This window comes from Streptomyces sp. NPDC033165 (assembly GCF_055577965.1).
The window spans coordinates 1-55716 of sequence record NZ_JBVIPK010000001.1 but is presented as its reverse complement, the minus strand read 5'-3'; the positions used below and the strand labels follow the sequence as shown (position 1 = coordinate 55716).

The window sequence follows — 55716 nt, the reverse complement described above, 5'->3', positions numbered from 1 at the left end:
TGGTGGTCATGTCCGAAGTGTCGACTCCGGTAACCATGAAGGTCTACTTAGATCTCCTTGGCGCAATAGGCAAGGAGAGCTGAACAGTCCTTACGGGCCTCCGCCCTCTGCCATGATCGAACGCACAGACGACGGCTGCGGCGAGGGGCGGACACCATGGGCGAGCGCGTACGGATACGGAGACGGGCCTCGGCCGTCCTGCCCGCGGCGGCGCTCCTGACGCTGACCGGCTGCTCCGGCTTCCTCGTCCCGGCCGGAGAGGGCGAACCCGACCCCACCCCGTCCGCCTCCGCGTCCCGTCCGGGCGGCGTCCACGCCCGGACGCCGCCCCCAACTCCCGCCCCGGGAGCGGACGCGCCGGGCCGGGGCGCCCCGGCCGGGACCGCCCCGACGTCCGCCCCGCCCGGCAGGTGCCCCGCCTCCGGGGTCGTCGTGGACATGGGCCCGGTGGAGGCCGCGATGATGCACCGGGCCGTCGTCCTCACCCTCACCAACTGCGGCCGCAAGCCGTACGAGGTCGACGGCTACCCGTGGGTCCAGGCCCTCGCCGAGGACGGCCGCCCCCTCCCCGTCAAGGTCAACGAGGACGGCTCGCACTTCGGCAGCGACCCCGGCCCCAGGAAACTTCTCCTGGACCCCGGGCTCACCGTGAAGTCGATCCTCGCCTGGGTCTCCACCCCCGAGGGCGGTGACCTCATCGAGGGCGACGCCCTGGCCGTCTCCGCCGCCCCCGGCCTCCCCGTGCGGGTCTTCCCGCTGGAGGGCCACGACATCCGGCTGATGGACGAACTCAACACGACGGCCTGGCGCACCGAACTCACCACCTGAGGCGGAAAGTTCGGCGGGCGCGTCCGCAGGGGCGAAGCGCCTTGACCTCAAGGCGACTTGAGGTGTGACGGTGGGGGGCAGTGCCGCGGCGCACAGCCGCGGCGGGAGAGGGGAGCACCGCCATGACCACTGTCAAGGCCACGCACATCACCGACCGGCCCGACCCGGCCCGCGCCGACGCCGGGATCGTCAAGGCCAGTACCTGGGACGTCGGTACACCGAGGCTGCAGCGGGAGGCGGTGGACGCCATCCGGGAGACGTGGGGCAGCCGCAAGTGGCCGCACCCCGGGCTGTTGTCGTACAGCGTGTACACGGGCGAGGACGGCGCGACCCTGCTGCACTACTCCCAGTGGACGGGCGAGCAGGCCTACCAGGACTTCGTACGGGAGGAGCGCGACGCCCGCAACGCCGACATCGACGCCGCCGTCCCCGGCATCCGGCGGATCGGGCTGCACACGTACGCGATGTACCGCTCCGGGCTCCGGGCCGAGGGCGACACCCGGGAGCCGGGGTGCGTCGTCATCGTGGACGTCGAGTTCGACGGGCCCGGCCCGGCCCGGCAACGCGACTGGGTGGACGCGGTGTTCGAGGCGCTGGGCGACGACATCCGGACGCCCGAGGGCGGCATCGCCGCGCACTTCCACGTCAGCACCGACGGCACCCGGGTCCTCAACTACGCCGAGTGGGAGACCGCCGAGCACCACATCGCGGCCCTCGCCGCACCCGGCGAGGGCGTCGGCTCCCCGTCACCGCTGTGGGAGCGCGTCCAGAAGTACCCGGGTGTCACCGGCGGAGGCGTGAACCGCTACACCCCCGCGCTCAGCCTGGAGCCGGGCGCGGGCGCGTAGCAGCGCGCCGGGCGGCGGACGGCCAAATGCGTCTAGGCTTGGGCGGCTGAACCGCGTACGCACTCCGTATGCCCCCGAGCACGCACCGAGGAGAACCCCCGATGTCCGCAGAGCGTCCCTCCCTGCCGCCGGTGCGGCTGAACCCCGAGGCCGAACTGGCACGGGACGCGCTCGCCGCTCCGCTGTTCGTCCGTGCCGTCCGGCTCGCCCGCTGGGCCGGGCCGGACACCCGCGTCGGCGCCGGTGGCGAGCTCGTCGAGGCGCAGCTCCCCGCCGCCGCCGAACACCTCGGGCTCCCGGCCGACGAGGACGGTGCCGCGTACGCCAGTGAGGCCTGGCGGCTCGCCGTGGACACCGGGCTCCTCGACGTCACCGACCCCGAGGAGGAGGGTGCCGAGGACGGCGACGGCGAGGGCACTGCCGCCGCGGGGGAGAATCTGGCGCTGCTCACCGGCGGCTCCCCGCAGGACGTCCTCGGCATCTGGCTCGACGGGCTGGACGTCGTGCACGCCGACGCCACCGCGCCCGTCCTGGACGACTTCGCCGATCTCGTCGGAGAGGACGGCTCGATCGACTTCGACGCCCTGGACTGGGACCCGGAGGCCGAGGCGGAGTTCCTCGACGGCGTCCTCGGCAACCTCTACCTGCTCACCCTCGCGGACAACGGCGCGGGCGACGGGCCGGTGCCGCTGCCCGCCCTCGCCGCGTCGATGATCGTCCCCGACGACATGGGCGAGCCCACCGACGACATCCTGGAGCAGGTGTCGGAGGCGATGATGCGCCTCGACGACCAGTTCCGGCTGCTCGAACCCATCGGGATCGTCGAGTACCGGCCGGTGGACGAGGCGTTGATGGTCGAGGAGGGCGACGCGCCGGTGGACGCCGCCGGGGCCGACGAGGAGGACGTCACCCGGTACGGCATGGTCAAGCTCACCCCCCTCGGCCTCTACGGCATCCGGGCCCGGATGCTGGAGGCCGGGATCGACGCCCCCGCCGTCGGCGACCTCGCGGGCAAGGGCGCCGACGTCCTCCTCGACGGCATCGCCCACTACCCGGAGTCCGCCGCCCGCGCCGAGGTCAAGCTCTGGCTCGCGGGGTACGGCCCCGAGGGCGCGGTATCGGCCGCCGCCGAGCTGCTGGCCGCCGCACGCGGCACGGACGAGGGCGCCCCGCTGCGCCGCCTCCACTGCCAGCAGGCCCTCGCCCTGGCCGGGCCCGAGGCGGAGCCCGCCGTACGCGCGGTGCTGGGCGACCCCGAGCTGGGCGGCCTGGCCCGCGTCTGGCTCGCGGAGCGGGGTGCGGCCGATGTCCCCGCCCCGCCGGAGGCCATGATCTTCTGGCTGGCCATCGACACCATCGCCGCCCAGCTGGACACGGACGGCGAGCTGGACGAACTCCAGGGCCTGGTCGAGGGGCTCGCCGCGCAGCACAGCGGCTTCTTCGACGAGGTCTGGCGCGTCGACCACCCGGCCACCGCCGACGTCCTGGAGGCCATGGGGCGGCTGCACAGCGACAAGAAGGCCGCCAAGGAGGCCCGGAAGGCCGCCTTCAAGGCCCGCTCGCGCGCGGGCGGCTAGACGGGGCGCACCCGCGCACGCGACGCCCCGGGACGCCGGGGCGTCGCGCGCGCGGGTGCCGCGTTGATCGTCGGGTCGACCGCCGGTTCGACCATGGTCCGCCGGTCCGCCGGTCCGCCGGTTCGACCATGGTCCGTCGGGGGTTCGACCGTGGCTCGTCGGGGGAGAGGAAACGCCACACGTTCGGGGGGCTTTTCGAACCGGCGCCCCGCCCCCGTGTTCCGCCTGATTCCGCTGCTGGGAGCGGCAGCAAGCGCTGACCGGACCCGATGAACGCGGATTACGAATGCGGTACGTCTAGGACCCCGGGAGCGGGCGGGCATGGCGTCGGGCCTTCGCAGGGCGCATACTCGACGTAATGAAACAGTCAGCCGGATCCCGGCGTCACCTGCCTTCCAGTCCCTTCAACCGCCCGGCCCAGGAGGCCCCACCGGTCGAATGCTTCGATGTGGGCGACAGGGTGTCGCACGACCAGTTCGGGCTCGGCAGGATTCTTGCTGTCGAGGGCGACAACGACGCAGTCCTCATCGACTTCTCGGGGCGACAGGGAAGGATCCTGAGCCCGTACTCCAAGCTGACCAAGCTCTGAGTCGCGAGACGAGCGCGAGCAGCCGCTGCCCTCTGCGGATCCGGGGCGCCTGAATCACTTCGGGCGCCCCGGACTCCGTTGGAGCGGAGGGGGCGGGCAGGCGCTAGAGGGCCTGGGCGGCGGGCTTCACCATGCCGCGCACCGTGCGCGACTTCACGAAATCACCCATCGCGGTCATTTCCCACTCACCGGTGAACTGCTTGATGAGCTTGGCCATCATCACGCCAGTCTGCGGTTCGGCGCCGGTCAGGTCGAAGCGGACCAGCTCCTCGCCCGTCGCGTCGTCGAGCAGACGGCAGTAGGCCTTGGCGACCTCGTTGAACTTCTGGCCGGTGAACGAATTCACCGTGAAGACCAGGCCCGTCGCCTCGGCGGGCATCCGGCCCAGGTCCACGACGATCGTCTCGTCGTCGCCCGCGCCCTCACCGGTGAGGTTGTCGCCGGAGTGCTTGATCGCCCCGTTCAGAATGGTGAGCCGGCCGAAGTAGCAGCTGTCCAGGTGATTGCGGTTGGGGCCGTAGGCGATCACCGACGCGTCCAGGTCGATGTCCTTGCCCCGGAACGCGGGCTCCCAGCCCAGGCCCATCCTGACCCGCGAGAGCAGCGGTGCGCCGCCCTTGACCAGCGACACGGTCTGGTTCTTCTGGAGGCTGACCCGGCCCTTGTCCAGGTTGATCTTCCCGGTGCCCACGGGCGCGGCGGGCGCCACCGGGGGAGCCGGGGGCGCGGGCGGCGCGATGCGCGGGTCGACGGGGGCGGCGACCGGCGCGGGCGGGGCGGCGGCCGCCGGGACCGGCGCGGCGGCGGGGGCTTCGGGCTCCTCGACCGAGACGCCGAAGTCCGTGGCGATCCCGGCCAGGCCGTTGGCGTAGCCCTGGCCGACCGCGCGGGCCTTCCAGGCTCCGTTGCGGCGGTAGACCTCGATGACCACGAGCGCCGTCTCGGTGCTCAGCGGCGGCGGGGTGAAGGTGGCGAGCGCACTGCCGTCGTCCGCGTTGCGCACGGTGGCGGTGGGCTCGATGCCCTGGAAGGTCTGGCCCGCGGCGTCCGGGCTCGCGGTCACGACGATCTTCTCGATGCCGGGCGGAACGGCGGTGGTGTCCACCACGATCGCGTCGGGCGCGGAGCCCCCGCCTGCGCGGTAGGTCACACCCGGGCCCGAGGGCTGGTTGTAGAAGATGAAGTCGTCGTCGGAGCGCACCTTGCCGTCGGCGGTGAGCAGCAGGCCCGAAACGTCGAGCCGCACCGGAGCGGCGACGTCCACCGCCACGCGGGCGGCGGAGAGAGGGATGTTCGAGCCGGGGGTCATTGCGGTCATGCAGGGGGTAACGAACGACCCGGCTTTGCCGTTCCCTTACCTTTCTCCCTCACTCCCCGAGCGCCTCCCCGCCTCTCGGCGTCCCCCTCACGTCTCAGCGGCGATTGCGCGGGTGGTTGCGGGCCATGCGCTCGTTGCCGTGCTTGTACGCGCCGGTCCAGCGCGCCATCACCAGCTGCGCGTCGCCGGACACCACCTCGGCCAGGAACTTCTCCGCGCGGCTGCCGCGCAGGGTTCCCGCCGGGCGGCCGTGGTGGGTGATGGTGACGGAGGAGTCGCCGTGCTGTTCGTACTGGAATCCGGAAGGTCTCGGCATGCCCGTATCGTGCCCGCCCGGACGTGCCCGCGTCGCGCCGTTTTCCGCCGGCCGCCCTTTCGCGGGCCTCCAGCCCCGCGCCCGCCAGCGGGGCGATCAGCTTCAGACAACGCGCCGCCGTCCGGTCCCGCAAGGCCCGCACCACCGCCGGACCGCCCATGCCCCCGCTCCCTCCGTCCCCGTGCTCCGCGCCCGCGCCGTGCGGCGCAGGCCGCGGGCCGTGTGTGGTTCATGTTGCGGAGTAAGGCGGTCCAGCGGCATCGGGCGGATGCCCCAGGAACGGATGCCCCAGGAACGGATGCCCCGGGGAACTGATGCCCTGGGAGGCGTTAAGAGGCGCCGGGAGGGGGTCTCGGGAGCCGCTTCGCGACCGGCCCGGTCGCTTCGAGCTGCTGCTCGGTGTGAAGCAGCGGCACGGGGACGGGTACGGGGGCCGGTGCGCCCCGGCCGCCGGCCCCCGTACCCGTTGCCTTCACCGCTCCAGCGCCGCCTTCATCATCTTCTGCGCGATCGGTGCGGCCAGACCGTTGCCGCTCACCTCGGAGCGCGCCGAGCCGGAGTCCTCGACGACCACCGCGACCGCGACCTCCTCGCCGCTGCGGTCGTCCTTCGCGTACGAGGTGAACCAGGCGTACGGGGTGTTGCTGTTGTCCACGCCGTTCTGCGCGGTCCCCGTCTTCCCGCCGACCTCGGCTCCGGGAATCCGGGCGTTGGTGCCGGTGCCCTCCTCGACGACCGTCACCATCGCACTGCGCAGCTGCTCGGCGGTCGACTCCTTCACCACGCGCTTCGTGTCGCCGTCGCCGGTCTCCTCCAGTACGGTGCCGTCCCCGTCCGTCACCTGGGACACCATGTGCGGGGCGGCCAGCTCACCGCCGTTGGCCAGGGCCGAGGTGACCATCGCCATCTGGAGCGGGGTCGCGGTGACCTCGAACTGGCCGATGCCCGTCAGCGCTGTCTGTGCCTTGTCCATACCGGTCGGGTAGACGCTCTTCGCGGCCCGCACCGGGACGTCCAGCTTCTCGGTGCCGAACCCGAACGCGTCGGCCATCTCCTTGACCTTGTTCTGGCCGAGGTCGGCGGCCGCCTTCGCGAAGACGTTGTTGCAGGAGTAGCGGAGCGCGGTGCGCAGGGTCGCGTTCTCGCAGGGGGCGGAGGCGTTCTCGTTGCGGAGGACGGTGGTGGTGCCGGGCAGGGTGTACGGGTCGGGGCTCCTGGTCGCCTCGTCGACCGAGCCGTACAGCCCGTTCTCCAGCGCCGCCGCCGCGACCACCAGCTTGAACGTCGAGCCCGGCGCCAGCGGCTGCCGCAGTGCCCGGTTGACCAGCGGCTTGTCCGGGTCGTCCAGCAGCTTCTTCCAGGCGTCGCCGTCTCCCGTACCGCTGATCGTCGAGGGGTCGTACGAGGGTGTGGAGACCATGCCCAGGATGCGCCCGGTCTTCGGGTCGATGGCGACCGCCGCGCCCTTGTCGTCGCCGAGTGCCTCGTAGGCCGCCTTCTGGACGCCCGGGTCGATGGTGGTCAGGACGTTGCCCGGGGTGGCCTGCTCGCCGGTGAGCAGGTCCTTGGGGTTCTTCAGGCGGTCGTCCGTGCCGTCCAGGACATCGCTGTAGATGCCTTCGAGCTGGGTCGCGCCGTACGCCTGCGAGCTGTAGCCCGTCACGGCCGCATAGAGCTCGCCCTGCGGGTAGGTCCTCTTGTACCGGAGGTCGCCGCCACTGGTCCCCTTCGATCCGGTGACCGGCGAACCGGCCACGATGATGTCCCCGAGCGGCTGCGCGTACTGCGCGATGGTGTTCCGCCGGTTGTGCTCGTCGTCTGCGAGCGCCTTGGCCCGGTAGCCCTGCACCCATGTCGCCCGCACCAGCAGGGCGAGCACCATGAGCAGGCAGAAGACCGAAGCGCGCCTGATTGTCTTGTTCATCCCGTTGGAGGGACGAGCGGGTCGGTTCCGGCCGTTCCCCCACGTGCCCCTTCTCACCGATTTCTCACGCGGTGCACGGGGGCCGCGGCTCAGCCCGGGGTGATGAAGCCGGACTCGTACGCCGCGATGACCGCCTGTGTACGGTCCCGGGCGTCGGTCTTCGCGAGGACCGACGCCACATGGGTCTTCGCCGTCGCCGGGCCCACCGCGAGCTGCTCCGCGATCTCCGCGTTGGTCAGCCCCGCCGCCATCAGCCGCAGCACGTCCGCCTCCCGCCCGGTCAGCCTCGCCACCCACGCCGGGGCCCCGGGCGCCTGCCGCGCGGCGTGCTCGGCGGCCAGCGTGCGTACCGCCGCCGGGTAGAGGAGCGAGTCGCCGCACGCCACCAGGCGCACCGCCTGCACCAGTTCCTCGGCCGCCACCCGCTTCAGCAGGAACCCGGCCGCTCCGGCGTGCAGGGCCTCGTACACGTACGCGTCGTTCTCGAAGGTCGTCACGACGACGATCCTCGGCGGGTCCTCCAGCGTGGCGAGGATCTGCTGGGTGGCCCGGATGCCGTCGATCTCCGGCATCCGCACGTCCATCAGCACCACGTCGGGCCGCAGCTCCCGCACCACGGAGACGGCCTCCGCACCGGTGGTGGCCTCCCCGACGACCTCGATGCCCTCCTCGGCGTCCAGGATCGCGCGCAGCGCCGTACGCACCATCCGCTCGTCGTCCGCGAGCACCACCCGTACCGGAGCCCCGCTCATCGCTGTTCCTCCGCATGCCCGTCGGTCGTACGCCCGGCCGTCAGAGGCAGCCGGGCGGTCAGCCGCCAGCCACCGTCGTACGGTCCCGCTTCGGTCCGGCCCCCCAGCAGGACGGCCCGCTCCGCGATGCCGCGCAGCCCGCGGCCGCCTCCGGGCCGTACAACGGCGGGCCGCTCGCCCACCGGGTTCTCCATCACGATCTCCAGCTCCCTCTCCCGTACCGCGATCAGCAGCCGCACGGGGGACGGGCCGCCCCCGCCGTGCCGCAGGGCGTTGCTCAGCCCCTCCTGGACGATCCGGTACGCCTCCCGCGAGACCGCCGGGTCCACGTTGTCCGGGTCACCGGGATCGCCCTCCCGCTCGTACGCCACCGGTAGCCCGCAGTGCGCCAGCAGCCCGTCGAGCGCGTCCAGCCCCGGCCCGTGAGCCGCTTCCCCGCCCTCGTCCGGCTCTCCGTCCCGCCGCAGCAGCCCCAGCACCGAGTCCAGCTCGCCGACCGTCCGCCGTGTCGTCTCCTCGATGGCGGTCAGCGCCTCGCGGACGAACTCCGGATCGCGGTCCAGGACCCGGCGCGCCGCTCCCGCCTGAAGGGTCACGGCGCTCAGCGCGTGGCCCACCGAGTCGTGCAGCTCGCGGGCGAGCCGGTTGCGCACCGCCAGGTCCGCGGCCCGGCGCTCGGCGGCGGCGAGCCGGTCCTCGGGGGTCGGCCCGAGCAGAGCCGGGGCCTGCCGGGCCAGCAGCTCCCCGGCCGCCGCCGCGACCAGCGCCATCGCCACCAGCATCGCGAGCCCGGCGAGCGGCGCGAAGGCCAGGGCCCACGGCTCCCGCAGCGCATCGGGCCCGCCGTACATCCAGGTTTCGCGCAGCCCCGCGAAGAACGGCAGGGCGGCCACCGTCACCGCGAACGGCGGCAGTGCCAGCGTGATCCCGCTGACGATCCCGCCGAGCGCCAGATGCAGGGTGTACCAGCCGGCCGCACGCACCCGGGCCTGCCGGGTCCGGGCGGGCCCGTCGGCCAGCAGGGCGGGCGGGACCCCGCACAGGGCGCGGGCGGCGGCCACGGACAGCGGCCGCACCAGGGCGAAGAAGCCGGTGACCGCCGCCATCGGCAGGGCGAGGGCGAATGCGGCGAACTGGGCGGGCAGCGAGGAGAAGAGCTGTTCCCCACCGCTCACCATGCCGACCAGGACCGTGCCGACCAGGAAGTACGGCATCAGCAGCGCGCCGCCGATGATCAGATGCAGCCAGCGCAGCCGCGCCCGCCGGCCGAACAGCGGGGCGACCGCCCTCATGACACCCGGCTGTCGGACGACGGGGCAGGGGCGTCGGCGGCCCCGGGCAGCGCGGAAGCCGCCGCGCGCTCCGCGAAGAAGTACGCGCCAAGTGTCATGACGAGCGCCCCGGCCAGCATCTGCACAGCGTATGCCGTCGTCGTCGCCGGCATCGGCCGGTCCGCCGCTTCGCCCGCGCCGATCAGCCCGGCGACGCTCAACCAGCCGCCCCAGCTGGCCGTCGCCGACGAACCGGCCCAGGCCAGGACGAGCGGCAGCCGCAGGGAGAGGCGGCCGGTACGCCGGAAGGCGAGCAGGAGCACCCCGACGACGGTGGCCACCACGAAGAGCAGGCTGACGGCTTCCATGACGTAGAACTCGCTGGTGCGGGCCTCGGCCCGGCCCGGGTTGAGCCCGATGGTCGAACCGGAGACCCACAACAGGTGCGTGACGCCGGGGAGAAGGGCCGCCAGAGCGACGGCGACAGCGGTCGCGCGCAGGGCGGGCGTCGTCGGGCCGTCCGGCAGATCCCGCAGCCTCCCCTGCCACAGATGGCCCCAGCGTTCCCTGGCGTACAGCGCGAAGAGGCTGCCGAGGGCGAGGCCCTGGACGATGAAGCCGCCGTAGACGACACCGTAGACCCACGGGTCCAGAAACGCCTCGGAGTTCCCCTCGCCGCCCGGCCGCCCGTCGCCACCGCCGAAGAGCCGAACGGCCATCTGGACCGGGAAGCCCGTCATGATCGGCAGCAGCAGACCGCTCGCCACCCACATCGGCAGCACCAGCAGCCAGGCGGGCACCCGCTTGCCCCAGGGCCGGGTGAGCAGCAGAGCGAGGAATATGACGGCGCCGTCCATCAGTACGGTGGCCCCGTTGACGACGCGCAGCGCGGTGCCGCCGTCGAGGAGCGTGCTGCCGTCCGGGATACCGAGCTGACTGCCCGCCATCCAAGCGATCTTGAGCGCGATGTAGGGCAGACAGGACACGATGGCGACCGCCCGGAGCACGACCCGCGCCCTGCTGATGCGGTGCGGGGGCGTCTCGGGCGGTGCGGTGCGGTACGAGGGTGTCCTGCCCGTCCCGGCGCGGTGCGGGGCGGGAGGGGGCGCCGTGGAGGGCTGGTTCGCTGTCATGGCTCCACGCTCCCGCGCCGGCCGTGCCCCGCACGTCCTGCCCGGTGACGATCCGCCTCCGCCATCCGGGGGAGAGAGCCTCCCCGGCCCCAGCCCTATCCCTGGAGCGTCACCAGCACCTCGTCGATCTCCTCGCCCCGGGCCCGGGCGAACCCGCGGTCCGTGCCGGTCACCACGAAGCCGCACTTCTCCAGCACCCGGCGCGAGCCGAGGTTGTCGGCCGCGGCCCGCGCGTACAGCGGGCGCGTGGGCGTCTCGTCGAGGAACGCCCGCAGGGCGGCGGTCGCCAGTCCCCGGCCCCAGTGGGCACGGCCGATCCAGTACGTGACCTGCAGGTCGTCGTCGGCGCCGTACGCCCCGACATGGCCCACCACCGCACCGTCGGCCACGACCGTACGCATCGTCACTCCCGTGGCCCCGGAACGGATGCGCGCCCAGTGGGCGTCGAAGGCGGCGCGGTCGGTGGGGTCCTGCGGGGTGAACGCGGCGACGCGGGCGGCCGCGGGGTCGCTCATCCAGGCGAAGAACAGCGGCAGGTCGCCGTCCTCCACCGGGCGCAGGGAGATCTCGGCCATCAGAGCCTCCGGGTGGCGAGCGCGAGCCGGTCCCGGGCGTCGAACAGGGCATCCTTGACCGTCTGTTCGTGCCCGGGGGTGAGCCGGGCGACCGGCACCGAGCAGCTGACCGCGTCGCGCGCGGGCGTCCGGTAGGGGATCGCCACGCCGAAGCAGCGCAGGCCGACGGTGTTCTCCTCGCGGTCGACCGCGTAGCCCTGCTCACGGACCAGGTGGAGCTCCTCGATCAGCTTCTCGCGGTCGGTGATGGTGTGTTCGGTCAGCGCGGGCAGCGTCTCGGGCAGCATCTTGCGGACCTGCTCGTCGCTGTGGGTGGCCAGCAGCGCCTTGCCGAGCGAGGTGGAGTGGGCGGGCAGCCTGCGGCCGACCCGGGTGAAGGGGCGCAGATAGTGCTGGGACTGGCGGGTGGCGAGGTAGACCACGTTCGTGCCGTCGAGGCGGGCCAGGTGGATGGTCTCCGTGGTGTCGTCGGAGAGCCGGTCCAGGGTGGGCCGGGCGGCGGCCACGACCTCGTCGCCGTCGATGTACGAGGTGCCCACCAGCAGGGCCCGCACCCCGATCCCGTACCGCGTGCCCGTCGCGTCCGTCTCCACCCAGCCCAGCTCGACCAGGGTGCGCAGCAGCATGTAGAGGCTGGACTTGGGATAGCCGACGGCCTCCTGCACGGCGGCGAGCGAGTGCATGCCGGGCCGCCCCGCGAAGTATTCGAGGAGCTCCACCGTCCGCACCGCGGACTTGACCTGCGCTCCACCGGACTCGGCGACCGGCATCGCCCTCGCCCCCTTCGAAAAGCTCGTCACCACGGCTGCCGCCACGACGGGCGGCACGGACGATTGCCAACACGGAACGCCCGGAAATAGAGTCCCAGCACATTCACGACCAGGAACTCTGTTCAGAATACCGAACGTTCCTGGTGTGCGGCCCAGGACCGGGAGGAACACGGTGAGCACAGCGAGCGCAGCACCAGTCTGGAGCGTCGACCCCCGGACCGGGAACCCACGCGAGCAGGTTGCCGTGGAGGCCACCGCCGAGGAGGTCGACCGCGCGGTCCGGGCGGCCCGTGCCACCGGCGACGCCCTCGCCGACCGGACGGCCCGTGCCGCGTTCCTGCGAGCGGCGGCGGAGCTGCTGGAGGAGTCCGGCGAGCACATCATCGAGGCCGCCGACGCGGAGACCGCTCTCGGCCCGGCCCGCCTCACCGGTGAACTGGCGCGCACCGCCGCCCAGTTGCGGGCCTTCGCGGAGGTTGTCGACGAAGGCGCCTACCTCGACGTCCACATCGACCACGAGGACCCCGCCCGCACCCCGCCCTGGCCCGACCTGCGCCGCTACAAGGTCCCTCTCGGGGTCGTCGCCGTCTTCGCGGCCGGTAACTTCCCGCTCGCCTTCTCCGTCCCCGGCGGCGACACGGCCAGCGCGCTCGCCGCGGGCTGCCCGGTCGTCGTCAAGGCGCACCCCGGCCACCCGGCGACCTCCGAACTCTGTGCCTCGGTCCTGCGCCGCGCCGCCGCCCGCGCCGGGCTGCCCGAGGACGTGCTGACCCTGGTGCACGGCTTCGCCGCGGGCGTCGGGCTGATCCGCCACCCGCTCGTGAGCGCGGCCGGTTTCACCGGATCGGTGCGCGGCGGCCGGGCCCTGTTCGACGCGGCCGCCGCCCGCCCCGACCCCATCCCCTTCCACGGCGAACTCGGCTCCCTCAACCCGGTCGTCGTCACCGGGGCGGCCGCCGCCGAGCGCGCCGAGCGGATCGGCACCGGGCTCGGCGGCTCGATGACCCTGGGCGTCGGCCAGTTCTGCACCAAGCCCGGCTTCGTCCTGGTCCCCGAGGGCGCGGCGGGCGACCGGCTGCTGAAGACCCTCACCGAGACGGTCAGCTCCACCGGCTCCGGCGTGATGCTCGACCACCGCATCCGGGACGCCTTCGTCACCGGCGTACGCGAACGGGCCGCGCTTCCGGAGGTCGAGGCCCCCGTCACCCCCGGTGCGGGCGGGGAGCACACCGTCTCCGCCGGATTCCTCACCGTTCCGGCCGCGCGGCTGACCGCGGAGGGCCCGCACGACGCACTGCTGGAGGAGTGCTTCGGCCCGGTCACCGTGATCGCCCGGTACGCCTCCGGGGGCGAGGTCGCCGCCGTCCTCGCCCGCCTCCCCGGGAACCTCACCGCCACCCTCCACACCGCGACCGAAGCCCCCGACCCCGACGCGGCCCGCCTCCTCGCCGCCCTCACCCCGCTCGCGGGCCGCATCCTGGTCAACGGCTGGCCGACCGGCGTGGCCGTCGCCCCCGCCCAGCACCACGGCGGCCCCTACCCGGCGACCACGTCCACCGCCACCTCGGTCGGCGCCACGGCGATCGAACGCTGGCTGCGCCCGGTCGCGTTCCAGTCCACCCCCGAAGCGCTCCTCCCGCCGGAACTGCGCGAGGCCAACCCCCTGGGGCTGCCCCGCCGGGTGGACGGGGGCCGCGTCTGACGCCGGGGGGCGCGGGAGGAGCGGGCGGTGCGGGAATCACCTGGTGCGGTCCGGTGTTCGCACCGGTGACCCGATCAGCGGAGGGTCCCTCCGCCCCCCCCACGAGCCCTGGAGAGAAGAAGAGTCATGCGCGTCGAGATCTGGTCGGACATCGCCTGTCCCTGGTGCTACATCGGCAAGGCCCGCTTCGAGAAGGGCCTCGCCGAGTTCGCCCACCGGGACGAGGTGGAGGTCGTGCACCGCTCCTTCGAGCTCGACCCCGGCAGGGCCAAGGGCGACACCGCGCCGGTGATCGACATGCTGGCCGAGAAGTACGGCCGCACCCGCGAGGAAGCCGCCGCGATGGAGGCGGACGTCGCGGCCAGCGCACGGTCCGAGGGGCTCGGCTACCGCACCGAGGGCCGTGACCACGGCAGCACCTTCGACATCCACCGGCTGCTGCACCTGGCCAAGGCCCGGGGCCGTCAGGACGAGCTGCTGACCCTCGCCTACCGGGCGAACTTCGCCGAGGAGCGTTCCGTCTTCGACGACGAGGTGCTGCTCGCCCTCGCCGTGGAGGCCGGACTCGACGCCGGCGAGGCCCGCGCGGTGCTCGCCGACCCCGGGGCGTACGCCGACGAGGTCCGCACCGACGAGCGCGAGGCGGCCGAACTGGGAGCCAACGCCGTGCCGTTCTTCGTGCTGGACCGGCGCTACGGGATCTCCGGCGGCCAGCCGTCCGAGGTCTTCGTCCAGGCGCTGGAGCAGGCCTGGAAGGACCGCCCGGACACCGGGCTGACCGCCGTCGGCGGGGACGCGGCGGCCTGTGACGCGGACGGCGTCTGTGAGGTTCGGGGCAGCTGAGCCACCCCCTGGCCGTCCGCACGGAGTTCCATCCATAAGCATGACTTGGGTGGCCCCCTTTAATTCTGTCAATTGACTTTGGGTTGAGGGGGCTCCAGGCTGAGCGCATGACGATCTCTTCGCTCAGCCGAGTGGCCGCCGCCGAGTTCGCCCCCGAGGTCACCTACCTCAACACCTCCAGCTGGGGTCTGCTGCCCCGGCGGACGATCGCCGCCGTCAAGGCCCTCGCCGACGAGAACGCCGCCGGGCGGCGGGTGGGGGCGGGCGGCTTCGAGGCGGTGGAAGCCGCGCGGGTGGGCTTCGCCCGGCTCGCCGGGGTTCAGCCGGACCGGGTCGCCACCGGCAGTTCGGTCACCGTCCATGTCGGGCTGGTCGCCGCCTCGTTGCCGCCCGGGGCCGAAGTCCTCTGCCCCGAGGGGGAGTTCGCCTCTGTGGTCAGCCCCTTCGCGCTCCGCGGCGATCTGTGCATGCGGTACGCCCCGCTCGCGGACCTCGCCGCGGCCGTCCGACCCTCCACCGCGCTCGTCGCTTTCTCCGCGGTGCAGTCGGCCGACGGCCGGGTGGCCGACCTCGCCGCCGTCCGCGCGGCCGCCGCCGCGCACGGCGCCCGGACCCTGCTCGACGCCACCCAGGCGGCGGGCTGGTTCCCGTGGGACGCCGGGGCGTACGACTACACCGTCACCGGCGGCTTCAAGTTCCTGCTCTGCCCCCGGGGTACGTCGTTCCTGACCGTGACGGAGGAGGCGCAGCACACGCTGCCACCGCTCTTCGCGGGCTGGGTCTCCGCGGGCGCGCCCTGGACCAGCAACTACGGCCCGGTCGAACGCCTGGCCCCCACCGCCCGCGGCTTCGACGAGCCGCCCGCCTTCCTCTCGTACCACGGGGCCGAGCACTCCCTGGCCCTGCTCGCGGAGGTCGGCGCCGACGCCCTCCACGCGCACGCCACCGGGCTCGCGGCCCGGCTGCGTACCGGGCTGGCGAAGCTCGGGCACCAGGCCGTCCCGGGGGAGTCGGCGATCGTCGCGGTGCCGGGCCTCGACGGCCGTCAGGCCGAGCTCGTGGCCGCCGGGATCGCGGTCTCGGCCCCGGCCGGGAACCTGCGGATCTCCTGCCATCTCTACAACACCGAGGCAGACGTGGACCGGGTGCTGGAGGTCCTGGCCTGACGCCCTCCGCGTACGCCTGAATCAGCCCCGGCACGTGACCGGCGCCACCCGGGCCTGCCCGCCCGGCTCAACGCCTGGCGCCCCCTGCATCCCCTCGACCCGTCGCCCCCTTCGGCGGCGACGCCGAGGGCCACACCGACTACTCGGCGCTGGACGCGGTCCGACGCTCCGCCGGAGGCCGCCCGTCCCACCGCCACGAGGTGCGGCGCGGGTGGTCCGGCAGCTCCGCACGACCGGTGGCCCACAGCAGTACGGTCCACCGGTCGCCGCCCGCCGGGGCGTCGGGGAAGAGCCGGGCCAGCACCCGGTCGCAGAGCGCGCCGGGCGGTGCCCACCCGAGCCCCAGGCCCTCGGCCAGGTCATGCGTGTGCACCAGGGTCTCCACCACGCCCATCGCGGCGAACCCCTCCGGATCGGAGATCCCGTATCCGTGGTACGAGCGCACCTCGGGCGGCGTCGTCCGCACCATCGAGGCCAGCAGCGCCCCGCTCGCCTCCAGCGTGGCCAGCAGCCCGGCGGGCCCGGCCGCACGGTCGGCGAAGACCGCGTTGGCCGGGCCGCCCGCCCGGTCGGCGGCCCACCGGTAGGGCACTTCACCGTCCAGCGGAGGCGTACGCGGACCCAACTGCACGGCGTACGCGAAGAGATCGTCGCTCAGGTGCTCCACCGTCTCCCAGCAGGTCCACTCCAGCGTTCCGGCGGGCGTGTCCCAGCGGTCCGCCGGGGCCCCGGCCAGCGTGTCCACCGCGAGCCGCACCGCCGAGGTCACGTCCTCGGCGGTCACCGGCAGCCGGGTCCCGCTCAGCGCCGCCCGCTCGGCCGCACCGCATTCCACACAGAACTCGTTGCCCTCGGGATCGGCGAGCGTGGCCCACCCCCGCCCGTTCGGTCTGCGGTGGTCGCCCACGAGCGTGGCCCCGAGCGCCAGCAGCCGCTCGACCTCCTCGTCCCGGGAGCGGTCCTGCGGCTGGATGTCCAGATGGACCCGGTTCTTGGACTGCTTCTTCTCGGCCACCTGGACGAAGAGGATCGCCGCGCCGGGCGTTTCTACCAGCGCCTCCGGATCGCCGGGGGAGTCTTCGTCGGAGATCGGCGCCCCGAGCGCCTGGGCCCAGAAGCCGCCGAGCGCGTAGGCGTCGGCGCAGTCGATCGTAATGTGGCGTATGCGGGAAGTCATGGCCGCCACCCTCTCCCCTCGCCCGGCCCCGGTCCAGCGAGTTACGCGGCAGGGGCCCGGGACGGCGTACCGTCCCGGGCCCCGTGGTGCTGCGCGTACCGCTACTTCACCGGGGTGAAGTCCCGCGCCCCGATGAACTCGGGGCGGCGGATCGGCGCCGCGAACGGCTCCTGCGCCGCGTTCTCCACGCTGTTGAACACGATGAAGACGTTGCTGCGCGGGTACGGGGTGATGTTGTCGCCCGAGCCGTGCATGGCGTTGCAGTCGAACCAGGTCGCCGAACCCGCCTTGCCCGTGAAGAGCCTGATGCCGTGGCGGTCGGCCATCTTCGTCAGCGCCTCGTCGGACGGGGTGCCCGCGTCCTGCATCTGGAGCGACTTCTTGTAGTTGTCCTTCGGCGTCTCGCCCGCACAGCCGAGGAACGACTTGTGCGAACCGGGCATGATCATCAGCCCGCCGTTGGTGTCGTAGTTCTCGGTCAGCGCGATCGACACGGACACGGTCCGCATGTTCGGCAGACCGTCCTCGGCGTGCCAGGTCTCGAAGTCCGAGTGCCAGTAGAAGCCCGAGGCCCCGAAGCCCGGCTTCACGTTGATCCGGGACTGGTGGACGTACACGTCCGAGCCGAGGATCTGGCGGGCCCGGCCCACCACGCGCTCGTCGCGGACGAGGGCGGCGAAGACCTCGCTGATCCGGTGGACCTCGAAGACGGACCGCACGCTCTGCGACTTCGGCTCGATGATCGAGCGCTCGTCGGCACGGACCGCCGGGTCGGAGACCAGCCGGTTCAGTTCCGCCTCGTAGACGGTGACCTCGTCCGGGGTGATGAGCTGGTCGACGGTGAGGAATCCGTCCTGCTCATAGCCCTGGAGGTCCTTGGCGGCGATCGGACCCGGTGCGCCCGGCGCGGACCAGATGACCGGGTCCTGGCGGGGAGTGGTCATCTCGGCGGCGCCGCGCGAGGGGTACAGATCGGTGCGTGCTTCGGTGGTCATGGTTCAGCCCTCCTCGGTCAGCAGTGGGTAGACACCGTTCTCGTCATGGTCCTCCCGTCCGGTGACGGGCGGGTTGAAGACGCACACGCAGCGGAAGTCGGTCTTGGGCCGCATGGTGTGCCGCTCATGCCCGTCCAGCAGGTACATCGTGCCGGGGGTGATCCAGTGCTTCTCGCCGGTCTCGTCGTTGGTGAGCTCGGCCTCGCCCTCGGTGCACAGCACTGCCTCGATGTGGTTCGCGTACCACATCGAGGTCTCCGTACCCGCGTACAGGACGGTCTCGTGGAGCGAGAAGCCGACCTTCTCCTTGGCGAGCACGATGCGCTTGCTCTCCCAGGTACCGGAAGCGGCCTTGACGTGCCGGTCGGTGTTCTCGATGTCCTTGAACGATCGGACGATCACGGTGAGCGGTTGCCTTTCTCTCTTCAGCGCCCCGGGCCTCGCGGCCCGGGGCCTCTCTTTTCCCGCCTGCCCCGGGCGTGCCGGGTCAGGCTGTTTCGCGGACGCAGCGGGCCAGCGTGCGCAGGCCCTCGTCCAGCTCCTCGGAGGTGACGGTCAGCGGCGGCAGCAGCTTGACGACCTCGCTCTGCGGGCCCGAGGTCTCCAGCAGGAGCCCCAGCTCGAAGGCGCGGGTGCAGACCGCCGAGGCACGCGCCGGGTCCTCGAACTCCAGGCCCCACACCAGGCCCCGGCCGCGGAAGTGCGCGGTCGGCTCCTCGGCGCAGATGGCCAGCAGCGCCTGCTCGGCCTGCTCACCGCGGGCCAGGGTCTGCTTCTCCATCTGGCCGTCCGCCCAGTAGGCGTCCAGCGCGGCGGCGGCCGTGACGAAGGCGGGGTTGTTGCCGCGGAAGGTGCCGTTGTGCTCGCCCGGCTCCCAGATGTCCAGCTCGGGCTTGAACAGGCAGAGCGACATCGGCAGGCCGTAGCCGCTGATGGACTTCGACAGGGTGACGATGTCCGGGACGATCCCGGCCTCCTCGAAGGAGAAGAAGCCGCCGGTACGGCCGCAGCCCATCTGGATGTCGTCGACGATCAGCAGCATGTCCTGGCGGTGGCACAGGTACTGGAGGGCGCGCAGCCACTCGGCGCGGGCGACGTTGATGCCGCCCTCGCCCTGGACCGTCTCCACGATCACCGCTGCGGGCTTGTTCAGACCGGAACCCTGGTCCTCCAGCAGCCGTTCGAACCAGAGGAAGTCGGGGACCGTACCGTCGAAGTAGTTGTCGAACGGCATTGGGGTGCCGTGCACCAGCGGGATACCGGCGCCCGCCCGCTTGAAGGCGTTGCCGGTGACGGCCAGCGAGCCCAGCGACATGCCGTGGAAGGCGTTGGTGAACGAGACGACGGACTCGCGGCCCTTGACCTTACGGGCCAGCTTCAGCGCCGCCTCCACGGCGTTGGTGCCCGTCGGGCCGGGGAACATCACCTTGTACGGCAGGTCCCGCGGGCGCAGGATGACGTTCTGGAACGTCTCCAGGAAGGCGCGCTTGGCGGTGGTCGCCATGTCCAGGCCGTGGGTGACGCCGTCGTGCTCGATGTAGTCGATCAGCGCGCGTTTCAGCACCGGGTTGTTGTGGCCGTAGTTCAGCGAACCGGCCCCGGCGAAGAAGTCGAGGTAGGAGTGGCCGTCCTCGTCGGTCATCCGGGCGCCCTGCGCGCGGTCGAACACGGCGGGCCAGCCGCGGCAGTAGCTCCGTACCTCGGACTCCAGGGTCTCGAAGACGCTCAGTGCGGGCGGGGTGATGGTCACAGCGGATCTCCTGCGTGAGGGGGTGTGACGGGCGATGGTCGGTGCTCCCGGCCGCACGGAGGCGGCCGGGGCCGCGCCGGACGGTCGGCCGGCGCGAGAAGTCGTGGGGACCGGGCGTACGGGACGCTTCGGGTCGGGTGGGGGATACCGGGCGGTGGCCGGGGGGCGGCCCGGGCGGCCGTCGTGGCCGGGTGGCTCAGGGGGTGAACGGGCCGATCCGGTAGAGGACCTCCGGCAGGTGGGTCCCCTCGGGGAACAGCCCGCCGTCGAAGAGCACCTCCTGCTCCAGGGCGACGTCGTGCCGCTGGGCGTAGGACGTGAACAACCGGTCGGAGGCGGTGTTGTCCGGGGTGATCGTCGTCTCGACGGACGACAGGCCCTGGCCGGCGGCGACCCGGGCGGTCAGCGCGTCCAGCAGGGAGGCGGCAAGACCCTTGCCGCGGTGCTCCCGGTCGACGGCCACCTGCCAGACGACGAGGGTCTGGGGGCGGTCGGGCCGGATGTAGCCCGTCACGAAGGCGATCGGCTCTCCGTCCTCACCCCGGGCGACGGCGGATGTGGCGGCGAAGTCACGGCACCACAGCAGGTAGCTGTACGAGGAGTTGAGGTCCAGGACCTCGGAGTCGCGGGCGATGCGCCAGATCGCGGCTCCGTCCTCCACTCGCGGGGTGTCGATACTGAGAAATTCGCTTCGGGCACGGGCAAAATCTGCTGGTGCGGCGGTCATGTGAATTCAATTTACCCAGCAAAATTCGAAATTGCATCGACGTGGAGGGTTGGGTGACGGGCCCGTATGTGTTATCAGGCGGGCGCGTACTCTCGCGCGAACCGGCTACGCTTTCTCACCTTTTGCCCGGAATTTATCGGGCAAAACGCCCCCGGTGTGGATTCGGTCACAGGGTTGTAACTCTCGCGAGACGCGTCCGAATCACGGAGTTCGGGCGGCGCGAAAACTTCTGCGTTTAGGAGTGGATTCAGCGGGAACAAGAATGCGGGGAGCTGCTTTCGATAAAGCAGCTCCCCGCATTATGGATATCAGGCGCCCGGCCAGGTTTCCGATACCGCACGGCGGGCAGTTTCGAAGTCGACCCGCCGGCCCGCCTCGGCCAGCGCCGCCCCCAGAGCCGCGAGCGAGGACAGCACCGCGCCCCGCGTCGCATCCGCCCCGTAATGGTTGACCCGGATCATCTCCTTGGACAGCGCCCCGCCGCCCGCGACGAGCGGCAGCGCGGGATCCGCCGCCAGCGCCCGCGCGACCAGCGCGGCCGCGTCGGTGCCCGCCGGGGCGCGCAGGGTCGTGGCCACCGGAGCCGCGTCCCGTACGTCGTGGACGTAGGGCTCAAGATCGCCGCCCAGCGCCACCGCCCCGGCCCGGGTCGCGGCGGCGGCCGAGGCGTGCCGGGCCATCACGGTCTCCGGGCCCTCGGCCTCGATCCGCTCCACGCAGGCCTCCAGCCCCAGCATCTCCAGCTGCGCCGGGGCGTGCGGCAGGGCCTTGCGGCCGCCGTCGATCCAGCGCTCCTTCCAGTCCAGCAGGGACAGGTAGGAGCGGCGCGGGGCGGCCGGGTTGGCGGCGATCCGCTCCCAGGCCCGCTCGCTCACCGACACCGCCGACACCCCGGCCGGACCGCCCATCGCCTTCTGCGCACCGATCACGCACAGGTCCACGCCCCAGGTGTCCGGAAGCAGCGGCTCGGCGCCCACCGATGCGACCGCGTCCAGCATGAACAGAGCCCCGTGCGCCCGGACCACCTCACCGATCTCCGCGACCGGGTTGGTGTTGCCGGTCGCCGCCTCCGCGTGCACCAGCGACACGAAGCCGATCTCCGGGTGCTCGGCCAGCGCCTTGGCGACCTGGTCGGCGCTCACCGCCGTGTGGAAGGGCACCGCGAGGTCGACGACCTCGGCGCCGCAGTCCCGCAGCCAGTTGCCGAAGGTCTGCCCGTAGGGGCCCGTGACCACGTTCAGCGCGGTCGAGCCGGGCCGCGCGCCGCTGCGGATGCATCCCTCCAGCGGCAGCAGCGCCTCGCCCTGGGTGATGACGACGTCCTGCTCGGTGGCGAGGAGCGCGGCCACCCGCCGCTCGATGGCCGCGAAGTGCTCGGCGGTCAGCGGCGGGAGGTCGAGGAAGGGGTGCGTCACGGTGGTGCTCTCTTCGGGTTCGGTCGGCGGTCGGTCATGTTGCGGGTGGCCGGGCTGAGGGTTCCTCCGGGCACCTCCGGCAGCCTACCGACGGCCTCGTACAGTGCCGCGTATGAGTGATCAGGAGCGGCAGCGGGTGCTGCGGGTGAAGGGGCGGGTCCTCGTCGGCCCGGACGAGGTGCGGGACGAACTGTGGGCCGTCGACGGGCGGATCGCCTACGAGCGGCCGCCGGGCGCGGACGGCACGCCGACCGTCACGGGCTGGGTGCTGCCCGGTCTGGTCGACGCGCACTGTCATGTGGGCCTGGACCGGCACGGCCCGGTCGACGCGGCGACCGCCGAGAAGCAGGCGCTCACCGACCGGGAGGCCGGGACCCTGCTCATCCGGGACGCGGGATCGCCCTCCGACACCCGGTGGATCGACGACCGCGAGGACCTGCCGAAGATCATCAGGGCCGGGCGCCACATCGCCAGGACCCGCCGCTACATCCGCAACTACGCCCATGAGATCGAGCCCGGCGACCTCGTCGCCTACGTCGCCCGGGAGGCCAGGCGCGGGGACGGCTGGGTCAAGCTGGTGGGGGACTGGATCGACCGCGACGCCGGGGACCTGACCGCCTGCTGGCCGCGCGGGGAGGTCGAGGCGGCCATCGCCGAGGCGCACCGGCTGGGCGCCCGCGTCACCGCGCACTGCTTCGCCGAGGAGTCGCTCACCGACCTGGTGGAGGCGGGCATCGACTGCGTCGAGCACGCCACCGGCCTCACCGAGGACACCATCCCGCTGTTCGCCGAACGCGGGGTGGCGATCGTCCCGACCCTGGTCAACATCGCCACCTTCCCCGACCTCGCGGCGGGCGGCGAGGCCAAGTTCCCCCGCTGGTCGGCCCATATGAGGCAGCTGTACGAGCGCCGCTACGACACCGTGCGCTCCGCGTACGACGCGGGCATCCCCGTCTACGTCGGCACCGACGCGGGCGGCTCGCTGGCCCACGGCCTGGTCGCGGGCGAGGTCGCCGAGCTGGTGAAGGCGGGCATCCCGCCCCTGGAGGCGCTCTCCGCCACCGCGTGGGGAGCGCGGCGCTGGCTGGGGCGGCCGGGGCTTGAGGAGGGCGCTCCGGCGGACCTGGTCGTGTACGACCAGGACCCGCGCGCCGACGTCCGGGTGCTGGCGGCCCCGCGCCACATCGTGCTGAACGGACGCGTGGTCGGCTGAGGTGCGGAGGGCGGCGCTGGGTTGACCGGCGGTGACGGATACGGGCTCCGGCTCGTTGAAGCACTTCTGCGGATGATCCGGCGCTCCCGCCCGCTGTACGGCTCGCGCTCGGTGAAACGGGTGACGCGGGCGGGGCATGGAGGAACGCACGTTCCGAAAGATTCGAATATGCGCGCGGAAACCACCCTTTGGGGTGAACTCACGTCAGGTGTCCGCCAGTTCACCCACAGTGCGTAAAGATTCACGGAGTCGAGGCCGCCGGCGCGGGCGATGTCCCCCATTGGACCGTGCCGGTGGCTCCATGTCTCTTGTGGGGGTTCCACCATCTTGAACAGCAACACCTTCCGTCTCGCGGCACTGGCGGTCGCCGCCGCCCCCGTCGCGCTGCTCGCCGCTGTCCCCGCGCACGCAGCCCCGGCGACACCCACCACCGGCGGCGAGGGCAGGGCGAGCGCGGTCGTGCTCCGTACCGGGCTCGACATCTCGCTCCTCAGCAAGTCCGTCCAGGTGCCCCTCAAGGCCACGCTCAACGAGGTGCAGGCCCCGGCCAGCGCGGAGAAGACCGTGCTGACCGTGGACCTGGACGGAGTGGAGGGCCGCCCGGTCAGCGTCCTGCGCGCCGATGTGGCCACCGCCGCCGCCACCGTCGACGAGCACAAGGCCGAGGGGTACACCAACCTGGCGAAGGCCCGGATCCATGTGCCCGGACTCCCGGGGCTCTCGCTCATCGAGGTCGAGAAGGTGACCTCCAAGGCACACTGCGAGGTCGGCAAACAGCCCGTCGCCGAGTCGAACGTGCTCGGTCATGTCTCGGTGCTCGGCAAGAAGGTCACGCTCAGCGCGGGCGGCCCGACCCGGGTGTCGGTGCCGGGCGTGGGCGAGGTGACCCTCGACCTCTCCAAGACGGTCACCACCGAGCGCACGGCCGCCGCCACGGCCCTCCGGCTCAAGGTCTCGGTCAACCCCCTGAACCTCAACGTGGCCGAGGTGGAGGGAGAGGTCACCCTCGCCGAGGCGACCTGCGAGACGCCGAAGAAGCCCACGACGCCCGAGGAGCCGGGCGGCACGGACGGCGGTGCCGCCGACGGCGGTGCCACGGGCGGTGACACCGGCGGCGACGAGGGCGCCACCGGAGACAAGGGGGATGACGGCAAGAGCGGTGGCGGCAACAGCGGCGACGGCCCGAAGACGCAGACCGGCTCCGACACCGCACCCACCGAGGCCAACCTCGCGGAGACCGGTGGCAGCGCAACCACCCCGTACATCGCGGGCGGAGCCGCCCTGCTGCTGGCCGCCGGCGCGGGCGCGACGGTGATGGCCCGCAGGCGCGGCAGCAGCCAGCGCTGACCGCCCCGGCCTGAGCGGGGCAAGCCCGAGGGGGGCCGAGGGGGGGGGGCAAGCCCGAGGAGGGGGGCGGTGTCCGCGCGACGGACGCCGCCCCCCCTGCGGGTTCCTCAGCGCCCGGATCTCGCGGGCAGCGCCTGCACCGCCTGGTCCAGGGCCTGGAGGAAACGGTTGGTCGTGGCCCGGTCGCGGACCGCGAGCCGCAGCCACTGCGGCCCCAGCCCCGGGAACGTGTCCCCGCGCCGGGCCGCGAAACCCAGCAGCCGCAGCCGCTCCCGGACCTCCGCCGCCCGCTCCAGACGCACCAGCACGAACGGCCCCCGGGCCGCCTCCACCGCCTCCACCTCGCTGAACTCGGCCAGCCCGGCCAGCAGATGGGCCCGGTCCACCGTGATCCGGTCCGCCGCCTCGGCCGCCTCCACCAGCGCCCTCGGCTCCATGCACGCCTCCGCCGCCGCCAGCGCCGGGGACGACACCGGCCACAGCGGCTGCGCCTCGGCGAGCAGGGCCACGGTCTCCGGGGCGGCCAGGACGTAACCGACCCGCAGTCCGGCGAGCCCCCACGTCTTGGTCAGGCTCCGCACCACCACGAGCCCCGGGATGTCCGTCCGCCCGCACAGCGCCTCGCGTTCGCCCGGCACGACGTCCATGAACGCCTCGTCGACCACCAGCGTCCGCCCCGGTCTGGCCAGTCGCTCCAGCAGCGCCGCCGGGTGCAGCACGGACGTGGGGTTCGTCGGATTGCCGATCACCACGAGGTCCGCCTCGTCGGGCACCGCCGCCGGATCGAGCCGGAAGCCGTTCTCGGCGCGCAGCAGCACCCGGCCCACCCCGTGCCCGGCCGCCCGGAGCGCCGCCTCCGGCTCGGTGAACTGCGGATGGACGACCACCGGATACCGGGCCGGAAGCGCACGGGCGATCAGGACGAACGCCTCGGCGGCGCCCGCCGTCAGCAGCACCCGTTCCACCGGCAGCCCGTGCCGCTCGGCGACGGCGGCGCGGGCGGAGGACCCGTCGGGATAGGCCGCCAGCGAGGCGATCGACGCGGCTATGCGCGTGCGCAGCCACTCCGGCGGAGTGTGGGTGCGGACGTTCACGGCGAGATCGGTCAGATTCTCGCCGCGCACCTCCGCGTCGCCGTGGTGCCGCAGGTCGGGCCCGGCGCTCTCGATGTTCTGTGTGGGGGGAGTCATGGCAGCCATGGTGAACGGACAGGGCCCTCCCGTCACCGGTGAGGTGGAAGTTTTCCCGGCGGAAACATCGGAAGGCCCGGTCGCGGCGGAGAACCGGCGGGCCACCGCGCAGGTCGCCGCCCCCTTCGCCCCCGTACTCCGGCCCGCGTCCTTCCCCGTACCTCCGCCCGCGGCGCGGGTCTTCGGCACCACGAGCTCGTCCGCGTCGATCAGCGCCGCCGCCTCGGCCACCGACGGTGTGCCCACCGCGGCGGCCGCCGCGCCCGAGGGGTGCGGGACGCGCACGGCCGCCAGGGCCGCCGCCGGATGGGTCCGCACCGGCACCCCGAGCCGGGCCGCCGCCGCCACGATCCCCGGCTCGTCCGCCCTCGCGTCGACGGTCGCCACCTCCACGACGTCCGCCGCGCTCAGCCCGGCCCCGCTCAGCACCGCCTCGATCAGGGCGAACACCTCGTCGCCGGGGACACCGCGGCGCGCGCCGACCCCCACGACCAGACTGCGGGCGCCGGGCTCCGGTCCGGGGCCGACGGTTGCTCCGGTCATGGGCGGAGTCCTGCCTTTCAGGTCAGACGGTTCAGTACGTACGGGGGAGGGGCGGGGCCGTTCCGTATACGGTCACGGGCCCGGCGGCACGGTCCGGCGGCGAGAGGGGCGGCGGGCACCGCAGGTAAGGACACCCTGAGGTGCGGGCGAAGGGGTCGATCGGCTAGCAAGACCCCATGGCGGTGTTCGTCGCGCTCGGCGCGTTCCTGATGACTCTGGCCGGCGGCTGGGTCGCACAACGCGTCACCGACCGCCGCCATCTGGTGCTCGGCTTCGCGGGCGGCCTGATGCTCGGCGTGGTCGGCCTCGACCTCCTGCCCGAGGCGATCGAGGCCGCGGGGGCCCCGGTCTTCGGCGTGCCCGCCGCTCTGCTGCTGTTCGTCGGCGGCTTCCTGGTGGCCCATCTGGTCGAGCGGCTGCTGGCCGCACGCCAGGTGGCCCATGGGGCGAGCGGCGAACGCGTACCGCAGGTGGGGCTGACGGCGGCGGCCGCGATGGTCGGCCACAGCCTGATGGACGGCGTCGCGCTCGGCGCCGCGTTCCAGATCAGCGGCTCCATGGGCGTGGCCGTCGCGCTGGCGGTGATCAGTCATGACTTCGCCGACGGATTCAACACGTACACCCTCACCAGTCTTTACGGGAACGCCCGCCGCAAGGCGCTCCTGATGCTGTTCGCGGCTGCCGTGGCCCCGGTCGTGGGCGCCGCGACGACGCTGCTGTTCACCCTTCCGGAGGAACTGCTCGGCGGCTATCTCGGCTTCTTCGGCGGGGCGCTGCTCTACCTGGCCGCCGCGGAGATCCTTCCCGAGGCGCACCACACCCATCCCGGCCGCTCCACCCTTCTCTGCACCATCGGGGGCGTGGGCTTCATCTGGCTGGTCGTCGGCATCGCGGAGTGAGCCGCGCGTACGCCCCGTAAGCCCCGGCGCGCCGGACGCGCCGCCGCTCACCGCGCCCGGCAGTGTTCGACGAACCGCCGGGCCACACCGGGCGATGCCGCCCAGTGGGTGTGCAGATAGCTGGCGTGCACGCCCCGCTGGACGTAGCCCTCCACCCGCCGCTCCGGCTGGTGCATGCCCCAGGCGGGCGTGGCCCCCGCCCCCGGCTCCAGGACCGTCCGGTGGAACTCATGACCGCGCATCCGGGTCCCGGCGACCGCCAGCGCACTGTCCGACACCGCCACCGCCTCCCGGTACCCGAGCGTGAGGCGCTCCGACATCCGGGCCTCGGCGTCCAGCACCCCGCACATCGGCTTCCCGTCCAGCTCCCGCGCCAGATACAGCAGCCCCGCGCACTCGGCGGCCACCGGGGCGCCGCCCCGGGCGAGTTCGGTCACCGCCCGCCGCAGCGGCTCGTTCGCCGAGAGCTCGGGGGCGTACATCTCCGGGAACCCGCCACCGATCACGAGCCCCGCCGTACCGGCCGGAAGCTTCTCGTCGCGCAACGGGTCGAAGACCACGACCTCCGCACCGGCCGCCGTCAGCAGTTCGGCATGCTCCGCGTACGCGAAGGTGAACGCCGCCCCGCCGGCCACGGCGACGACGGGGCGGGGCCCCGGCACGGAGGCGCCGCTGGCGTACGGCGGCTCCCACGCCTCGTCCGGCAGCGCGGGCGCGGTCCGGGCCAGCGCCATCAGCGCGTCCAGGTCGCACCCGGCCCGCACCCGCTCACCCATGGCCCGGACGGCGTCCACCGCATCGCCCTGCCGCTCGGCCACCGGGACGAGACCCAGGTGACGCGAGGGCGTGGCGACCTGCGGGGCGCGCCGCAGCACACCGAGCACCGGCAGCCCCGACTCGTCCAGCGCATCGCGCAGCAGCGCCTCGTGCCGGTCGGAGGCCACCTTGTTCAGGATCACCCCGCCGATCCGCACCTGCGGGTCCCAGGAGGCGAACCCGTGCACCAGGGCCGCCACCGAACGGGACTGCGAGGAGGCGTCCACCACCAGCACCACAGGCGCCTTGAGCAGCTTCGCCACCTGCGCGGTCGACGCCAGCTCCCCCTGCCCCGAGGCGCCGTCGTACAGCCCCATCACGCCCTCGACCACGGCGAGGTCGCACCCCGCCGACCCGTGCGCGAAGAGCGGGGCGATCCGATCCGTCCCGCACATGTACGCGTCGAGATTGCGGCCGGGGCGACCCGTCGCCAGCGAGTGGTACCCCGGATCGATGTAGTCCGGGCCCACCTTGTGCGGCGAGACGGCCAGCCCGCGCGCGGCGAAGGCGGCCATCAGGCCGGTGGCGACGGTGGTCTTGCCGCTGCCCGAGGCCGGAGCGGCGACGACCAGGCGGGGGACGTTCACCACTCGATGCCCCTCTGGCCCTTCTGCCCCGCGTCCATCGGGTGCTTGACCTTCGACATGTCGGTCACCAGATCGGCGGCCTCGATGAGCTTGTCGGGCGCGTTGCGGCCGGTGATCACCACGTGCTGGGTGCCGGGACGGTTCCGCATCACCTCGACGACCTCGTCGGTGTCGATCCAGCCCCAGTGCATCGGATAGGCGAACTCGTCGAGCACGTACAGCTTGTACGTCTCGGCCGCCAGGTCGCGCTTGACCTGCTCCCAGCCCTCGCGCGCCTTCTCCTCGTTGTCGAGCTGGCCGTCGCGCTGGACCCAGGACCAGCCCTCGCCCATCTTGTGCCAGTCGACGGTGCCGCCCTCGCCGCTCGCGCCCAGCACCTTGAGAGCGTTCTCCTCGCCGACCTTCCACTTCGCCGACTTCACGAACTGGAACACCCCGATCGGCCAGCCCTGGTTCCAGGCCCGCAGCGCGAGCCCGAAGGCTGCCGTCGACTTGCCCTTCCCGATGCCCGTGTGGACGAACAGGAGCGGGCGGTTGCGCCGCTGACGGGTGGTGAGCCCGTCGTCCGGCACCGATGTCGGCTGTCCCTGCGGCATTAAGCGGCCCTCCCGGCTGCGGTGACGTCCTTGACGAGCCCGGCGATCGAGTCGGCCCGCAGCTCGTCGAGCGTGACGGCGGTGCCTCCCAGTTCCCGGGCGAGTTCCCCGGCGAGACCGAGGCGTACGTACCCCGACTCGCAGTCCACGACGACCGAGGCCGTCCCCTCCGAGCGGTGCAGCCGCCCGGCCCGCCCCGCGAGCGCCACGGGCTCGGGCCCGCCGGTCGCCCGGCCGTCCGTGACGACGACGAGCAGCGGCCGCCGCGACGGATCGCGCAGCCGTTCCACCCGCAGCACGTCGTGGGCCTTGAGCAGCCCGGCGGCGAGCGGGGTGCGGCCCCCGGTCGGCAGCGACTCCAGGCGGGAGGCGGCCGCGTCCACGGACGAGGTCGGCGGCAGCGCCACCTCGGCGTCCTTGCCCCGGAAGGTGACCAGACCGACCTTGTCCCGCCGCTGGTAGGCGTCCAGCAGCAGCGACAGCACGGCCCCCTTGACCGCGCTCATCCGCTGCCGGGCCGCCATCGACCCGGAGGCGTCCACGACGAACAGCACGAGGTTGCCCTCACGCCCCTCCCGGGTCGCCTGCCGCAGATCGTCCCGGCGCACCACGAGCCCGCGCCCGGAGCGCCCGCGCGAGCGCTGGTGCGGGGCGGCGGCCTGCACGGTCGCGGCCAGGTGCAACTTGGTCAGCGACCCCTGCGGGCGGCGCGCGCCGGTGGTACGGCCGTGCTCGGTACGGGCCCGGGAGCGCCGCCCGGCAGCCCCCTCACCGAGCCCCGGCACGCTGAGCATCTTCGTACGGAACGGCTCGGCGGCGGTCACCGGCTGCTGCTCGGCGCCGGCGGACCGGCCGGGCGCGTCGGGAGCGTTTTCGGGGGCCTGCGGCGGAGTGTCGCCGCCCTCGCCGGCCGGAGGAGGAGTGCGGTCGCCATCGGCCTGGGGCGGCACACCGCCCCCGCCCCCGCCCCCGTCGTTGCCGCCGCCATCGGGATCGTCGTCGGGGTCTCCCGGGTCGCCGTCCTGCTCACCGGCCTCGTCGAGGGTCTGGTCGAGCTTGTCCTCGTCCAGTCCCGGAGCGTCGAACGGGTTGCGGCGACGCCGGTGCGGGAGCGCCAGCAGGGCGGCCTGCCGTACGTCGTCGGCGGTGACCTCCTCGCGTCCGGCCCAGGCGGCGAGCGCGGTCGCGGTACGGGCCATCACGATGTCGGCCCGCATCCCGTCGACCTCGAACGCGGCGCAGGTGGCGGCGATCTGCCGCAACACGCCGTCACCGAGCACGACACGGGGCAGCAGGGCGCGCGCGGCGGCGATGCGCTCCCGCAGGGCGCTCTCCTCCGCGGCCCAGCGCGCGGCGAAGCCCTCGGGGTCGTCGTCGTACGCGAGCCGGCGCCGCACGACCTCCACCCGCTCGTCGGTGTCCCGGGACGCGGCCACCTCCACGGTCAGCCCGAACCGGTCCAGCAACTGGGGCCGCAGCTCGCCCTCTTCCGGGTTCATCGTCCCGACCAGCAGGAACCGTGCCGCATGCCGTACGGAGACGCCTTCGCGCTCGACGTACGAGGCCCCCATGGCGGCCGCGTCCAGGAGCAGGTCCACCAGGTGGTCGTGGAGCAGGTTGACCTCGTCGACGTACAGAATTCCGCGATGGGCGTCGGCCAGCAGCCCCGGCTCGAACGCCTTCACACCCTCCGAGAGCGCCCGCTCGATGTCCAGCGCCCCCACGAGCCGGTCCTCGGACGCCCCGACGGGCAGCTCGACGGTCCGCGCCGGGCGCGACACACCGGGGGCATCCGCGTGCGGCCCGTCGGGGCACGCCGGATCGGGGGCCACCGGATCACAGGAGAACCGGCACCCCGGTACGACGGAGACCTCGGGCATGAGGGCGGCCAGCGCCCGGACGGCGGTGGACTTGGCGGTCCCCTTCTCGCCCCGCACGAGCACCCCGCCGACGGCCGGACTGACGGCGTTGAGCAACAGCCCGAGCCGCAGGTCGTCCTGCCCGACGATCGCGGTGAAGGGATACGGCGTACTCACTTGGCCTCCTCGTTGACGTGCTCTTCAGCTCTGACGTGACCGGTCACTGCAAGCCCCTCCGGCGATCGAGGAGCGGGGTCCGGGCCGGCGCCCCGGCTCTCCGACGACGCACCCGCCCCCGACGGCGGCGCCCCCGGCGGCACGAACGGCAACCCGGCCGGCGCCCCGCCCTCGATCAGCCGCCACAGCGCATCCGTATCCGCATGCTCCTCCACCAGATCCCCCAGCCGGTCCAACTGCTCCTCCCGCAGCACCCCGAAACTCGTGTCCGGCGCAGGAACGAACCGCCGCCCGGCGGCCCGGGCCACCTCCGCCAGGAACCGCCGCCGGAACGCGTCGCTCTCCAGCGACCCGTGCCAGTGCGTCCCCCACACCGCCCCCACCCGGCACCCGTCCAGGAACGGTTCCCCGCCCCGCACATCGGCCACCCCGTGGTGGATCTCGTACCCCTCCACCACCTCACCCAGCGCCGAACCCACCGGCCGCGCCAGCGTCTTGGCCCGGTCGAAGCGGACGGTCACCGGCAGCAGCCCCAGCCCGTCCACGACCCCCGCCCGCGACTCCACCTCGTCCTCGATCCGCTCACCGAGCACCTGGAACCCGCCGCAGATGCCCAGCACCGGCCGGCCCTCCGCCGCCCGCCGCACCAGCGCGTCCGCGAGACCCCGCTCGCGCAGCCAGGCCAGCGCCTTGACCGTGCCCCGCGTCCCGGGCACGACCACCAGGTCCGCGTCGGCCAGCTCCTCGGCCCGGTCCACGAACCGCACCACGACGCCCGGTTCGGCGGCCAGCGCGTCCACGTCCGTGAAGTTCGACATCAACGGCACCGCGCACACCGCGACCCGCAACACGTCCTCACCGTGCGGGGGAGCCACGACCGACTCCCGTACCGCACCCCGCAGGGACACCCGCAGGCCGTCCTCCTCGTCGATGCCGAGTCCGTGGGCGTACGGCAGAACTCCGTACGTCCGTCGCCCGGTCAGCCCGGTCAGCATGTCCAGCCCCGGTTCCAGCAGCGAGACATCACCCCGGAACTTGTTCACCAGATAGCCCGCGACCAGCGACTGGTCCTCGGCGCTGAGCAGCGCCGTCGTCCCGAAGAACGAGGCGAAGACCCCGCCCCGGTCGATGTCCCCGACCACCAGCACGGGGAACCGGGCCGCCCGCGCGATGCCCATGTTCACGATGTCGGTCCGGCGGAGGTTGATCTCGGCCGGCGAACCGGCCCCTTCGCAGATCACCGCGTCATAGGCCGACCGCAGCTGCTCCAGGCAGTCCGTGACCGTCCCGAGCAGCGCCTCCTGGCGCCCCCCGTGGTAGCCCCGGGCGCTCATCTCACCGACCGGCCTGCCCATCAGGACCACCTGGCTGGACCGGTCGCCGCCCGGCTTCAGCAGCACCGGGTTCATCAGGGCGGTCGGCTCCACCCGGGCCGCCTGCGCCTGCATCGCCTGGGCGCGCCCGATCTCCGCGCCCTCGCGGGTCACGAAGGAGTTGAGGGACATGTTCTGCGCCTTGAACGGCGCGACCTTCACGCCCCGGCGCACCAGCCAGCGGCAGATGCCCGCCGTGACGACGCTCTTGCCCGCGTCCGATGTGGTCCCCGCGACCAGCAGCCCACCACTCATGCCCGCTCCCGTTCCCGTACCGCGTTCCGTGCCGGACCGTTCATGACCGCCCCCGCTTCTGTCCCGCAGCCGACCGCCCGGCGGCCCGCCCCGCGACCATCCGCGCCGCCACGCACACACCCAGAGCCAGTGCACTCACCCGGCGCGACAGCCGCACCGCGCGTTCGATGTCGTCGCCGCGCACGTCCCGGCCGGACTCCCCGTTCAGTACGGGCCGGTGCTCCACGCGCCCCGCGTACGCCAGCGTTCCTCCCAGCCGTACGCCGAGCGCCCCCGCGAACGCGGCCTCCACCGGTCCCGCGTTCGGGCTCGGGTGGCGCCCCGCGTCCGCCTTCCAGGCGCGTACGGCCTCGGACGGCCGCCCGCCCGCCACCACGGCCAGCGCGGCCGTCAGCCGGGCGCCGGGCCACCCAGCGAGGTCGTCCAGGCGAGCCGAGGCCCAGCCGTAACGCCGGTGGCGGGGCGACTTGTGGCCGACCATCGCGTCGAGCGTGTTCACGGCCCGGAAGCCGACGAGTCCGGGCACCCCGCCGATGGCGCCCCACACGAGCGCGCCGACGACGGCGTCCGAAGTGTTCTCGGCGACCGATTCCACGACGGCACGGGCGATACCCGGCCCGTCCAGGGAGTGCGGGTCGCGCCCGCACAGATGCGGCAGCCTTTCCCGGGCCGCCTCAAGGTCCCCGGCGGTCAGCGCGCCCCCGATGGCGCGGGCCTCCCGGCCCAGGGACGTACCGCCGACGACCGACCAGGTGGCGGCGGCGGTCAGCGCGACGGCGAGCGCGGGGCGCTCCCGTACCGCACGGGCGGCCAGCGCGGCGGCCCCCACGGCGCCTCCGGCGCAGATGAGGGTGTGCAGCGCGCCCCGGCCCCGGTCGTCACGCCACAGCAGGGACTCCACGCGTGCGGCGGCCCGGCCGAACCCGGCGACGGGGTGCCCCCGCCGGGGGTCGCCGAACAGCGCGTCGGCGACCATTCCGGCCGTGGCGCCGCACGCGAAGAGGCGATCGGCACGCACGGCTCAGCCCGTCGTGGGTCGGGGCGTTCCGGAACGAGGGGGCACTGGATGCGGCGCACGGCGGCCGGACATGGCATAGGTCCTTAACTCAGGGTCCGCGCCCTGGTTCGACGAGAGCGGCGACGAGAGTCTCCTGGCTCCCGGATCCGCAGCTCCCCCGGCCTTCCAGCCCGTGCGCGACGGGCCGTGACATCCGGTGTCCCGACAGGTCGTGACGTCCGGTGTGGGGGAGTGCTCCCCGGTGACAGTGGCGGGACCGCGCCGGACTCGCACCGGCTTCCTCTGCTGTCGCCGTGAATGGCTCCGGCAGTCCACCACGCTGCGAGAACAGCCGTCAACTTGCTGTTGACCTGCGGAGGCCCGGTGTGCGCAGACGCACATCGGGCCGGACACACACGAGGTGTGTCCGGCCCGATGAGGGGTGCCGTGGGACGCGTCAGGCGACGATCAGATAGATCCCGTAGGAGACCGCCGCCACGCACGCCGCGAAGCAGGCGTACGCGCTGGTGCGCGCCAGCGCGGCGGTTCCGCCGGAGGCGCCGCTGCCGGAGCCGCTGCCGCCGGCCGGGGCCGACAGCTTCGAGAGGGCGACGATGCCCAGGGTGAAGACGCCGACCAGGGCGACGGTGATCACGAGACTGACACCGAAGACGGTGGCGAGAGCTGCCCAGTCGATTTTCATACGGATCTGTCCTTACACCGTGGCCGCGGGGCGGGGCGTGTCGTCGGGTGCCGCGGCCGGGGCCGGGATGGTGGTCGAGAGGTCGGAGACCGGTGCGCCCGCGGGGGGCGGGGAGACCGCGGCGATGGCGGTGGTGACGACGCCCTGCGGCTCGTCCGCCGTCGCTTCCTCGGTGTCGTTGACGTTGGTGTGGTCGACCGGCTGGCGGCGCGAGGCCAGCCAGATGGCGAAGGAGCCGCCGACCAGGATGGCCGCGGTGAGGGCGACACCCCAGGGGCCCTGCTTGGTGAGGAACTCGGCACCCGCGCCGACCAGACCCGCGGCCGGGAGCGTGAGGCCCCAGGCGACGAACATCCGGGTGGCGGTGGACCAGCGGACCACGCCGCCCTTGCGGCCGAGGCCCGCGCCCATCACGGCACCCGAGCAGGACTGGGTGGTGGAGAGCGAGAAGCCGAGGTGCGAGGAGGCCAGGATGACGGTCGCCGCGCTGGTCTGGGCGGCGAAGCCCTGCGGCGGCTGGAGGTCGGTCAGGCCCTTGCCCATGGTGCGGATGATGCGCCAGCCGCCGAGGTAGGTGCCGAGCGCGATGGCGACACCGGCGGAGACGATGACCCACATCGGCGGGTTGGAGCCGGGGGCGAGGACGCCGCCGGTCACCAGGGCCAGGGTGATGATGCCCATCGTCTTCTGGGCGTCGTTGGTGCCGTGGGCGAGGGAGACGAGACCGGCCGAGGCGATCTGTCCGGCCCGGTAGCCCTTGGCCGTCGACTTGAGCTGGTTCGGGTCGGTGACGTTCCGGTTGATCCGGTACGTCAGCCGCGTGGCCAGCATCGCTGCGAGACCGGCGACCAGCGGAGCGGCGACCGCGGGCAGCAGCACCTTGGTGACGACGGTGCCGCCGTTGATCGAGGACCAGCCGGCCGACATGACCGCGGCGCCGATCAGACCGCCGAACAGGGCGTGGGAGGAGCTGGAGGGCAGGCCGACCAGCCAGGTCAGGAGATTCCACAGGATGGCGCCGACGAGCGCCGCGAAGATGACCTCGGTTCTGATGCCGTCTTCGTTGACGATCCCGCCGGAGATCGTCTTGGCGACCTCCACCGACAGGAAGGCGCCGATCAGGTTGAGAACGGCGGACATCGCCACCGCTGTCTTGGGCTTCATCGCGCCGGTCGAGATGGTGGTCGCCATCGCGTTGGCGGTGTCGTGGAAACCGTTCGTGAAATCGAACACGAGAGCTGTTACGACCACAATCGCAAGCAGCAGCGTGATGTGTTCCATTTACCCAGGCAATCGTTCGGCGTCAGTGGCTCGTGGACCGTAGGCAACCTGGGTGAACGGAAGATGAACTGAGCAGGGCGCTGTGGTGACCCCAACCGGAGGCGACTGATTCCGCTTGTGTGCGGGAGGGGCGGCGGGAGTCCCCTGGGGCGCCGTCTGGTCTGCCCTTTACTGCTCGTTGGTGAAGTTTTTGAGGCGCGTCTCCGGCTCCGGAGGAGATCCCGGTCACGTGGGGCACGACGTTCCGGTTTCCGCCCCCCGCCCCTACGCTCGCCCCATGAGCGAGCAGCAGCCGGAATCCGTCGCCCGGACCTGGGAGGAGGTGGTCGCGACCGCCCGCCGCAGCGCCGCGGACGGCCTCGTCGTCGGCACCTCGGGCAATGTGTCCGCCCGTGTCGGAGACCTGGTCCTGGTGACCCCCAGCGGGGTGCCCTACGACCGGCTCGGCCCCCGTGACACGGTCGGCGTCGACCTCGACGGCCGCCAGGTCGTCGGGGACCTCCGGCCGACCAGCGAACTCCCCCTCCACCTCGCGGTCTACCGCGAGACCGGCGCCGCCGCCGTGGTCCACACCCACGCGGTGCACGCCACCGCCGTCTCCACGCTGCTGCCCGAGGTGCCGCTCGTGCACTACGCGGCCGCCATCCTCGGCGGCCCCGTCCGCACCGCCGCCTACGCCCGCTACGGCACCCCGGAGCTGGCCGACGCCATGCTCACCGCCCTGCGCGACCGCACCGGCTGCCTCCTGGCCAACCACGGCACCGTCACCTACGGCGACACCCTCGACCAGGCCTACGAGCGCACCGCCCAGCTGGAGTGGCTGTGCCGGCTGTGGCTCACGGCCGACTCCGTACCGGGCCGCACCCCGGCCCTGCTCAGCGAGGCCCAGCTCGCCGAGGTGACCGAGGCGCTCAGGACCTACGGCCAGCCGGGCTGATCCGGAGCGCCCGGGCACGGGAAGGGGCGCGGGGCGCGGGCAGACCCGGGGCGCGGGCCGCGCACGGCCCCCGCCCGCCCCGCACGGCCCCCGCCCGCTGGCACCCCGCCGTCCGCCCCACGACACTGGAGCCGTGCGCCCGGCAACTGCGACGGCAACGGCCGTCACCACGATCCTCGGCGCCGGTGCGGCAGCGGTCGCGGCCGGCCGGTACGCCAGCGACGCCGCCCTCAAGGCGGCCCCCGGACGGTCCCTGCCCGCCGACCGCAGACTCACCGTGCACGCCACCGCGGCCGGACAGGTCACCCTCACCCGATCCTTCTCCGCGCTCCGGCCCGGCACGTACGGGCTGGCAGGCCCCGATGTCCACGCGGTGGTCGGGCCTGTCGTCGAAGGGGCCCCCGCCGCCGCCGACACCGTCGTGCGCAGGCTGGAGCGGGTCATCCACGGCCTCCTCGAACCGGGCGCGAAGGTCCGGCTCACGACTGAGCTGTACGACGGGGACCCGGGCAGCGACCTCGGCCTCGACCACCGGGAGGTGGAGATCCCCGGCGAGCTCGGAACGCTGCCTGCCTGGTACGTACCCGGCGCACGCCGCACCTGGGTCATCACCGTGCACGGCCTCGGCACCACCCGGGCCCACCCCATGAACCTGATGGGCTTCCTCCACCGGCACCGCTTCCCCGTGCTCGACCTCGCCTACCGGGGAGACCCCGGAGCCCCCCGCTCCGCCGACGGCCTCAGCCACTTCGGCGCCTCCGAGTGGCGCGACGTCGACGCGGCCCTCCGCCACGCGTTGCGCTACGGGGCCGCGAACGTGATCCTGCACGGCTGGTCCACCGGCGCGACGATGGCCCTGCTCGCCGCGGTCGAATCCCCGCTCCGCGACCGGATCAGCGGCCTCGTCCTCGACTCCCCGGTGCTCGACTGGCCGGTCACCCTGCGCGCCCTGGCCGCGGCCCGCGGCGTCCCGGCCGCTCTGCTGCCGCTGGCGGTCCGCGCCGCCCAGGGCCGGACCGGGATGAGCGGCGCCCCGCTGCTGGACACCTCGGTGCCCGACGCGCTGCGCACCCCGACCCTGATCCTGCACGGGCCCGACGACTCGATCGCCCCCTGGGGGCCCTCCCGCGAACTCGCCGCCCGCCGTCCGGGCCTGGTCAGCCTCCACGCCGTGGCGCGGGCTCCGCACGCGGCGATGTGGAACGCGGACCCGGCCCGCTACGAGGAGACCCTGCGGCGCTTCCTCACACCCCTGATGTGAGCCGATGCGGTGATCGGCCCCCTGTCGGCGGTACCGGCGAGGCCTTCCATATGCCGGTGAAACGCCTTCCGTTTGGGCTTTCGGGCCGTCAGGGGCAAGACTGCTCCCCGTGACGTCCCGTACCCCGCGCGACTCCAGGCTGCGACTTGTCCGCCCGCGACCCCTTGCCACCGCCCGCAAGGCCGTGACCACCCGGCGCACCAGGCCGGCCCCCCGGCCGCCCGAGGGCACCCCGCCGCGCACGGAACTGGCCCACCAGGCCAGGGCGGTGCTCGCCGACGCCGTACGCATCGCCCACTGGGCCGCCGGGGCCCCGGGGACCCCGGGCCCCGGAACCGCCGCCCCGCTCGCCGCCCACGCCCCCGAACGGGCGGCCGCCGCCCTGGACCTCTCCCCGGCGCAGGTACGAGCGGGCTGGGACCGGGCCCGGCTGGCCGGGCTGATCGAGCTGCACGGCGACACCGCCCGCCCCGGCTGGCGGCTGCGGGCCTGGGACCGGGACGACTCCGCCGTGCTCCGCGGCTGGGTGGCGCTCTTCGACGCCTGGTCGCTCGTCCACCCCGCCCCCGAGGGCATCGAGGCCGGTGCGGTCGCCGAAGCCGTCGAGGCCGTGCCCCAGGTGCTCTCCCTCCTCCAGCTCTCCGCCGGCCCCGTCGCCGTCCCCGCCCTCCTGGACCTCCTCGGCCAGCGCGTCGCCGAACTCCAGGAGGAGCGCTGCGAAGTGCCCCTCGGCCCCGGCAGAACGGCCACACTCGCCGCCCCCGGCGCCCAGGCCCCCGGTGATGCCGCCACCGGCCCCGCCCGCAGCGCCCAGGAACTCAACGCGCTGCTGCTCGACTGGGCCCTGGAAGGCCTCGCCGCCGTCGGCGCGCTGACTCTCGGCAACGGGCACGCCACCCTCACCCCGCTCGGCAACTGGGCTGTCTGGGTCAAGCTGGAGCAGATCTGCGTCGCCGCCCAGAGCCCCGCCGGGAACATCGAGCAGGCCGCCGCCGACATGCTCCTCGGCTGCGCCCGGCTCACTCCCGGACCGGCCCGCGACGAATACCGCGCCTGGCTCGCCGCCCGTACGGTCGGCACCGCCGTCGCCGAGCTGCTGGCCGTCGCCCGAGGCGAGGACGCACTGCTGCGCGGACTGGCCTTCGAGGCGCTGCGGGTCGTCGGCGCCCCCGCCGAGCCCGAGGTCAGGGCCGTGCTCGCCGAAGCCTCGCTGCGCCCCTACGCGCTGCTCTGGCTCGCCGAGTACGAGGGCAACGACCCCGACGACGCCCAGGACGTCCTCAGCCGGGAGGAGGCCACCTGGCTCTGGGTCGACACCGCAGCCGCCGTCGCCGACCACGGCGAGACCGGGCTCCTGGTGCGCCACCTCGACTCCGCCGTCCAGGGCACCGTCCCGGCGCTGCTCGACGAGGTCAGGGCCGTCGGCCACCCGCGCACCGTGCAGGTCCTGGTCGCGCTGGCCGCCGCACACCCGGACCCGGCCCTGGCCAAGGCGGTCCGCCGGGCCGCCTTCCAGGTCCACACCGGCGGCGCCTGATCTCCGGGCCCCCGGGGTCCGCCGCTCAGCCGGCGGACCCCGGGGCGTACGTCCCGAAGCTCCACACGTTGCCCTCCGCGTCCCGGGCCATGTAGTCCCGGGAACCGTAGTCCTGGTCGGTCGGCTCCATCAGGATCTCGACACCGAACTCCTTGGCCCGGGCGTAGTGCTCGTCCACCTCGTCGACCACCACATAGACCCCCGCCGGGCCCGCGCCCGCCATCGCCCGCGCGAACGTGCCGTCACGCCCTTTGGAGCCGAGCATCACCCTGCCGTTGCCGCAGGACAGCTCGGCGTGCAGCACAGTGCCGTTCTCGCCCTCGTAGACCGCTTCCTCGGCGAAACCGAGGCCCTGCGTCAGCGTCCTGATCGCCGCCTTCGCGTCGTCGTACAGAATCGTCGGGTAGATCGTCGGAACCCCGCTCGCCGCGCCTGCCATGGCACTCACCTCTTCTGACATCCGTTCTGGTGCACCGCGTGCTGTGATCTGCGTCTCAGTCTTCCACCGGGCACTGACAAAGCCCTCCTGAGGCAGGTCCGAAGAAGATCTCCGCAGATCAGGTGAAGGTGTCGCACTGCGCCATGTCCCCGGTCCGCAGCCCCGTGGAGAACCACTGCTGCCGCTGCGCGGCCGAGCCGTGCGTCCAGGACTCCGGCGTGACCCGCCCCTGGTACCGCTCCTGGATCCGGTCGTCCCCGACCGCCGCCGCCGCGTCCAGGCCGTCCCGGATGTCCGCCCGGGTCAGCTCCGTGACCAGCGGCCGCCCGGTCGACTCGTCCGGCGTCGTCGTCGCGTGGTGCGCCCAGACCCCGGCGTAACAGTCGGCCTGGAGCTCCACCTTCACCGCGTTGCTGTCCGCGCCCTGCCGCCCGTCCTGCGACCGGCTCAGCGTGCCCGTCTGGTTCTGCACATGGTGGCCGTACTCGTGCGCCACCACATACGCCTGGGCGAACGGCCCGCCGCTGGAGCCGAACTTCGTCCGCAGGTCGTCGAAGAAGCCCAGGTCCAGATAGACCCTGCGGTCACCCGGGCAGTAGAACGGCCCCACCGCCGAGGTCGCCGCCCCGCACGCGGTGCCCACCCGCTCGCTGAACAGGACCGTCCGCGCGTCCCCGTACGTACCGCCGCGCCGCTGGAACTCCTGGCGCCAGAAGTCCTGCACGCTGTTGACCACCGCCACCGTCCGGCAGTCGTCCCGCGTGTTCGCGTCCTGGCCCTTCAGGCAGCTCTGCTGCACCTGGGCGGCGGACGACGTGCTCGTCGTGGGGTCGGAGTCGTCCGAGGAGAGCCCGAGCTGATCCGGCCCGACACCGAAGAGCAGCCCCAGGACCAGGGCGATCACCCCGGCGATGCCCCCGCCCACGGTGGCCCTCCCGCCCGGGATCCGGCTGCCGCGCACGTCCTGGACCTCGGACGTGTCCAGATCGGCGTCGTCGTCGAACTGCACGCTCGCACCACCCTCGCCTGGGGCGGGCGACGCGGTGCCGCCCTGCGCCGAGTATCGGACGGTTCATCCCGGCGGGCACGCGGAAAAGCAGTTGCACACCGCCAGTAGAATGGGGCTCATGGCCATTCTCCTTGTGCATTAGCGGCGTCGAGAGACCTCCGCCCTCGTCCCTCCGCCGTCCATACTGCCCTGGAGTTTTTCCGTGATCACCGCCACCGGCATCGAGCTGCGCGCCGGCGCCCGCATCCTCATCGAGTCCGCCTCCTTCCGTATCGCCAAGGGCGACCGCATCGGCCTGGTCGGCCGCAACGGCGCGGGCAAGACCACCCTCACCAAGTGCCTCGCGGGCGAGGGCACCCCCGCGGGCGGCACCATCACCAAGTCCGGTGAGGTGGGCTACCTCCCGCAGGACCCGCGCACCGGCGACCTCGACGTCCTCGCCCGGGACCGCATCCTCTCCGCCCGCGGTCTCGACGAGATCCTGCGCAAGATGCACGAGAACGAGGACCGGATGGCGAACGGCAAGGGCGCCACCCGCGAGAAGGCGATGAAGAAGTACGAGCGCCTGGAGACGGAGTTCCTCACCAAGGGCGGGTACGCCGCCGAGGCCGAGGCCGCCACCATCGCCGCCGCGCTCAACCTCCCCGACCGGGTCCTCGGCCAGCCCCTGCACACCCTGTCCGGCGGCCAGCGCCGCCGTGTCGAGCTGGCCCGGATCCTCTTCTCGGACGCCGACACCCTGCTCCTGGACGAGCCGACCAACCATCTCGACGCCGACTCGATCGTCTGGCTGCGCGACTACCTCAAGTCCTACCGCGGCGGCTTCATCGTGATCTCCCACGATGTCGAGCTGGTCGAGACGGTCGTCAACAAGGTGTTCTACCTCGACGCCAACCGCTCGCAGATCGACGTCTACAACATGGGCTGGAAGCTCTACCAGCAGCAGCGCGAGGCCGACGAGAAGCGCCGCAAGCGCGAGCGCCAGAACGCCGAGAAGAAGGCCGCAGCCCTCAACTCGCAGGCCGACAAGATGCGCGCCAAGGCCACCAAGACCGTCGCCGCCCAGAACATGGCCAAGCGCGCCGACCGGCTGCTGGCCGGCCTGGAGGCCGTCCGGGTCTCCGACAAGGTCGCCAAGCTGCGCTTCCCCGAGCCCTCGCCCTGCGGCAAGACCCCGCTGATGGCCGAGGGCCTGTCCAAGTCGTACGGCTCGCTGGAGATCTTCACCGACGTCGACCTCGCCATCGACAAGGGCTCCCGCGTCGTCATCCTCGGCCTCAACGGAGCGGGCAAGACGACGCTGCTGCGCCTGCTCGGCGGTGCCGAGAAGCCCGACACCGGCCAGATCATCGAGGGCCACGGGCTCAAGCTCGGGTACTACGCCCAGGAGCACGAGACCCTCGACCCCGAGCGCACCGTCCTGGAGAACATGCGCTCCGCCGCCCCCGACCTCGACCTGGTGGAGGTCCGCAAGACGCTGGGCTCCTTCCTCTTCTCCGGTGACGACGTCGACAAGCCCGCGGGTGTGCTCTCCGGCGGTGAGAAGACCCGGCTCGCGCTCGCGACCCTGGTCGTCTCCTCCGCCAACGTGCTGCTGCTCGACGAGCCGACGAACAACCTCGACCCCGCCAGCCGCGAGGAGATCCTCGGCGCGCTGCGCACCTACAAGGGCGCGGTCGTCCTCGTCACCCACGACGAGGGCGCGGTCGAGGCCCTCCAGCCGGAGCGCATCATCCTGCTCCCGGACGGCGTCGAGGACCTCTGGGGTGCCGACTACCGGGACCTCGTCGCCCTCGCCTGATCCACCGGGGATAGATCATTCGGCCTACGCGTGATCCATCATCTGCGTGAGGGCGTCTCGTACTCCGGTGGTGCGCCGGGCGCTCACCCGCCGTGCGCCCCCTTTTCGGCCGCTGTTCCCCGTACGGCCCTGACCTGGAAGTTCTTCCTCCGGTCGGGGCCGTACGCCCTCGTGCACCCCTCGGAACAAGGGGTTCCGTTCGTGTCGGCGTGCTCTTTGCCCGGAAATCCGGTCGCATCGACCTTGCCGAATGGGTGGCCAGGAAGCGCGGGAGGGGTGATCATGAGAGTCCAGAGCGCACTTCCCATGAGGAGGCACGGGTGGCCGAGACTCTGAAGAAGGGCAGCCGGGTGACCGGCGCCGCGCGTGACAAGCTCGCGGCAGACCTGAAGAAGAAGTACGACTCCGGTGCGAGCATCCGGGCGCTGGCCGAGGAAACGGGCCGCTCCTACGGGTTCGTCCACCGGATGCTCAGTGAGTCCGGAGTGACGCTGCGAGGACGCGGCGGCGCGACACGGGGCAAGAAGGCCGCTTCGGCCTGAGGGCCGCAGGCGTCCTGAGGTCCGAAGTCTTCGGGGCTCAACGGAATTCGAGGTGGCCACCCGGCTGACCGCGAGGTCGTCCGGGTGGTTACTGTTCAGTCACTTAGTTCTGAGTGCTGACTGCACCCCGATCCGGAGGCGCCCCATGACCTCGCTCGACACGGTGTTCGACAAGGACGGTGTACGGCTCACTGTCGATGACGCCATCGCCACGGTGACGCTCACCAACCCGGCCAAGCGCAACGCTCAGTCTCCCGCTCTGTGGCGGGCGTTGACGGAGGCCGGACGGGTGCTGCCCGGCACGGTGCGGGTCGTGGTGCTCCGCGGCGAGGGCAAGTCCTTCTCCGCGGGCCTCGACCGGCAGGCGTTCACGCCCGAGGGCTTCGACGGCGAGCCGTCCTTCCTCGACATGGCGCGCGGCCCCGAGGCCGAGCTCGACGCGACCATCGCCGAGTACCAGGAAGCGTTCACCTGGTGGCGCCGCAACGACATCGTGTCGATCGCGACGGTCCAGGGCCACGCCATCGGGGCCGGCTTCCAGCTCGCTCTCGCCTGCGACCTGCGGATCGTTGCCGAGGACGTGCAGTTCGCCATGCGCGAGACCAGTCTCGGTCTCGTTCCCGACCTCACGGGTACCCACCCCCTGGTGCACCTCGTGGGGTATGCCCGCGCGCTCGAAATCTGTGCCACCGGCCGCTTCGTGCACGCCGAGGAGGCCGAGCGCACCGGTCTCGCCAATCTCGTGGTCCCCGCCGACCAGCTCGATGCCGCCGCACGTGATCTGGCCGCCGCCCTGGTGGCCGCCCCCCGCGACGCCGTCGTCGAGACCAAGGCGCTCCTCGGCGGTGCGCTCTCGCGCGACTACGAGGAGCAGCGCGTCGCCGAGCGCGCCGCCCAGGGCCGCAGGCTCCGCGACCTGGCGGGCATCACCGACTGACGCGCCCACCGGCGCACCGACCGACACACCCACCGGCTGCCGACGCCCTGTCGGCTCGCACCGGCAGCAGGGCCGGGCCACGGGTTTCAGCTCCCGGGGCCCGGCTCCACCACGTCCGTGACCACCACGGTCACGAGCCGCCGGTCCTCCAGGGCCGCCGCCACCGCCGTGCGCACCGACCGGGCCACATCCAGCGCCCGGCGGTCCGCGGCCGTCGCCACCTCGATCCGTACGTGGTCCCGGGCGGTGTGCACCGCGGGGCCCAGGGCCCTGGTCAGCGAGACGACGCCCGGAGCCCCGGCGGCCGCGGCGGCCACCGGACCCTCCGCCTCCGAGAGGGGGGCCGCAGGCGCGGCAGCCGTCACCTGAACGGGTGCATCGTCGTCGAACAATGCCGTCACCCTCAGGTCCACCTCGGCGATCTCCAGCCCCAGCCGGGCGGCCGCCGCCGTGATCAGCACCTCGCGCAGCGCCGCCGCGGCATCGGGCAGCGGCCGGTCCACGACGGCCGCGAACTCCGCCTCGATCCGCAGGGGCCGGGACGGCAGCGCGCTCGCCGGAGCCGGAGGCGCTCCTTCCCCCTCCCGTTCCTCCGCCGAGCCGATCCGTAGCTTCCCCAGCACCGTCCCGGGCACGGCCGCCGCCCCGCGCAGCACCGAGGCCGCCGCCGTCTCCACGATCCACGCGCCGTCCGCCGGGCCGCCCAGTGGCAGCAGTCTGCCCAGACCCAGCCTTTGCCGTACCGCAGCGGTCCGTCCGTCGGCCCTCTGCGGGCTCCGCGCCGTAGTCATCGCCCCAGCCTGCCGCATCCATGGCGCGGAATGGGGAAAGCGCACTTAACGTGGGCAAGGAAGTCCAACCCTGCCCCCCGAAGGGAAGAGCGGCGATGACTGACACCTCTCAGCGCACCAACCCCGACAGCGACAAGGCCCTCGGCAAGCGCGGCGGCGGCGCCCCCGGCACCCGGGGGCGCACGACCATAGCCGACGGCGTCGTCGAGAAGGTCGCCGGAATGGCGGCCCGCGACGTGGTCGGAGTCCACGCGATGGGCAGCGGCCTGTCGCGCACGTTCGGCGCGGTCCGGGACCGGGTACCCGGCGGCGGCAAGTCCGTCACCCGTGGAGTGAAGGCCGAGGTCGGCGAGTCCCAGGCGGCCCTGGACCTGGAGATCGTCGTCGACTACGGCGTCGCGATCCTGGACGTGGCCCGCGACGTACGGGAGAACGTCGTCGCCGCGGTGGAGCGGATGACCGGCCTCGAAGTCGTCGAAGTGAACATCGCGGTCAGCGACGTCAAGCTGCCCGACGAGGAGGACGACGAGGACGAGTCAGCGCAGCGCGTCCAGTAGCTCTCCCGCGTTCTCCGCCGAGAGGCACCCCGCGACAAGGCAGTTGAGGAGTCACGATGAGCATGGCTGTGGTCGGTCTGCTGGCCGGCATGGCGCTCGGTTTCGCCGGGTACTTCGGCGGATTCGGAGCCTTCGTACTGGTGGCCGCACTGGGCGCGATCGGCTTCATCGCCGGTCGGTTCATGGACGGCGACCTGGAACCCGGCGACTTCTTCCGGAGTCGCGAGCGCGGCGACCGACGGCGGTGACGGCGGTGACCGGGCGGGTCGCCGCCGCCGAACGGGGCGAGACCCGGATCGCTGACCGGGTCGTCGCCAAGATCGCCGCCCAGGCGGCGAAGGAGGCCGTCGACGACCCGCCCCAGGACGGGGAGTCCCCCCGGGCCACGGTCACCGTGCACCGCGACGCCGCCCGGGTCCGGGTCAGCCTGGAGCTCGGCTACCCCTGCGACATCGGCCGCCAGTGCGGCGCGGTGCGCCGCCGGGTCGCCCAGCGGGTCAAGGCGCTGGCCGGCATGGAGGTGCCCGAGGTGGCCGTGCAGGTCGAGCGGTTGCACCCGGTGGCGAGCGGAGCACAGGGGAGAATCCGATGACCGAACCGGGCGAACCGACCCGCTCCACCCGGCGGATGCCGACGGTGGACCAGGCCAGCGGCGGCGACGCGTACCCGCCCGCGCCGGGTACGGACCTCCCCGCCCAGGAACCGGTCCCCACCCTGGAGCAGGGCGACGGCGGACCGGCGGGCCGCTTCTGGTCCGCGCGCCGGATCCCGGCCGCCGTGCTGGCCCTCGTCCTTCTGGGCGCGGCCGGGCTGCTGCTCTACGACATCGCCGCCGTACGGGCCGACCATCCGGCCATGCAATGGCGGCGCTCCCTCGCCGACGACCTGGCCGAACGGCCCCTGAACGACGTCCTCGTGATCGTCGGCGCCGCGGTGGCCGCGGCGGTCGGCCTCTGGCTGATCCTCCTGGCCCTCACCCCCGGACTGCGCGATCTGCTTCCGATGCGCCGCGAGCGCGCCGGCGTACGCGCCGCGCTCGACCGGGCCGCCGCCGCGATGGTCCTGCGGGACCGGGCCGTGGAGGTCCCCGGTGTGCAGTCCGTACGGGTCAGCATGGGACGCCGCAAGGCGAAGGTGCGGGCACTCTCGCACTTCAGGGAACTCGACGACGTACGGACCGACCTGGATTCCGTGCTGGAGAGGGCCGTCCAGGAGCTGGGTCTGGCGAAGCCGCCGGGCCTCTCCGTCCAGGTGCACCGTCCGGCGAAGAAGGGATGAGCCGTATGCGCTCCACCGTCAACCGGGTCCTGCTGGCCCTGGCCGGGCTGCTGCTGGTGGTCCTCGGCGGAGCCGTGCTGGCTGCCGGACTCGGCGCCTCCGTGCCGTCCTGGTGGCCCTGGGACGGCAAGAACGACGTTCTTCTCAGCGATGCCGACCGGGGCCGCTGGCGCGAGGAGGGCTGGTGGTGGCCGACCGTGATCGCGGTCCTCGCCGTCCTGGTCGTCCTGGCCCTGTGGTGGTTCCTCGCCCAGCTGCGCCGCGGCCGCCTCGCCGAGGTGCTGGTGGACAGCGGTGACGGCGAAGGGGCGCAGCTGCGCGGCCGGGCCCTGGAGGGCGTGCTCGCCGGGGAGGCGGGTGATCTGGACGGGGTGTCCCGCGCGCATGCGGCCCTGACCGGCCGCAGGGCCGCGCCCCAAGTCCGTATGAAGCTGCTGCTGGAGCCGCACGCCGCACCCCTGGGGACTCTGAACGCGGTGGCCGACGGGGCGCTGACGCACGCCCGCCGGTCGGCCGGTCTGGACGAGCTCCCCGCCGAGGTCCGCCTCAAGGCCGTCAAGCACCGCGCGGAACGGGTGTCCTGACGGCCCATGGGCGTACGGGCCTCAGCCGCCCGGTCAGAACCCGTGCCGCGAGCCCCCGTCGACCGGCACCATGATCCCCGTCAGATACGAGGCGGCGGGGGAGAGCAGGAAGGCCGCGGTCTTCCCGAACTCCTCCGGCGTCCCGTAGCGCCGCAGCGGGATGCGTGCCTCGTGGGCGGTGCGGGCAGCCTCGGCATCGCCCGACAGGGCGTCCAGCTCGCGGACCCGGTCGGTGTCGATCCGGGCGGGCAGCACGCCCACGACCCGGATGCCGCGCGGGCCCAGCTCGTCGGCGAGCGACTTGGCGAAACCGGCGAGACCGGGGCGCAGCCCGTTGGAGATGGTCAGCCCGGCGATCGGCTCGTGCACCGATCCGGAGAGCACGAAGCCGATGACCCCGCCCTCCCCGAGTGCCGCGGCCGCCGTCCGGGCGAGCCGTACCGCTCCCAGGAACACCGTCTCGAACGCCGTCTGCCACTGGTCGTCCGTGTTGTCCGCGAGGAAGCCGGGGGCCGGTCCGCCGACGCTGATGAGGATGCCGTCGAGCCGTCCGAAACGTTCCCGTGCCGTGTCCACGAGGCGCTGGGCCGCGCTCGGGTCGGCGTTGTCGGCGGCGAGCCCGACGACGTCCGGGCCCAGCGCGTCGGCGGCCTCCGTGGCGCTCTTCTCGTCCCGGCCGGTGATGATCACCTTGGAGCCGTCGGCGGCCAGGGCGTGTGCCGTGGCGTTGCCGAGGCCCCGGGTCGCGCCGGTGACGATGTACACGCGGTCTTCAAGTCCAAGATCCATGGCCCTATCCTGCCGGGTCGTCCCCGGTGAGGTCGACAGCGGAGTTCACCAGTCCGATATGGCTGAACGCCTGGGGGAAGTTGCCCAGCTGCCGCCCGGCCGTGACGTCGTACTCCTCGGCGAGCAGTCCCATGTCGTTACGGAGTTCCAGCAGCCGTTCGAACAGCTCCCGCGCCTCACCGGGCCTGCCGATCCGCTGCAACGCGTCCACCAGCCAGAACGAGCAGGCGAGGAACGCCCCCTCGTCGCCGGGCAGCCCGTCGACGGAGACGCCCTCGGTGCTGTAACGGCGGACCAGCCCGTCGCTGCCCAGCTCGGCGCGGACCGCGTCGACCGTGCCGATCACCCGGGGATCGTCGGGCGGCAGGAATCCGGTCCGCACGATGAGCAGCGTCGCGGCGTCCAGCTCCCGCGACCCGTAGGACTGGGTGAAGGTGTTCCGCTCGGGGTCGTACCCCTTGTCGCACACCTCGGCGTGCACCGCGTCCCGCATCGCCCGCCAGCGGTCGGCGTCACCGGGCAGCTCGGGGTTCTCCTCCAGCGAGCGCACCGCCCGGTCGGCGGCGACCCAGGCCATCACCTTGGAGTGCACGAAGTGCCGCCGTGGGCCGCGGATCTCCCACAGCCCCTCGTCCGGCTCGCGCCAGCTCGACTCCAGGAAGCCGAGCAGGCTGAGCTGGAGGTTCCAGGCGTGCGGCTTGCTGTCCAGACCGGCGTCGCGGGCCAGCCGCAGCGCGTCGATGACCTCACCGTAGACATCCAGCTGGCGCTGGTGGACGGCCGCGTTGCCGGTGCGCACCGGCCGGGAGTTCTCGTAACCGGTGAGCCAGGTCAGCTCCACCTCGGGCAGCCGCCGCTCGCCCGCGAGCCCGTACATGATCTGGAGGTCCGCGGGGTCCCCGGCGACGGCCCGCAGCAGCCAGTCCCGCCAGGCAGCCGCCTCGTCCAGATAGCCCGCCGCGACCATCGCCCCGAGAGTGAGCGTCGCGTCCCGCAGCCAGCAGAAGCGGTAGTCCCAGTTCCGTACGCCGCCGATCTCCTCCGGCAGGGAGGTCGTGGGGGCCGCCACGATGCCGCCCGTCGGAGCGTAGGTGAGGGCCTTCAGCGTGATCAGCGAGCGCAGAACGGCTTCGCGGTACGGCCCCTCGTACGTACACCTGTCGGTCCACTTCGCCCAGTCGTGCAGGGTGTGCTTGAGCGCCTTGCGGGGGTCGATCAGCTTCGGGCGCGGTGAGTGCGAGGGGTGCCAGGTCAGGACGAAGGCCACGCTCTCGCCCTCGGTGACCGTGAACGAGGAGCAGGTGCTGAACTGCTGGCCCCACGTCTTGACCGGTGGTTCGCTGCGCAGCCAGACGGAGTCGGGCCCCGCGACCGCCACCCGGTGGCCGTGCGACCGGCGTACCCAGGGCACCACGGATCCGAAGTCGAAGCGCAGCCGCAGCACGGAGCTCATGTCGACGCTGCCGCTGACGCCCTCGACGATCCGCATCAGATCCGGCGTCGTGTCGCGCTGCGGCATGAAGTCGACGACCTTGACGGTGCCGGTCCGCGTCTCCCAGTACGTCTCCAGCACCAGGGAATCACCCGCGTAGCCCCGCCGCGTGCAGGTGTCCGAGGGGCCCGCGCCCTGCGGGGCGATGCGCCAGTGGCCGTTCTCCTCGGTGCCGAGCAGCGCGGCGAAGCAGGCTCCGGAATCGAAGCGGGGCAGGCAGAGCCAGTCGACGGAACCGTTCCTGCCGACGAGCGCGGCGGTCTGGAGATCGCCGATCAGGGCGTAGTCCTCGATGCGTGGGGTCACGCTCTGGCGTGTTCCCGAACCGGGCCCCGGTTAAGCAGACCGAAGGTGTGCCGCCGTCGGGCGCAGTTCCGGGCCCGGTCTCAGGCGCTCGCGGGTTCCGGCTGTTCGGGGGCGTCGGCCGTCGCCGCGTCCTTGGCCGCCGCCTCCGCCCGGTCGCGCAACTCCCGCCGTACGAGGACCAGCCAGCCGATCGGGACGGCGGCGACGAACAGCCACCACTGGACCGCGTACGCCATGTGCGCACCGATCGAGCTGTCGTCGGGGGACGCGATCTGCTCGGGCCGGTTCCCCGAGGGCTGCGGGGCGGTCTGCTCGATGTACCCGCCGAGGACCTGCCGCGACAGCAGCTGCGACTGCTGCTCGCTGTTGATCAGCATGACCTGCCGGTCCGGCAGCCCCGCCAGGTCCTTGATGCCGCTGCTGCCGGTCGTCTCGTCCGCCTTGAGCCGCCCGGTGACGGTCACTTCGCCCCGGGGCGCGGGCGGTACGTCCGGGTAGGCCGTCTGGTTCGGTGCGGCGGGGACCCAGCCCCGGTTGACCAGGACGGTGCCGCCGTCCCTCAGGTCCAGCGGGGTCAGGACATGGACGCCGATCTGGTCGTCCGTCGAGGTCCGCCGACGGACGACGACCTCGTGCTCGGTGTCGAACGTGCCCGTCGCGGTCACCGTCCGCCAGAAGTCGGCGCGCGGGACGGTGTGCCCGGGGGAGGTGAGATCGGTGACCGGGACCGGCGGCGCTTCGAGGTTCCGGGAGATCAGCTCGTTCTGCGCGACCCGGTGCTGGTGCCGGTGGAACTGCCAGAAACCCAGCTCGACCATCGTCGGCATCAGTACGAGCCCGAGAAGGGTGAGGATCACCCACTGCCGGGTCAACAGGAAGCGGTACACCCCATGACCGTACAACCGGGGTCATGGGGTGCAGCACTCAGGGGTACGGCCGGCCCTGCCCGGCCATGAGTGATTTCGTCATACCTTTCACACTTTGTCCACGATGCCTGCCTTCCCCTCGGCGCGGGCGCAGTGGGCCCCGCAGTACCAGTGCCCGTCGGCCTCGACACCCTGCCCGATCACCTGGACCCGGCAGTGCTCGCAGATCGGCGCCATGCGGTGGATGGCGCAGGAGAAGCAGTCGAAGACGTGCACCGCGCCCTGCGCGTGCACCTCGAAGGACATGCCGTAGTCGTTTCCGCAAACCTCGCAACGTGCCATGCGCCACAGGGTGGGACGCCCGGCGGCGACGGGCGAGCGGGCGCGTGGCGAGTCGTGCCCGGTTCACTCCGATGACGGTGCGGGCGCCTGCGGCGGCACCGCGCCGGGTGCGCCCGGGTCGGCGGGCGCCACATCGCGCAGCAGATGCGTGAAGGCGCTCTCCTCCAGGATCGGCGTGCCGAACGCCTTCGCCTTCTGCGTCTTGGACGTGGCCGCGTCCGGGTCGTTGGTCACCAGCAGACTGGTCAGCCGGGACACGCTGGTCGCCACATGCAGACCGGCCTCCACCGCCCGGTCCTCCAGGAGCTCCCGGTCGATCGAGGTGTCCCCGGAGAACGCCACCCGCATCCCCTGCTTCAGCGGCATCTCCTTCTCGTACCGCCCCGGATTGGGATACGGGCAGGCGGGGCGCTTGCGCGAGGGCCGCCAGCTGTTCGGCTGCCGGGAGGGCCGGTACCCGGCGCGCGGGGCGACGGGGGAGTCGGACCACTCGGTCAGCGGCCGGCACTCCAGCAACGGCAGCCGCACCCCGCCCCGGGCCGCCGCGTGCAGACTCGGCCGGAACGCCTCGGCCAGCACCCGGGCGTCGTCCAGCGCGTGGTGGGCCTGCTGCTGTACGACGCCGAAGTGCGCGGCGAGCGACGCGAGCTTGTGGTTGGGCAGCGGCAGCCGCAGCTCCTTGGCGAGCGCGATCGTGCACAGCCGCTGCTCGACCGGGGCGACCACCGAGGCCCGGGCGTACTCCCGGGCGATCATCGACCAGTCGAACGCCGCGTTGTGCGCGACGAGCACCCGGTCCGCGAGCCGCGCGGACAGCTCGGCGGCGACCTCCGGGAAGAGCGGCGCCCCTGCGAGCACGTCGCTGGTCAGCCCGTGGATCCAGACGGGCCCGGGGTCGCGTTCCGGATTCACCAGCGTGTACCAGTGGTCCTCGACATCGCCCAGGGCGTCCAGCCGGTAGACGGCGGCGGACACTATCCGGTCGTCGCGGGCGAGTCCGGTGGTCTCCACGTCGACGACCGCGTACCCCTGGGGGTAGGCGGTCGGCCACGGTGCGGCTGTCTGGCGGTCGTCGAGCATGGTCACAGAGAATACGGGCCGCGACTGACAGTGCCCTATTCGGCCGCCTCGGTCGTGTGATCAGTCGTGTGATCAGGAGAGGCGGACGATGCGTTCGGGCGGGGGAGAGGGCGGACCGGGTCCTGGACCAGGCCCGCGCCGGGCTTGGGGGCCAACAGTGCCTTGGTGGCCGCGCCGACCACCGTCGAGGCCAGCCGAACCAGGGCAACTTCCGTACCGGACACGAGTGTTCCTCCCTCTCGACGGCGCGCGCCCCGCGAATCCCACGGCCCGGGCCATTGGCAGAAGGTGCCAAAAGCTGCTGACACCAGGTCTCGCATACTTGTGGGTAACAACGTCTAGCCCTCACCGACCGGCGGCCCTACGGTGCTCGCATGGAGCCGAACCTGCCCGATGTCGTGCTGTGGTCAATACCGGCCTTCGTGCTGCTCACCGTGATCGAGATGGTCAGCTACCGTCTCCATCCGGACGAGGAAGCCGCCGGGTACGAGGCCAAGGACGCCGCCACCAGCGTCACCATGGGGCTCGGCAGCCTGGGCTTCGACCTCCTGTGGAAGATCCCCATCCTGGCGATCTACATGGCCGTCTACGAGCTGACGCCGATGCGGGTGCCCGTGCTGTGGTGGACCGTCCTGCTGATGCTCCTCGCCCAGGACTTCTTCTACTACTGGTCCCACCGCGGCCACCACGTCATCCGCATCCTGTGGGCCTGCCATGTGGTCCACCACTCCAGCCGCAAGTTCAACCTCACCACCGCGCTGCGCCAGCCCTGGACCTCCGCGACCGTCTGGCCCTTCTATCTGCCGCTGATCGCCTGCGGGGTGCACCCGGCGGCGCTCGCGTTCTGCCAGTCGGCCAACCTCGTCTACCAGTTCTGGGTCCACACCGAGCGGGTCGGGAAGCTCCCGCGCCCCTTCGAGTACGTCCTCAACACGCCCTCCCACCACCGCGTCCACCACGCCTCGCAGGGCAGCTACCTGGACCGCAACTACGGCGGCATCCTGATCGTCTGGGACCGGATGTTCGGGTCCTTCGCGGCCGAGACCGAGCGGCCCGTCTACGGGCTCACCAAGAACATCTCCACCCACAACCCGCTGCGCGTCGCGACCCATGAGTACGCCGCCATCGCCCGGGACGTGCGGGCCGCCGGCACCTGGAGCGAGCGGGCCGGGCGGATCTTCCGGGGGCCGGGCTGGCAGCCTGCGGCGAAGCCGGGAGCCGAAACCGTCGCGGCCGGGGCAGCGGCGCCCGTCTCCGTACCCGTGCCGGCCGCCCCCGCCGCCCCGGAGCGCACCCTGTGAGCGCCACGGCCCACCGGCCCGCCAGCCCCCGCGCCGCCGAGCGTTTCGCCCGTCCCGTACTTCTCGCCTTCCTCCTCGTGGCCGCCGCCGACCTGGCCGGGCTCCTCACCGGGACCGAGACCGCCCACCTGGTCGCCAAACCGCTGCTGATGCCGCTGCTCGCCGGGTACGCGGCCCTGCGCGGCGCGCCCCGGCTGCTGGTCGCGGCCCTGCTGTTCGGGTGGGGCGGGGACGTCTTCCTGCTCGCCGACAACGACCTGGCGTTCCTGTGCGGCATGGGTTCCTTCGCCGTGGGCCACGTCTGCTACCTGAGGCTGTTCGGCCGCGACCGGGCCCGCGCGCCGCTGGCCACCGCGATCGGATATCTCCTTGTCCTGGCCGTCTTCCTTGTCCTGATCTGGCCGGACATCCCCGCGGACCTGCGGATCCCGTTGACCGGCTACAGCCTGCTGCTCACCGCCATGGCCTGGCGGGCCGGGGTGTCCGGGCCGTACGCGGCGGCGGGCGGGGCGCTCTTCCTGGTCTCCGACGCCCTCATCGCCACCGGTATCGCCGAGTGGCCCCAGCTGCCCGCCCCCGACCTCTGGGTGATGCTCACCTACATCGCCGCGCAGTCCCTGCTCACCCTCGGGGTGCTCACGAAGGGGGCGGCGGGGCGCGGGATCAGTTCTCCGTAGGGCCCGTACGCGTACGCCACTCGGGTGCGTCCGCACCGAGGCGTCCCGGCGGGCGTGCCCAGTCCGCAGGGCCGCCGTCGCCGCCCGGGAGCGCCACCGGCGACAGGGCGTGCAGGATCTCGCCCAGCGGACCGGCCGCAGTGGTGGTGAGGTAGGCGGAGGGGTCGTAGGACGTGTCCACGGAGCCCGCCCGGTCCTCCGCACGGCCGTACGACGCGTCCACGGCACCGGCCTTGTCCTGCGCCCCGCCCCCGCCCACGCCCCCACCGCTCAGCAGCCATTGCGCGGTCCCCGCCAGGGACGCCCGCAGCAGCCGCGTACCGCCCTCCCGGCCCTGTTCCGTCACCGCCCGCAGCACCCCCGCCGCCAGCAGATAGCCGGTGCCGTGGTCGAGGGCCTGGGCGGGCAGCGCGCCCGGTTCCTGCGGGGCGCCCTCCACCGCCGCGATGCCCGTGGCGACCTGGACGAGGCTGTCGAAGCCGCGCCGCCCGTGCCACGGCCCCGCCGTGCCCCAGGCCGACAACTGGGCGAGCACCAGGCCCGGGTGGCGCTCGGCCAGTGCGTCGGGGGCCAGCCCGTACGCGTCCAGGGCCCCCGGCCGGTATCCGGTGACGAGGACGTCGGCCGAGGCGAGCAGCTCCTCGAAGACGGACCGGTCGGAGCGCGTTCCCAGGTCCAGCCGGGTGGACCGCTTGCCGAACCCCGTGTCGCTGTGCGCGTCCTGACTCTCCGGCAACTGCGGCGCGTCCACCCGCAGCACGTCCGCGCCCAGCAGGGCGAGCGTGCGGGTGGCGACCGGGCCGGCGATGACCCGGGTGAGATCGAGGACCCGCAGACCGGCGGCGGGGGAGCCGAGCGAGGCGCTCGGGGACGTGAGCGGGCGCGGCGCCGTCGGGGCGCCCAGCCGGTCCAGGGCCGCCAGGGGGCGGGCGGCGACGGCCGCGCCCTGCGGATGGGCCGCCCACTCCTCCGGTGACCTGAGCGCGACGGCCAGGCCGCCCGCCGCGTACACCGTCTCCTCGATCTCCACCGCCTGCCGCTCCGCGAACACCCCGGCCGCGGTCTCGGGCGTCGCGTCCTCGGGCAGCCCCAGGGCGCTCAGCAACCGCGTCCGGTGGTGCGGGTAGTTGGCGTGGGTGCGCACCCAGCCTTCCGCCGTGCGCCAGAACCGGGAGAGCGGGGCGAAGGAGACCGGCGCCCGTCCGTCGATCCGCAGATGCCGTTCGCTGATGAAGGCCGTCGCCACCGCACCGTCGTCCACGCGCACCCGGGGGACCGGTACGCCGCTCTGGTGCGCGGCCAGCTCGGCGGCCGCCAGTGCGCAGACCGCGACGGTCGAGCGGGCCAGCTCCATGACGGGCAGCCGCGCGCCCAGCAGCCCGGCGGGACCGCCCGTGTCCACCCGGTCCAACAGGGCGGGGTCCCCGCCCAGTGCCGCCCAGGGAGTCGCCGTGTCCGGTGCCGATGCGCCCGGTGCCGATGTCCGCGTCATGCACGAACTATGGCACCGGCCGGCCGAGGGGAGGAGAGGCGAGCGAGAGGCGAGGGGGGAGAGGGGGAGAGGGGGAGAGGGGAACAGGAGCGGGGGGGGGGGGGGGGGGGGGGGGGGGGGGGGGGGGGGGGGGGGAGGGGGGGGGGGGGGGGGGGGGGGGGGGGGGGGGGGGGGGGGGGGGGGGGG

At 73.1% G+C, this 55716-nt stretch carries 55 protein-coding genes and 1 riboswitch (1 of these 56 only partly in view); of the genes, 23 read left to right on the top strand and 32 right to left on the bottom strand.

The features are described from left to right. On the bottom strand, positions 1–10 hold the 5' portion of the coding sequence (gene dapA, locus ACZ5WC_RS00275; RefSeq protein WP_468538527.1) for a 4-hydroxy-tetrahydrodipicolinate synthase. Its footprint begins 872 nt before the window's first position; 10 of the gene's 882 nt are visible here — the first part of the coding sequence; the start codon lies at positions 8–10; the stop codon falls past the left edge of the window. A gap of 146 nt (positions 11–156) precedes the next feature. Between dapA and ACZ5WC_RS00270 the strand changes: the two genes are divergently transcribed. From ACZ5WC_RS00270 to ACZ5WC_RS00255, 4 genes are all read left to right on the top strand, one after another. Then, the gene (locus ACZ5WC_RS00270) at positions 157–828 is read left to right on the top strand and encodes a DUF4232 domain-containing protein (RefSeq protein ID WP_468538526.1); all 672 of its coding nucleotides are present in this window, start codon (positions 157–159) and stop codon (positions 826–828) included. Between the two features lie 122 nt (positions 829–950). Then, complete coding sequence (locus tag ACZ5WC_RS00265; RefSeq protein ID WP_468538524.1) at positions 951–1676, top strand: antibiotic biosynthesis monooxygenase; 726 nt, start codon at positions 951–953, stop codon at positions 1674–1676. A 101-nt stretch (positions 1677–1777) separates the two neighbouring features. Next, entirely contained in the window at positions 1778–3253 is a 1476-nt protein-coding gene (locus ACZ5WC_RS00260) for a hypothetical protein (RefSeq protein ID WP_468538523.1), read from the top strand. 358 nt (positions 3254–3611) lie between these two features. Continuing rightward, the gene (locus ACZ5WC_RS00255; RefSeq protein WP_003969918.1) at positions 3612–3842 is read left to right on the top strand and encodes a hypothetical protein; all 231 of its coding nucleotides are present in this window, start codon (positions 3612–3614) and stop codon (positions 3840–3842) included. 103 nt (positions 3843–3945) lie between these two features. Here ACZ5WC_RS00255 and ACZ5WC_RS00250 read toward each other — a convergent pair whose 3' ends face one another. The 8 genes from ACZ5WC_RS00250 to ACZ5WC_RS00215 all read right to left on the bottom strand — a co-directional run bounded on the left by ACZ5WC_RS00250 (position 3946) and on the right by ACZ5WC_RS00215 (position 11901). Then, the gene (locus tag ACZ5WC_RS00250; RefSeq protein WP_468538522.1) at positions 3946–5160 is read right to left on the bottom strand and encodes a TerD family protein; all 1215 of its coding nucleotides are present in this window, start codon (positions 5158–5160) and stop codon (positions 3946–3948) included. 94 nt (positions 5161–5254) lie between these two features. Further along, positions 5255–5476, bottom strand: a complete 222-nt coding sequence (locus ACZ5WC_RS00245) for a hypothetical protein (protein ID WP_096628121.1) — start codon at positions 5474–5476, stop codon at positions 5255–5257. Between the two features lie 472 nt (positions 5477–5948). Continuing rightward, a complete protein-coding gene (locus ACZ5WC_RS00240) occupies positions 5949–7400 on the bottom strand; it encodes a peptidoglycan D,D-transpeptidase FtsI family protein (RefSeq protein ID WP_468538521.1) in 1452 nt (483 codons plus the stop codon). Between the two features lie 89 nt (positions 7401–7489). Further along, positions 7490–8152, bottom strand: coding sequence for a response regulator transcription factor (locus ACZ5WC_RS00235; protein WP_468538520.1), 663 nt, complete (start codon positions 8150–8152; stop codon positions 7490–7492). After that, on the bottom strand, positions 8149–9444 hold the full coding sequence (locus ACZ5WC_RS00230) for a sensor histidine kinase (protein WP_468538518.1): 1296 nt from the start codon (positions 9442–9444) through the stop codon (positions 8149–8151). Before ACZ5WC_RS00230 ends, ACZ5WC_RS00235 begins: the two co-directional genes overlap by 4 nt. Then, a complete protein-coding gene (locus tag ACZ5WC_RS00225) occupies positions 9441–10556 on the bottom strand; it encodes a hypothetical protein (protein ID WP_468538516.1) in 1116 nt (371 codons plus the stop codon). Before ACZ5WC_RS00225 ends, ACZ5WC_RS00230 begins: the two co-directional genes overlap by 4 nt. Before the next feature lie 95 nt (positions 10557–10651). Further along, positions 10652–11131 carry a GNAT family N-acetyltransferase gene (locus ACZ5WC_RS00220; protein ID WP_468538514.1) on the bottom strand — a complete coding sequence of 160 codons (480 nt, stop codon included), beginning with the start codon at positions 11129–11131 and terminating at the stop codon, positions 10652–10654. Beyond that, positions 11131–11901, bottom strand: a complete 771-nt coding sequence (locus ACZ5WC_RS00215; RefSeq protein ID WP_468538513.1) for an IclR family transcriptional regulator — start codon at positions 11899–11901, stop codon at positions 11131–11133. The genes ACZ5WC_RS00220 and ACZ5WC_RS00215 overlap by 1 nt, the downstream gene beginning before the upstream one ends. A 172-nt stretch (positions 11902–12073) precedes the next feature. Here ACZ5WC_RS00215 and ACZ5WC_RS00210 point away from each other — a divergent pair, with 172 nt between their 5' ends. From ACZ5WC_RS00210 to ACZ5WC_RS00200, 3 genes are all read left to right on the top strand, one after another. After that, on the top strand, positions 12074–13603 hold the full coding sequence (locus ACZ5WC_RS00210; protein WP_468538512.1) for an aldehyde dehydrogenase (NADP(+)): 1530 nt from the start codon (positions 12074–12076) through the stop codon (positions 13601–13603). Positions 13604–13729: 126 nt separating this feature from the next. Then, positions 13730–14446, top strand: a complete 717-nt coding sequence (locus ACZ5WC_RS00205) for a DsbA family oxidoreductase (RefSeq protein WP_468538510.1) — start codon at positions 13730–13732, stop codon at positions 14444–14446. A 107-nt stretch (positions 14447–14553) separates the two neighbouring features. Further along, positions 14554–15612, top strand: coding sequence for an aminotransferase class V-fold PLP-dependent enzyme (locus tag ACZ5WC_RS00200; RefSeq protein ID WP_468538509.1), 1059 nt, complete (start codon positions 14554–14556; stop codon positions 15610–15612). A 139-nt stretch (positions 15613–15751) separates the two neighbouring features. Here the strand turns inward: ACZ5WC_RS00200 and ACZ5WC_RS00195 are convergent, their stop codons facing one another. The 6 genes from ACZ5WC_RS00195 to ACZ5WC_RS00170 all read right to left on the bottom strand — a co-directional run bounded on the left by ACZ5WC_RS00195 (position 15752) and on the right by ACZ5WC_RS00170 (position 21676). Further along, positions 15752–16789, bottom strand: a complete 1038-nt coding sequence (locus tag ACZ5WC_RS00195; protein ID WP_468538507.1) for a VOC family protein — start codon at positions 16787–16789, stop codon at positions 15752–15754. 101 nt (positions 16790–16890) lie between these two features. Then, positions 16891–17784 carry an ectoine hydroxylase gene (thpD, locus tag ACZ5WC_RS00190; RefSeq protein WP_096628136.1) on the bottom strand — a complete coding sequence of 298 codons (894 nt, stop codon included), beginning with the start codon at positions 17782–17784 and terminating at the stop codon, positions 16891–16893. A gap of 3 nt (positions 17785–17787) precedes the next feature. Then, positions 17788–18186 (bottom strand): ectoine synthase, encoded by a 399-nt coding sequence (locus tag ACZ5WC_RS00185; protein ID WP_096628138.1) that lies wholly within the window; start codon positions 18184–18186, stop codon positions 17788–17790. Between the two features lie 85 nt (positions 18187–18271). Further along, the gene (gene ectB / locus ACZ5WC_RS00180) at positions 18272–19534 is read right to left on the bottom strand and encodes a diaminobutyrate--2-oxoglutarate transaminase (RefSeq protein ID WP_468538505.1); all 1263 of its coding nucleotides are present in this window, start codon (positions 19532–19534) and stop codon (positions 18272–18274) included. 196 nt (positions 19535–19730) lie between these two features. Continuing rightward, positions 19731–20261: a diaminobutyrate acetyltransferase gene (gene ectA / locus ACZ5WC_RS00175; RefSeq protein WP_096628141.1), complete on the bottom strand. Its 531-nt coding sequence runs from the start codon at positions 20259–20261 to the stop codon at positions 19731–19733. A gap of 308 nt (positions 20262–20569) precedes the next feature. After that, positions 20570–21676 (bottom strand): pyridoxal-phosphate-dependent aminotransferase family protein, encoded by a 1107-nt coding sequence (locus ACZ5WC_RS00170; RefSeq protein ID WP_468538503.1) that lies wholly within the window; start codon positions 21674–21676, stop codon positions 20570–20572. Between the two features lie 112 nt (positions 21677–21788). Here ACZ5WC_RS00170 and ACZ5WC_RS00165 point away from each other — a divergent pair, with 112 nt between their 5' ends. After that, positions 21789–22889 carry an amidohydrolase family protein gene (locus tag ACZ5WC_RS00165; protein ID WP_468538501.1) on the top strand — a complete coding sequence of 367 codons (1101 nt, stop codon included), beginning with the start codon at positions 21789–21791 and terminating at the stop codon, positions 22887–22889. Positions 22890–23216: 327 nt separating this feature from the next. Beyond that, positions 23217–24236 carry an SCO1860 family LAETG-anchored protein gene (locus ACZ5WC_RS00160; RefSeq protein ID WP_468538499.1) on the top strand — a complete coding sequence of 340 codons (1020 nt, stop codon included), beginning with the start codon at positions 23217–23219 and terminating at the stop codon, positions 24234–24236. A 107-nt stretch (positions 24237–24343) separates the two neighbouring features. On the opposite strand, the gene cobC is transcribed toward ACZ5WC_RS00160, so the two are convergent. Further along, on the bottom strand, positions 24344–25969 hold the full coding sequence (cobC, locus tag ACZ5WC_RS00155; protein ID WP_468538497.1) for an Rv2231c family pyridoxal phosphate-dependent protein CobC: 1626 nt from the start codon (positions 25967–25969) through the stop codon (positions 24344–24346). A gap of 176 nt (positions 25970–26145) precedes the next feature. On the opposite strand from cobC, the gene ACZ5WC_RS00150 reads away from it, so the two are divergent. Then, a complete protein-coding gene (locus ACZ5WC_RS00150; protein WP_468538495.1) occupies positions 26146–26868 on the top strand; it encodes a ZIP family metal transporter in 723 nt (240 codons plus the stop codon). A 47-nt stretch (positions 26869–26915) separates the two neighbouring features. Here ACZ5WC_RS00150 and ACZ5WC_RS00145 read toward each other — a convergent pair whose 3' ends face one another. From ACZ5WC_RS00145 to ACZ5WC_RS00115, 7 genes are all read right to left on the bottom strand, one after another. Then, positions 26916–28274 (bottom strand): cobyrinate a,c-diamide synthase, encoded by a 1359-nt coding sequence (locus ACZ5WC_RS00145; protein WP_468538494.1) that lies wholly within the window; start codon positions 28272–28274, stop codon positions 26916–26918. After that, positions 28268–28867, bottom strand: a complete 600-nt coding sequence (cobO, locus tag ACZ5WC_RS00140) for a cob(I)yrinic acid a,c-diamide adenosyltransferase (protein ID WP_015607771.1) — start codon at positions 28865–28867, stop codon at positions 28268–28270. The genes ACZ5WC_RS00145 and cobO overlap by 7 nt, the downstream gene beginning before the upstream one ends. Further along, the gene (locus ACZ5WC_RS00135) at positions 28867–30903 is read right to left on the bottom strand and encodes a putative cobaltochelatase (protein WP_468538492.1); all 2037 of its coding nucleotides are present in this window, start codon (positions 30901–30903) and stop codon (positions 28867–28869) included. The genes cobO and ACZ5WC_RS00135 overlap by 1 nt, the downstream gene beginning before the upstream one ends. Then, positions 30900–32531 carry a cobyric acid synthase gene (locus ACZ5WC_RS00130; protein WP_468538490.1) on the bottom strand — a complete coding sequence of 544 codons (1632 nt, stop codon included), beginning with the start codon at positions 32529–32531 and terminating at the stop codon, positions 30900–30902. Before ACZ5WC_RS00130 ends, ACZ5WC_RS00135 begins: the two co-directional genes overlap by 4 nt. Positions 32532–32571: 40 nt before the next feature. Then, a complete protein-coding gene (locus ACZ5WC_RS00125) occupies positions 32572–33549 on the bottom strand; it encodes a cobalamin biosynthesis protein (RefSeq protein ID WP_468538489.1) in 978 nt (325 codons plus the stop codon). A gap of 127 nt (positions 33550–33676) precedes the next feature. After that, positions 33677–33831, bottom strand: a riboswitch (cobalamin riboswitch). A 154-nt stretch (positions 33832–33985) separates the two neighbouring features. Further along, complete coding sequence (locus tag ACZ5WC_RS00120) at positions 33986–34231, bottom strand: hypothetical protein (RefSeq protein WP_468538487.1); 246 nt, start codon at positions 34229–34231, stop codon at positions 33986–33988. 12 nt (positions 34232–34243) lie between these two features. Then, the gene (locus ACZ5WC_RS00115) at positions 34244–35512 is read right to left on the bottom strand and encodes an inorganic phosphate transporter (RefSeq protein ID WP_468538485.1); all 1269 of its coding nucleotides are present in this window, start codon (positions 35510–35512) and stop codon (positions 34244–34246) included. Between the two features lie 277 nt (positions 35513–35789). Here ACZ5WC_RS00115 and ACZ5WC_RS00110 point away from each other — a divergent pair, with 277 nt between their 5' ends. The 3 genes from ACZ5WC_RS00110 to ACZ5WC_RS00100 all read left to right on the top strand — a co-directional run bounded on the left by ACZ5WC_RS00110 (position 35790) and on the right by ACZ5WC_RS00100 (position 39247). Continuing rightward, entirely contained in the window at positions 35790–36449 is a 660-nt protein-coding gene (locus ACZ5WC_RS00110) for a class II aldolase/adducin family protein (RefSeq protein WP_468538484.1), read from the top strand. 133 nt (positions 36450–36582) lie between these two features. Then, the gene (locus tag ACZ5WC_RS00105) at positions 36583–37710 is read left to right on the top strand and encodes an alpha/beta hydrolase (protein WP_468538483.1); all 1128 of its coding nucleotides are present in this window, start codon (positions 36583–36585) and stop codon (positions 37708–37710) included. Positions 37711–37894: 184 nt separating this feature from the next. Then, positions 37895–39247, top strand: a complete 1353-nt coding sequence (locus ACZ5WC_RS00100) for a hypothetical protein (RefSeq protein ID WP_468539382.1) — start codon at positions 37895–37897, stop codon at positions 39245–39247. 25 nt (positions 39248–39272) lie between these two features. On the opposite strand, the gene ACZ5WC_RS00095 is transcribed toward ACZ5WC_RS00100, so the two are convergent. Both ACZ5WC_RS00095 and ypfJ read right to left on the bottom strand, forming a co-directional pair. Next, positions 39273–39686 (bottom strand): VOC family protein, encoded by a 414-nt coding sequence (locus tag ACZ5WC_RS00095; protein WP_468538482.1) that lies wholly within the window; start codon positions 39684–39686, stop codon positions 39273–39275. A gap of 118 nt (positions 39687–39804) precedes the next feature. Then, on the bottom strand, positions 39805–40695 hold the full coding sequence (gene ypfJ, locus ACZ5WC_RS00090) for a KPN_02809 family neutral zinc metallopeptidase (protein ID WP_468538481.1): 891 nt from the start codon (positions 40693–40695) through the stop codon (positions 39805–39807). A 202-nt stretch (positions 40696–40897) separates the two neighbouring features. Here ypfJ and ACZ5WC_RS00085 point away from each other — a divergent pair, with 202 nt between their 5' ends. From ACZ5WC_RS00085 to ACZ5WC_RS00075, 3 genes are all read left to right on the top strand, one after another. Beyond that, positions 40898–42496 (top strand): ABC-F family ATP-binding cassette domain-containing protein, encoded by a 1599-nt coding sequence (locus ACZ5WC_RS00085; protein WP_468538480.1) that lies wholly within the window; start codon positions 40898–40900, stop codon positions 42494–42496. A gap of 320 nt (positions 42497–42816) precedes the next feature. Continuing rightward, positions 42817–43038, top strand: a complete 222-nt coding sequence (locus tag ACZ5WC_RS00080) for a helix-turn-helix domain-containing protein (RefSeq protein WP_006123601.1) — start codon at positions 42817–42819, stop codon at positions 43036–43038. Between the two features lie 145 nt (positions 43039–43183). Next, a complete protein-coding gene (locus ACZ5WC_RS00075) occupies positions 43184–43975 on the top strand; it encodes an enoyl-CoA hydratase/isomerase family protein (RefSeq protein ID WP_096628174.1) in 792 nt (263 codons plus the stop codon). 86 nt (positions 43976–44061) lie between these two features. Here the strand turns inward: ACZ5WC_RS00075 and ACZ5WC_RS00070 are convergent, their stop codons facing one another. Next, the gene (locus tag ACZ5WC_RS00070; protein ID WP_468538479.1) at positions 44062–44766 is read right to left on the bottom strand and encodes a hypothetical protein; all 705 of its coding nucleotides are present in this window, start codon (positions 44764–44766) and stop codon (positions 44062–44064) included. A gap of 95 nt (positions 44767–44861) precedes the next feature. Between ACZ5WC_RS00070 and ACZ5WC_RS00065 the strand changes: the two genes are divergently transcribed. The 5 genes from ACZ5WC_RS00065 to amaP are packed head-to-tail and all read left to right on the top strand — an operon-like array spanning position 44862 to position 47185. Continuing rightward, positions 44862–45323 carry an Asp23/Gls24 family envelope stress response protein gene (locus ACZ5WC_RS00065; RefSeq protein ID WP_311119003.1) on the top strand — a complete coding sequence of 154 codons (462 nt, stop codon included), beginning with the start codon at positions 44862–44864 and terminating at the stop codon, positions 45321–45323. Positions 45324–45379: 56 nt separating this feature from the next. Then, positions 45380–45571 (top strand): hypothetical protein, encoded by a 192-nt coding sequence (locus ACZ5WC_RS00060; protein ID WP_096628179.1) that lies wholly within the window; start codon positions 45380–45382, stop codon positions 45569–45571. Then, complete coding sequence (locus ACZ5WC_RS00055) at positions 45568–45915, top strand: Asp23/Gls24 family envelope stress response protein (RefSeq protein ID WP_468538478.1); 348 nt, start codon at positions 45568–45570, stop codon at positions 45913–45915. The genes ACZ5WC_RS00060 and ACZ5WC_RS00055 overlap by 4 nt, the downstream gene beginning before the upstream one ends. Further along, entirely contained in the window at positions 45912–46601 is a 690-nt protein-coding gene (locus ACZ5WC_RS00050; protein ID WP_468538477.1) for a DUF6286 domain-containing protein, read from the top strand. The genes ACZ5WC_RS00055 and ACZ5WC_RS00050 overlap by 4 nt, the downstream gene beginning before the upstream one ends. Positions 46602–46606: 5 nt before the next feature. Further along, on the top strand, positions 46607–47185 hold the full coding sequence (gene amaP, locus ACZ5WC_RS00045; protein WP_468539381.1) for an alkaline shock response membrane anchor protein AmaP: 579 nt from the start codon (positions 46607–46609) through the stop codon (positions 47183–47185). Positions 47186–47218: 33 nt separating this feature from the next. Here the strand turns inward: amaP and ACZ5WC_RS00040 are convergent, their stop codons facing one another. The 5 genes from ACZ5WC_RS00040 to ACZ5WC_RS00020 all read right to left on the bottom strand — a co-directional run bounded on the left by ACZ5WC_RS00040 (position 47219) and on the right by ACZ5WC_RS00020 (position 52066). After that, positions 47219–47974, bottom strand: coding sequence for an SDR family oxidoreductase (locus tag ACZ5WC_RS00040; RefSeq protein WP_468538476.1), 756 nt, complete (start codon positions 47972–47974; stop codon positions 47219–47221). 4 nt (positions 47975–47978) lie between these two features. After that, positions 47979–49772 carry a glycoside hydrolase family 15 protein gene (locus tag ACZ5WC_RS00035; protein WP_468538474.1) on the bottom strand — a complete coding sequence of 598 codons (1794 nt, stop codon included), beginning with the start codon at positions 49770–49772 and terminating at the stop codon, positions 47979–47981. 80 nt (positions 49773–49852) lie between these two features. Further along, positions 49853–50659 carry an SURF1 family cytochrome oxidase biogenesis protein gene (locus ACZ5WC_RS00030; protein WP_468538472.1) on the bottom strand — a complete coding sequence of 269 codons (807 nt, stop codon included), beginning with the start codon at positions 50657–50659 and terminating at the stop codon, positions 49853–49855. A gap of 87 nt (positions 50660–50746) precedes the next feature. Next, entirely contained in the window at positions 50747–50980 is a 234-nt protein-coding gene (locus ACZ5WC_RS00025; protein WP_006123591.1) for a hypothetical protein, read from the bottom strand. Positions 50981–51043: 63 nt separating this feature from the next. Then, positions 51044–52066, bottom strand: coding sequence for a DEDDh family exonuclease (locus tag ACZ5WC_RS00020; RefSeq protein WP_468538471.1), 1023 nt, complete (start codon positions 52064–52066; stop codon positions 51044–51046). A gap of 368 nt (positions 52067–52434) precedes the next feature. On the opposite strand from ACZ5WC_RS00020, the gene ACZ5WC_RS00015 reads away from it, so the two are divergent. Further along, positions 52435–53361, top strand: a complete 927-nt coding sequence (locus tag ACZ5WC_RS00015; protein ID WP_468538470.1) for a sterol desaturase family protein — start codon at positions 52435–52437, stop codon at positions 53359–53361. After that, positions 53358–54038 (top strand): lysoplasmalogenase, encoded by a 681-nt coding sequence (locus ACZ5WC_RS00010; protein ID WP_468538468.1) that lies wholly within the window; start codon positions 53358–53360, stop codon positions 54036–54038. The genes ACZ5WC_RS00015 and ACZ5WC_RS00010 overlap by 4 nt, the downstream gene beginning before the upstream one ends. On the opposite strand, the gene ACZ5WC_RS00005 is transcribed toward ACZ5WC_RS00010, so the two are convergent. Continuing rightward, positions 54025–55530 (bottom strand): CoA transferase, encoded by a 1506-nt coding sequence (locus tag ACZ5WC_RS00005; RefSeq protein WP_468538467.1) that lies wholly within the window; start codon positions 55528–55530, stop codon positions 54025–54027. The two genes, ACZ5WC_RS00010 and ACZ5WC_RS00005, sit on opposite strands and share 14 nt — an antisense overlap. Positions 55531–55716 lie beyond the last annotated feature (186 nt).

Excerpts from the sequence above, each read along its gene's own strand:
- ACZ5WC_RS00270 (WP_468538526.1), top strand. The coding sequence starts at position 157 with ATGGGCGAGCGCGTACGGATACGGAGACGGGCCTCGGCCGTCCTGCCC.
- ACZ5WC_RS00265 (WP_468538524.1), top strand. The coding sequence starts at position 951 with ATGACCACTGTCAAGGCCACGCACATCACCGACCGGCCCGACCCGGCC.
- ACZ5WC_RS00260 (WP_468538523.1), top strand. The coding sequence starts at position 1,778 with ATGTCCGCAGAGCGTCCCTCCCTGCCGCCGGTGCGGCTGAACCCCGAG.
- ACZ5WC_RS00255 (WP_003969918.1), top strand. The coding sequence starts at position 3,612 with ATGAAACAGTCAGCCGGATCCCGGCGTCACCTGCCTTCCAGTCCCTTC.
- ACZ5WC_RS00250 (WP_468538522.1), bottom strand. The coding sequence starts at position 5,160 with ATGACCGCAATGACCCCCGGCTCGAACATCCCTCTCTCCGCCGCCCGC.
- ACZ5WC_RS00245 (WP_096628121.1), bottom strand. The coding sequence starts at position 5,476 with ATGCCGAGACCTTCCGGATTCCAGTACGAACAGCACGGCGACTCCTCC.
- ACZ5WC_RS00240 (WP_468538521.1), bottom strand. The coding sequence starts at position 7,400 with ATGAACAAGACAATCAGGCGCGCTTCGGTCTTCTGCCTGCTCATGGTG.
- ACZ5WC_RS00235 (WP_468538520.1), bottom strand. The coding sequence starts at position 8,152 with ATGAGCGGGGCTCCGGTACGGGTGGTGCTCGCGGACGACGAGCGGATG.
- ACZ5WC_RS00230 (WP_468538518.1), bottom strand. The coding sequence starts at position 9,444 with ATGAGGGCGGTCGCCCCGCTGTTCGGCCGGCGGGCGCGGCTGCGCTGG.
- ACZ5WC_RS00225 (WP_468538516.1), bottom strand. The coding sequence starts at position 10,556 with ATGACAGCGAACCAGCCCTCCACGGCGCCCCCTCCCGCCCCGCACCGC.
- ACZ5WC_RS00220 (WP_468538514.1), bottom strand. The coding sequence starts at position 11,131 with ATGGCCGAGATCTCCCTGCGCCCGGTGGAGGACGGCGACCTGCCGCTG.
- ACZ5WC_RS00215 (WP_468538513.1), bottom strand. The coding sequence starts at position 11,901 with ATGCCGGTCGCCGAGTCCGGTGGAGCGCAGGTCAAGTCCGCGGTGCGG.
- ACZ5WC_RS00205 (WP_468538510.1), top strand. The coding sequence starts at position 13,730 with ATGCGCGTCGAGATCTGGTCGGACATCGCCTGTCCCTGGTGCTACATC.
- ACZ5WC_RS00200 (WP_468538509.1), top strand. The coding sequence starts at position 14,554 with ATGACGATCTCTTCGCTCAGCCGAGTGGCCGCCGCCGAGTTCGCCCCC.
- ACZ5WC_RS00195 (WP_468538507.1), bottom strand. The coding sequence starts at position 16,789 with ATGACTTCCCGCATACGCCACATTACGATCGACTGCGCCGACGCCTAC.
- thpD (WP_096628136.1), bottom strand. The coding sequence starts at position 17,784 with ATGACCACCGAAGCACGCACCGATCTGTACCCCTCGCGCGGCGCCGCC.
- ectA (WP_096628141.1), bottom strand. The coding sequence starts at position 20,261 with ATGACCGCCGCACCAGCAGATTTTGCCCGTGCCCGAAGCGAATTTCTC.
- ACZ5WC_RS00165 (WP_468538501.1), top strand. The coding sequence starts at position 21,789 with ATGAGTGATCAGGAGCGGCAGCGGGTGCTGCGGGTGAAGGGGCGGGTC.
- cobC (WP_468538497.1), bottom strand. The coding sequence starts at position 25,969 with ATGACCGGAGCAACCGTCGGCCCCGGACCGGAGCCCGGCGCCCGCAGT.
- ACZ5WC_RS00150 (WP_468538495.1), top strand. The coding sequence starts at position 26,146 with ATGGCGGTGTTCGTCGCGCTCGGCGCGTTCCTGATGACTCTGGCCGGC.
- cobO (WP_015607771.1), bottom strand. The coding sequence starts at position 28,867 with ATGCCGCAGGGACAGCCGACATCGGTGCCGGACGACGGGCTCACCACC.
- ACZ5WC_RS00130 (WP_468538490.1), bottom strand. The coding sequence starts at position 32,531 with ATGAGTGGTGGGCTGCTGGTCGCGGGGACCACATCGGACGCGGGCAAG.
- ACZ5WC_RS00120 (WP_468538487.1), bottom strand. The coding sequence starts at position 34,231 with ATGAAAATCGACTGGGCAGCTCTCGCCACCGTCTTCGGTGTCAGTCTC.
- ACZ5WC_RS00115 (WP_468538485.1), bottom strand. The coding sequence starts at position 35,512 with ATGGAACACATCACGCTGCTGCTTGCGATTGTGGTCGTAACAGCTCTC.
- ACZ5WC_RS00110 (WP_468538484.1), top strand. The coding sequence starts at position 35,790 with ATGAGCGAGCAGCAGCCGGAATCCGTCGCCCGGACCTGGGAGGAGGTG.
- ACZ5WC_RS00095 (WP_468538482.1), bottom strand. The coding sequence starts at position 39,686 with ATGGCAGGCGCGGCGAGCGGGGTTCCGACGATCTACCCGACGATTCTG.
- ACZ5WC_RS00075 (WP_096628174.1), top strand. The coding sequence starts at position 43,184 with ATGACCTCGCTCGACACGGTGTTCGACAAGGACGGTGTACGGCTCACT.
- ACZ5WC_RS00070 (WP_468538479.1), bottom strand. The coding sequence starts at position 44,766 with ATGACTACGGCGCGGAGCCCGCAGAGGGCCGACGGACGGACCGCTGCG.
- ACZ5WC_RS00065 (WP_311119003.1), top strand. The coding sequence starts at position 44,862 with ATGACTGACACCTCTCAGCGCACCAACCCCGACAGCGACAAGGCCCTC.
- ACZ5WC_RS00060 (WP_096628179.1), top strand. The coding sequence starts at position 45,380 with ATGAGCATGGCTGTGGTCGGTCTGCTGGCCGGCATGGCGCTCGGTTTC.
- ACZ5WC_RS00050 (WP_468538477.1), top strand. The coding sequence starts at position 45,912 with ATGACCGAACCGGGCGAACCGACCCGCTCCACCCGGCGGATGCCGACG.
- amaP (WP_468539381.1), top strand. The coding sequence starts at position 46,607 with ATGCGCTCCACCGTCAACCGGGTCCTGCTGGCCCTGGCCGGGCTGCTG.
- ACZ5WC_RS00040 (WP_468538476.1), bottom strand. The coding sequence starts at position 47,974 with ATGGATCTTGGACTTGAAGACCGCGTGTACATCGTCACCGGCGCGACC.
- ACZ5WC_RS00025 (WP_006123591.1), bottom strand. The coding sequence starts at position 50,980 with ATGGCACGTTGCGAGGTTTGCGGAAACGACTACGGCATGTCCTTCGAG.
- ACZ5WC_RS00015 (WP_468538470.1), top strand. The coding sequence starts at position 52,435 with ATGGAGCCGAACCTGCCCGATGTCGTGCTGTGGTCAATACCGGCCTTC.
- ACZ5WC_RS00005 (WP_468538467.1), bottom strand. The coding sequence starts at position 55,530 with ATGACGCGGACATCGGCACCGGGCGCATCGGCACCGGACACGGCGACT.